Source organism: Nocardioides ureilyticus, assembly GCF_051280745.1.
GTDB lineage: Bacteria > Actinomycetota > Actinomycetes > Propionibacteriales > Nocardioidaceae > Nocardioides.
Map to the genome: position 1 here is coordinate 1 of NZ_JBNCOG010000025.1, position 51,862 is coordinate 51,862.

Annotated in this window: 52 protein-coding genes and 1 pseudogene; 19 read left to right on the forward strand and 34 right to left on the reverse strand. The window is 73.8% G+C overall.

All coding sequences use genetic code 11. The annotated features are described in order from the left end of the window. On the forward strand, positions 1-993 hold a 993-nt coding region (locus ACSMHG_RS14020; protein WP_435746127.1), incomplete at its 5' end, for a hypothetical protein. A gap of 213 nt (positions 994-1,206) precedes the next feature. On the opposite strand, the gene ACSMHG_RS14025 is transcribed toward ACSMHG_RS14020, so the two are convergent. Then, complete coding sequence (locus ACSMHG_RS14025) at positions 1,207-1,971, reverse strand: enoyl-CoA hydratase family protein (protein ID WP_435746129.1); 765 nt, start codon at positions 1,969-1,971, stop codon at positions 1,207-1,209. Positions 1,972-2,048: 77 nt separating this feature from the next. After that, positions 2,049-3,578: a molybdopterin-dependent oxidoreductase gene (locus ACSMHG_RS14030; RefSeq protein ID WP_435746131.1), complete on the reverse strand. Its 1,530-nt coding sequence runs from the start codon at positions 3,576-3,578 to the stop codon at positions 2,049-2,051. A 204-nt stretch (positions 3,579-3,782) separates the two neighbouring features. On the opposite strand from ACSMHG_RS14030, the gene ACSMHG_RS14035 reads away from it, so the two are divergent. The 4 genes from ACSMHG_RS14035 to ACSMHG_RS14050 are packed head-to-tail and all read left to right on the forward strand — an operon-like array spanning position 3,783 to position 6,740. Then, complete coding sequence (locus ACSMHG_RS14035) at positions 3,783-4,439, forward strand: fasciclin domain-containing protein (protein ID WP_435746134.1); 657 nt, start codon at positions 3,783-3,785, stop codon at positions 4,437-4,439. A 49-nt stretch (positions 4,440-4,488) separates the two neighbouring features. After that, positions 4,489-5,091: an ECF RNA polymerase sigma factor SigK gene (gene sigK, locus ACSMHG_RS14040; protein ID WP_435746136.1), complete on the forward strand. Its 603-nt coding sequence runs from the start codon at positions 4,489-4,491 to the stop codon at positions 5,089-5,091. Between the two features lies 1 nt (position 5,092). Further along, positions 5,093-5,929, forward strand: coding sequence for an anti-sigma factor (locus tag ACSMHG_RS14045; protein ID WP_435746138.1), 837 nt, complete (start codon positions 5,093-5,095; stop codon positions 5,927-5,929). A gap of 16 nt (positions 5,930-5,945) precedes the next feature. Beyond that, positions 5,946-6,740, forward strand: coding sequence for a tyrosine-protein phosphatase (locus tag ACSMHG_RS14050; protein WP_435746140.1), 795 nt, complete (start codon positions 5,946-5,948; stop codon positions 6,738-6,740). Here the strand turns inward: ACSMHG_RS14050 and ACSMHG_RS14055 are convergent. Further along, positions 6,729-9,020, reverse strand: coding sequence for an MMPL family transporter (locus ACSMHG_RS14055; protein WP_435746143.1), 2,292 nt, complete (start codon positions 9,018-9,020; stop codon positions 6,729-6,731). The two genes, ACSMHG_RS14050 and ACSMHG_RS14055, sit on opposite strands and share 12 nt — an antisense overlap. Then, on the reverse strand, positions 9,013-9,426 hold the full coding sequence (locus ACSMHG_RS14060; RefSeq protein ID WP_435746146.1) for a hypothetical protein: 414 nt from the start codon (positions 9,424-9,426) through the stop codon (positions 9,013-9,015). The genes ACSMHG_RS14055 and ACSMHG_RS14060 overlap by 8 nt, the downstream gene beginning before the upstream one ends. Positions 9,427-9,513: 87 nt before the next feature. Here ACSMHG_RS14060 and ACSMHG_RS14065 point away from each other — a divergent pair, with 87 nt between their 5' ends. Together ACSMHG_RS14065 and ACSMHG_RS14070 are read left to right on the forward strand one after the other, a co-directional pair. Continuing rightward, on the forward strand, positions 9,514-10,059 hold the full coding sequence (locus ACSMHG_RS14065) for a hypothetical protein (protein WP_435746149.1): 546 nt from the start codon (positions 9,514-9,516) through the stop codon (positions 10,057-10,059). 187 nt (positions 10,060-10,246) lie between these two features. Further along, positions 10,247-11,830 carry an alpha/beta hydrolase fold domain-containing protein gene (locus tag ACSMHG_RS14070; protein ID WP_435746152.1) on the forward strand — a complete coding sequence of 528 codons (1,584 nt, stop codon included), beginning with the start codon at positions 10,247-10,249 and terminating at the stop codon, positions 11,828-11,830. 7 nt (positions 11,831-11,837) lie between these two features. On the opposite strand, the gene ACSMHG_RS14075 is transcribed toward ACSMHG_RS14070, so the two are convergent. Genes ACSMHG_RS14075 through ACSMHG_RS14085 form a run of 3 tightly spaced genes read right to left on the reverse strand, consistent with a single transcriptional unit; the run spans position 11,838 to position 14,037 of the window. Beyond that, positions 11,838-12,623, reverse strand: coding sequence for an inositol monophosphatase family protein (locus tag ACSMHG_RS14075; protein WP_435746154.1), 786 nt, complete (start codon positions 12,621-12,623; stop codon positions 11,838-11,840). A 26-nt stretch (positions 12,624-12,649) separates the two neighbouring features. Further along, on the reverse strand, positions 12,650-13,012 hold the full coding sequence (locus tag ACSMHG_RS14080; RefSeq protein ID WP_435746157.1) for a hypothetical protein: 363 nt from the start codon (positions 13,010-13,012) through the stop codon (positions 12,650-12,652). Between the two features lie 29 nt (positions 13,013-13,041). Beyond that, entirely contained in the window at positions 13,042-14,037 is a 996-nt protein-coding gene (locus ACSMHG_RS14085; protein WP_435746159.1) for a GDSL-type esterase/lipase family protein, read from the reverse strand. 160 nt (positions 14,038-14,197) lie between these two features. Between ACSMHG_RS14085 and ACSMHG_RS14090 the strand changes: the two genes are divergently transcribed. After that, positions 14,198-14,833: a hypothetical protein gene (locus tag ACSMHG_RS14090; protein ID WP_435746161.1), complete on the forward strand. Its 636-nt coding sequence runs from the start codon at positions 14,198-14,200 to the stop codon at positions 14,831-14,833. A 9-nt stretch (positions 14,834-14,842) separates the two neighbouring features. On the opposite strand, the gene ACSMHG_RS14095 is transcribed toward ACSMHG_RS14090, so the two are convergent. Further along, the gene (locus ACSMHG_RS14095; RefSeq protein ID WP_435746164.1) at positions 14,843-16,195 is read right to left on the reverse strand and encodes a DUF2254 domain-containing protein; all 1,353 of its coding nucleotides are present in this window, start codon (positions 16,193-16,195) and stop codon (positions 14,843-14,845) included. A gap of 241 nt (positions 16,196-16,436) precedes the next feature. Between ACSMHG_RS14095 and ACSMHG_RS14100 the strand changes: the two genes are divergently transcribed. Both ACSMHG_RS14100 and ACSMHG_RS14105 read left to right on the forward strand, forming a co-directional pair. Then, complete coding sequence (locus tag ACSMHG_RS14100) at positions 16,437-16,913, forward strand: CBS domain-containing protein (RefSeq protein ID WP_435746166.1); 477 nt, start codon at positions 16,437-16,439, stop codon at positions 16,911-16,913. Positions 16,914-16,940: 27 nt separating this feature from the next. Next, a complete protein-coding gene (locus tag ACSMHG_RS14105; protein ID WP_435746168.1) occupies positions 16,941-17,780 on the forward strand; it encodes a hypothetical protein in 840 nt (279 codons plus the stop codon). A 6-nt stretch (positions 17,781-17,786) separates the two neighbouring features. On the opposite strand, the gene ACSMHG_RS14110 is transcribed toward ACSMHG_RS14105, so the two are convergent. Continuing rightward, complete coding sequence (locus tag ACSMHG_RS14110; RefSeq protein ID WP_435746170.1) at positions 17,787-18,227, reverse strand: ArsI/CadI family heavy metal resistance metalloenzyme; 441 nt, start codon at positions 18,225-18,227, stop codon at positions 17,787-17,789. Between the two features lie 101 nt (positions 18,228-18,328). On the opposite strand from ACSMHG_RS14110, the gene ACSMHG_RS14115 reads away from it, so the two are divergent. Continuing rightward, positions 18,329-18,712, forward strand: coding sequence for an ArsR/SmtB family transcription factor (locus tag ACSMHG_RS14115; protein WP_435746172.1), 384 nt, complete (start codon positions 18,329-18,331; stop codon positions 18,710-18,712). Between the two features lie 39 nt (positions 18,713-18,751). Next, entirely contained in the window at positions 18,752-19,315 is a 564-nt protein-coding gene (locus ACSMHG_RS14120; RefSeq protein ID WP_435746174.1) for a protein-L-isoaspartate O-methyltransferase family protein, read from the forward strand. Here ACSMHG_RS14120 and ACSMHG_RS14125 read toward each other — a convergent pair. Next, positions 19,291-20,241 (reverse strand): PASTA domain-containing protein, encoded by a 951-nt coding sequence (locus tag ACSMHG_RS14125; protein WP_435746176.1) that lies wholly within the window; start codon positions 20,239-20,241, stop codon positions 19,291-19,293. The two genes, ACSMHG_RS14120 and ACSMHG_RS14125, sit on opposite strands and share 25 nt — an antisense overlap. Then, entirely contained in the window at positions 20,238-20,711 is a 474-nt protein-coding gene (locus ACSMHG_RS14130) for a SigE family RNA polymerase sigma factor (protein WP_435746178.1), read from the reverse strand. The genes ACSMHG_RS14125 and ACSMHG_RS14130 overlap by 4 nt, the downstream gene beginning before the upstream one ends. A gap of 111 nt (positions 20,712-20,822) precedes the next feature. Here ACSMHG_RS14130 and ctlX point away from each other — a divergent pair, with 111 nt between their 5' ends. The 4 genes from ctlX (at position 20,823) to ACSMHG_RS14150 (ending at position 23,403) form a co-directional block, all read left to right on the forward strand. Then, on the forward strand, positions 20,823-21,863 hold the full coding sequence (ctlX, locus tag ACSMHG_RS14135; protein ID WP_435746180.1) for a citrulline utilization hydrolase CtlX: 1,041 nt from the start codon (positions 20,823-20,825) through the stop codon (positions 21,861-21,863). Positions 21,864-21,946: 83 nt separating this feature from the next. Beyond that, complete coding sequence (locus tag ACSMHG_RS14140; protein ID WP_435746182.1) at positions 21,947-22,102, forward strand: hypothetical protein; 156 nt, start codon at positions 21,947-21,949, stop codon at positions 22,100-22,102. Between the two features lie 114 nt (positions 22,103-22,216). After that, entirely contained in the window at positions 22,217-23,077 is an 861-nt protein-coding gene (locus ACSMHG_RS14145) for a sigma-70 family RNA polymerase sigma factor (RefSeq protein ID WP_435746184.1), read from the forward strand. Between the two features lie 65 nt (positions 23,078-23,142). Next, positions 23,143-23,403, forward strand: coding sequence for a DUF1059 domain-containing protein (locus tag ACSMHG_RS14150; protein ID WP_435746186.1), 261 nt, complete (start codon positions 23,143-23,145; stop codon positions 23,401-23,403). On the opposite strand, the gene ACSMHG_RS14155 is transcribed toward ACSMHG_RS14150, so the two are convergent. The 13 genes from ACSMHG_RS14155 to ACSMHG_RS14215 form a co-directional block, all read right to left on the reverse strand. Next, complete coding sequence (locus ACSMHG_RS14155; protein WP_435746188.1) at positions 23,400-23,918, reverse strand: VOC family protein; 519 nt, start codon at positions 23,916-23,918, stop codon at positions 23,400-23,402. The genes ACSMHG_RS14150 and ACSMHG_RS14155 overlap by 4 nt on opposite strands. A 41-nt stretch (positions 23,919-23,959) precedes the next feature. Next, the gene (locus tag ACSMHG_RS14160) at positions 23,960-25,144 is read right to left on the reverse strand and encodes an acyl-CoA dehydrogenase family protein (RefSeq protein ID WP_435746190.1); all 1,185 of its coding nucleotides are present in this window, start codon (positions 25,142-25,144) and stop codon (positions 23,960-23,962) included. Beyond that, positions 25,141-27,111: an acetyl/propionyl/methylcrotonyl-CoA carboxylase subunit alpha gene (locus tag ACSMHG_RS14165; RefSeq protein WP_435746192.1), complete on the reverse strand. Its 1,971-nt coding sequence runs from the start codon at positions 27,109-27,111 to the stop codon at positions 25,141-25,143. The genes ACSMHG_RS14160 and ACSMHG_RS14165 overlap by 4 nt, the downstream gene beginning before the upstream one ends. An 88-nt stretch (positions 27,112-27,199) precedes the next feature. After that, on the reverse strand, positions 27,200-28,753 hold the full coding sequence (locus tag ACSMHG_RS14170) for an acyl-CoA carboxylase subunit beta (RefSeq protein ID WP_435746235.1): 1,554 nt from the start codon (positions 28,751-28,753) through the stop codon (positions 27,200-27,202). 41 nt (positions 28,754-28,794) lie between these two features. Further along, positions 28,795-29,292, reverse strand: a complete 498-nt coding sequence (locus tag ACSMHG_RS14175) for an SRPBCC family protein (RefSeq protein WP_435746194.1) — start codon at positions 29,290-29,292, stop codon at positions 28,795-28,797. Then, the gene (locus tag ACSMHG_RS14180; protein WP_435746196.1) at positions 29,289-30,467 is read right to left on the reverse strand and encodes an acyl-CoA dehydrogenase family protein; all 1,179 of its coding nucleotides are present in this window, start codon (positions 30,465-30,467) and stop codon (positions 29,289-29,291) included. The genes ACSMHG_RS14175 and ACSMHG_RS14180 overlap by 4 nt, the downstream gene beginning before the upstream one ends. After that, positions 30,464-32,305: an acyclic terpene utilization AtuA family protein gene (locus ACSMHG_RS14185; protein ID WP_435746198.1), complete on the reverse strand. Its 1,842-nt coding sequence runs from the start codon at positions 32,303-32,305 to the stop codon at positions 30,464-30,466. The genes ACSMHG_RS14180 and ACSMHG_RS14185 overlap by 4 nt, the downstream gene beginning before the upstream one ends. Next, positions 32,298-33,098: a TIGR03084 family metal-binding protein gene (locus ACSMHG_RS14190; RefSeq protein WP_435746200.1), complete on the reverse strand. Its 801-nt coding sequence runs from the start codon at positions 33,096-33,098 to the stop codon at positions 32,298-32,300. Before ACSMHG_RS14190 ends, ACSMHG_RS14185 begins: the two co-directional genes overlap by 8 nt. Beyond that, positions 33,095-33,754, reverse strand: a complete 660-nt coding sequence (locus ACSMHG_RS14195) for a TetR/AcrR family transcriptional regulator (protein WP_435746201.1) — start codon at positions 33,752-33,754, stop codon at positions 33,095-33,097. Before ACSMHG_RS14195 ends, ACSMHG_RS14190 begins: the two co-directional genes overlap by 4 nt. Before the next feature lie 76 nt (positions 33,755-33,830). Continuing rightward, positions 33,831-36,464, reverse strand: coding sequence for an ABC transporter permease (locus ACSMHG_RS14200; RefSeq protein ID WP_435746203.1), 2,634 nt, complete (start codon positions 36,462-36,464; stop codon positions 33,831-33,833). Beyond that, positions 36,461-37,183 carry an ABC transporter ATP-binding protein gene (locus ACSMHG_RS14205; protein ID WP_435746205.1) on the reverse strand — a complete coding sequence of 241 codons (723 nt, stop codon included), beginning with the start codon at positions 37,181-37,183 and terminating at the stop codon, positions 36,461-36,463. The genes ACSMHG_RS14200 and ACSMHG_RS14205 overlap by 4 nt, the downstream gene beginning before the upstream one ends. After that, positions 37,180-37,353, reverse strand: coding sequence for a hypothetical protein (locus ACSMHG_RS14210; RefSeq protein ID WP_435746207.1), 174 nt, complete (start codon positions 37,351-37,353; stop codon positions 37,180-37,182). The genes ACSMHG_RS14205 and ACSMHG_RS14210 overlap by 4 nt, the downstream gene beginning before the upstream one ends. Then, complete coding sequence (locus ACSMHG_RS14215; protein ID WP_435746209.1) at positions 37,350-37,946, reverse strand: PadR family transcriptional regulator; 597 nt, start codon at positions 37,944-37,946, stop codon at positions 37,350-37,352. The genes ACSMHG_RS14210 and ACSMHG_RS14215 overlap by 4 nt, the downstream gene beginning before the upstream one ends. 160 nt (positions 37,947-38,106) lie before the next feature. Here ACSMHG_RS14215 and ACSMHG_RS14220 point away from each other — a divergent pair, with 160 nt between their 5' ends. Beyond that, positions 38,107-38,865: an SDR family oxidoreductase gene (locus tag ACSMHG_RS14220; protein ID WP_435746211.1), complete on the forward strand. Its 759-nt coding sequence runs from the start codon at positions 38,107-38,109 to the stop codon at positions 38,863-38,865. A gap of 164 nt (positions 38,866-39,029) precedes the next feature. On the opposite strand, the gene ACSMHG_RS14225 is transcribed toward ACSMHG_RS14220, so the two are convergent. From ACSMHG_RS14225 to ACSMHG_RS14260, 8 genes are all read right to left on the reverse strand, one after another. Further along, positions 39,030-39,698 (reverse strand): histidine phosphatase family protein, encoded by a 669-nt coding sequence (locus ACSMHG_RS14225; RefSeq protein ID WP_435746213.1) that lies wholly within the window; start codon positions 39,696-39,698, stop codon positions 39,030-39,032. Then, positions 39,698-40,765: a phosphotransferase family protein gene (locus ACSMHG_RS14230; RefSeq protein ID WP_435746215.1), complete on the reverse strand. Its 1,068-nt coding sequence runs from the start codon at positions 40,763-40,765 to the stop codon at positions 39,698-39,700. Before ACSMHG_RS14230 ends, ACSMHG_RS14225 begins: the two co-directional genes overlap by 1 nt. Beyond that, positions 40,762-41,559 (reverse strand): SDR family NAD(P)-dependent oxidoreductase, encoded by a 798-nt coding sequence (locus ACSMHG_RS14235; RefSeq protein ID WP_435746217.1) that lies wholly within the window; start codon positions 41,557-41,559, stop codon positions 40,762-40,764. Before ACSMHG_RS14235 ends, ACSMHG_RS14230 begins: the two co-directional genes overlap by 4 nt. Then, positions 41,556-42,812 carry an acyl-CoA dehydrogenase family protein gene (locus tag ACSMHG_RS14240; RefSeq protein WP_435746219.1) on the reverse strand — a complete coding sequence of 419 codons (1,257 nt, stop codon included), beginning with the start codon at positions 42,810-42,812 and terminating at the stop codon, positions 41,556-41,558. The genes ACSMHG_RS14235 and ACSMHG_RS14240 overlap by 4 nt, the downstream gene beginning before the upstream one ends. A 167-nt stretch (positions 42,813-42,979) precedes the next feature. Continuing rightward, entirely contained in the window at positions 42,980-44,500 is a 1,521-nt protein-coding gene (locus ACSMHG_RS14245) for a hypothetical protein (RefSeq protein ID WP_435746221.1), read from the reverse strand. Continuing rightward, a complete protein-coding gene (locus tag ACSMHG_RS14250; protein ID WP_435746223.1) occupies positions 44,475-45,200 on the reverse strand; it encodes an ABC transporter ATP-binding protein in 726 nt (241 codons plus the stop codon). Before ACSMHG_RS14250 ends, ACSMHG_RS14245 begins: the two co-directional genes overlap by 26 nt. 165 nt (positions 45,201-45,365) lie before the next feature. Next, on the reverse strand, positions 45,366-47,564 hold the full coding sequence (locus ACSMHG_RS14255; RefSeq protein ID WP_435746225.1) for a 3-hydroxyacyl-CoA dehydrogenase NAD-binding domain-containing protein: 2,199 nt from the start codon (positions 47,562-47,564) through the stop codon (positions 45,366-45,368). A 31-nt stretch (positions 47,565-47,595) separates the two neighbouring features. Beyond that, positions 47,596-48,807 (reverse strand): acetyl-CoA C-acetyltransferase, encoded by a 1,212-nt coding sequence (locus tag ACSMHG_RS14260; protein WP_435746227.1) that lies wholly within the window; start codon positions 48,805-48,807, stop codon positions 47,596-47,598. 143 nt (positions 48,808-48,950) lie between these two features. Here ACSMHG_RS14260 and ACSMHG_RS14265 point away from each other — a divergent pair, with 143 nt between their 5' ends. Together ACSMHG_RS14265 and ACSMHG_RS14270 are read left to right on the forward strand one after the other, a co-directional pair. Beyond that, positions 48,951-49,730: a MerR family transcriptional regulator gene (locus ACSMHG_RS14265; RefSeq protein WP_435746229.1), complete on the forward strand. Its 780-nt coding sequence runs from the start codon at positions 48,951-48,953 to the stop codon at positions 49,728-49,730. Positions 49,731-49,753: 23 nt separating this feature from the next. Further along, a complete protein-coding gene (locus tag ACSMHG_RS14270) occupies positions 49,754-50,650 on the forward strand; it encodes an NAD(P)H-binding protein (RefSeq protein WP_435746231.1) in 897 nt (298 codons plus the stop codon). Positions 50,651-50,706: 56 nt separating this feature from the next. Here ACSMHG_RS14270 and ACSMHG_RS14275 read toward each other — a convergent pair whose 3' ends face one another. After that, positions 50,707-51,402 carry a CPBP family glutamic-type intramembrane protease gene (locus ACSMHG_RS14275; protein ID WP_435746233.1) on the reverse strand — a complete coding sequence of 232 codons (696 nt, stop codon included), beginning with the start codon at positions 51,400-51,402 and terminating at the stop codon, positions 50,707-50,709. A gap of 209 nt (positions 51,403-51,611) precedes the next feature. Next, positions 51,612-51,862 (reverse strand): annotated as a pseudogene (locus tag ACSMHG_RS14280) (DEAD/DEAH box helicase); the annotation flags it as partial.

Here is a 51,862-nt window from a genome sequence, read left to right on the forward strand (position 1 = left end):
GCGCGCGCCCGACGGCGGGCGCGGGTGGTGCGCGGCAGCCGAGCGCTGGGCGCGGTGAGCGTCTTCGCCGCCCTCGCGGTGCTCGTGCCGCTGGCCCCGGGGTGGGTGGAGCAGCAGCGGCCCGGAGGCGTGGGGGACGCCCTGGACGTCGTGGAGGTCTCGACGGAGTGCCGGCCGCGGACCGCCAGCGGGCTCAACCACGGCGACTTCCTCCTCGGTGAGGCCGCCTGGGCCCGGTTCTGCGGCGTGGGCCGGTACTACCCCGTCGACATCGGGTCGGCGCTGGTGCCCGACGTGGCGCTCACCGAGGGCGCCGCCAGCCTGGTCCGCGGCTGGCAGGAGATCCGTCCACGCAGCGGGCCGTGCCGCACGACGCCGTCGGCGACCAAGTTCTCGGTGCAGGTCGGCTTCGACGACGGCACCGTGACCGAGCTGTACGGCGAGACCTCGGCCTGCCCGGCGTTCGTCCGCCGCAGCCCCGGCTACCGCGTGGTGCCCGGCGGCCAGGTCTACCGCGAGCTGATGAGCGCCATCGCCGCCCAGGAGTCGGGCGCCCCCACCGGCCCGACGACCGGGCTCACCTGCCCCACGGACCCGCCGGGCGTCACCGGACCGCGGGCCCGCAGGCTGGAGACCGACCTGGTGGTGACCGGCGTCGCGGCCGCCGTGCTGTGCAGCTACGACCCGGCGTACGGCGCCGCGCCGGTGCAGGCCGAGCTCCGCCCCGCCGAGGGCGAACGGGTGCGCGTGCTGGCCCTGGGCGCCTTCGACCCCGAGCCGCCGGCCTGCACCGGCGACCCGTTGGCCCGGTCCTACGTCGCCCTGCTGGCGGGCCACGACGGGGCGACCCACGCGGTGACCCTCGACGGGACCCGGTGCGGCGCCCTGGCGATCGACGGCGAGCGCCTCGGCACGTCACCGGCACTGACGACGGCACTCGCCCGGCTCGCCGCGTCGGCCGGCACGGCGGCCGGAACTGTTACCGAACGCTGACCGCGCCGTGGACGTCGTGTTGCCGAGCCGCCCGTAGCGTTTCACTCATCGGCAGGGCAACCTGCCGGGCACGAGGAAACGTCGTGGGAGCCGCCGGGGGGATGGCTCGCACGCGGCGCCGGGGGGCGCCGAGGAACCTCGAGCTTGCCAGGACCCGTCCGGCCCCGTTGGGGGAGAGCCGGACGGGTCCTTGCCATGTCCGGATCCTGCCGGTCAGCCGCGCTTGCGGGTGAGGAACGCCTGCATCGCCTGGCGGGCCTCCTCCGAACCGAACAGCCGCGCGCTCTGCGCTGCGACGTCGTCACCCAGCCGGTCGATCCGCTCGAGGAGGTCCCGGGCCAGCAGCGCCTTCGTCTCCCGCAGGCCCTGGGCCGCGCCGGTCGCCAGCGACGCGCACACGCGGGCGACCTCGGCGTCCAGCGCGTCCGCGGCCACGGCCCGGGTGACCAGGCCCATCCGCTCGGCCTCGGCCGCCGTGAACGTCTCCCCCGTCAGGAACGTGTACGCCGCGGCGCGCGACGTCAGCCGCGGCAGCACCGTCAGCGAGATGACCGCCGGGGCCAGGCCGAGCTTGACCTCGGTCAGCGCGAAGGTCGCCTCCTCGGCCGCCACCACCACGTCGGCGGCCGCGACCAGCCCGATGCCGCCGGCGCGCACCGCCCCCTGCAGCCGCAGCACCACCGGCTTGCTCGAGGCGACCACGAGCCGCTGCAGGCGCACGATGGCGCGCGGGGCGTCCTCGGAGCCGGCCGCCGACGCCTCGGAGAGGTCGGCGCCGGAGCAGAACACGGTGCCCTCGGCGCGGAGCAGGACGACCTTCGCGGCCGGGTCCGCCTCCGCCCGCTCGAGGCAGTCGCCGAGCTCGGTGACCAGCTGGGCCGAGAGCGCGTTGCGGTTGTGCGGCGAGTCCAGGGTGATGGTCGCGACCTCGTCGGCGACCGCGTAGTGCACCAGGGTGTCGGGCGGGGTGTCGGGCATGGCCGTCATCCTGCCGCGTCCGGCCGCTCCGGGCTCCAGGACCCACCGTGACCGGGTTGCCCTCGACAGCCGCAGGGTCAGCCGACGGTGACCAGCAGCTCCTGGATGCCGCTGGAGCCCTCGGGGAACGGCTCGGCGCGGACGGCCTGCTGGACGTCGCCCTGCTTGTCGACGACGCGCGTGGCGATCCGGTGCTGGCCGGGCGTGGCGTCCCACATGAAGTACCACTGGCGCCAGTAGTCCTCGTCGACGCCGGGGCCGAGCTCGGCGTCCATCCAGGGACCGCCGTCGATGCGCACCTGCACGCCCGAGACGCCGCCGTCCGCCTGCGCCCAGGCGACCCCGCCGACGACCTGCTCCCCCGCCTCCAGCTCGGCGAGCGCGCGGGGGGTGTCGATCCGGCTGGACATCTTGATCGGGGCGTCGGTGGCCCAGCCGCGCTCGGTCCAGTAGGCCTCCTCGGCCTCGTACGTCGTGAGGGTCATCCGGCTCAACCACTTGGTGGCGCTGATGAACCCGTAGAGGCCGGGCACGACCATCCGCGCCGGGAACCCGTGCTCGCGCGGCAGCGGCTCGCCGTTCATCCCGACCGCCACCAGCGCGTCCCGCCCGTCGGTGGCGAGCGCGAGCGGGGTGCTGATGGTCATCCCGTCGACGTCGCGGGAGAGGATCTGGTTCGCGCGGTTGCCCACACCGGCGCGGGCGAGCAGGTCCACCAGCGGCACGCCGAGCCAGCGGGCGCCGCCGACGTACTGGCCGCCGACGCTGTTCGAGACGCAGGTGAGCGTGATGTCCCGCTCCACCAGCGGCATCTCGAGCAGCTCGTCGAAGGTGAACGACACCTCCTGGTCGACGTCGCCGTCGATGGTCAGCGTCCAGCCGTCGACGTCGACGACCGGGACCTGCAGGCGGGTGTCGACGCGGTAGAACTCGCTGTTGGGCGTCCGGAGCCGGCTGATGCCGGGGAAGCGGTCCTCGAGGCCGTCGGGGAACGGCGGCAGCGGGTCGGCCGCGGCCGGGAGCGTGACGTCGGCCGGCCGGGACCGGTAGGCGCCGATCCACCGGCCCGCCGCCCCCATGACGGCCGCGGCGCCGGCGAGCACGCCGAGGCCGACGATGACGCCACGACGGCTGGCGCCGTCGCCTCCCTCCGCGGCAGCGGCGTGGGTGCGGCCGCCCCCGGCCCGGTGGAGCCGGCTCGCCAGCCACCACAGGGCGGCGATGCCCACGGCCGCGGCGACCAGGCTCGGCACCACCGCGCTGATGCCGGAGGAGTCGTCGGCCAGGGCCAGCCCCGCCGGGATCGCCACGAGGACGGCGAGGAGCGCGGCGCCGTACGCGAACCGGCGCCGGGCGAGGAGCCCGCCGACGGCCGCGAGGAGGACCACGCCTGCCAGCACGGAGCCGACGAGGATCGGCTTGTCGGCGGTGCCGAACTGCTGGATCGCCCACTCCTTCACCGGCGTCGGCGTCAGGTCGATGACCTGCGACCCCACGACCAGCACGGGTGAGGTGGCGGGGTCGAGCAGGGCGGCGACCAGGTGGCCGGCGGCGACGCCGGTGAGGGTCGCGACGATTCCGGCCAGGGCGGCGAGCAGCTTGTTCACAGAGGGGGTTCGGAGCGGACGGCCATTCGGACGGGCCGGCCCCCGCACCGGCCTCCCGTGAGCCACGTCACCAGGTCGACCCAATCCGCTCGGCCGTCGGGACCGAACACCTCTCGACACAGCGGCCGGCACCGGCAGCCCCGGAACCGCCGCTGGCACTCCCCCGGACACGACCAACAGCAACAGCGACAGAGAGGCACCACCATGAAGCTCCAGACCCTGCGCCGCACCGGCGTCGCCGCCGCCGCCATCTCCCTCTCCCTGGGCCTCGCCGCCTGCAGCGAGGAGGAGCCGGAGACCGCCAGCGAGTCCAGCAGCGAGATGACCGAGTCGGAGATGGGCGAGTCGGAGATGACCGACACCGAGACCGACGCCGCCATGGAGGGTGCCGCCGCGCAGACCTTCGGCGAGGCGTGCTCGGCCGTGCCGACCAGCGGCCCGGGCTCCTTCGACGGCATGGTCCAGGACCCGGTCGCCACCGCGGCCTCCAACAACCCGCTGCTCGAGACGCTCGTGACCGCGGTGGGCGAGGTCGACGGCCTCGCCGACACGCTGAACTCCGCCGAGGCCCTCACCGTCTTCGCGCCGACCAACGACGCGTTCGGCAAGATCCCCGAGGCGGACCTGCAGGCCGTCCTCCAGGACCAGGAGATGCTCGGCGCGATCCTCTCCCACCACGTGGTGCCCGAGCAGCTCGGCCCCGACGAGGTCGTCGGCGAGCAGGAGACCCTCAACGGCGACACGATCACCGTCGAGGGCGACACCTCGGGCATGACCGTCGGCGACGCCACCGTCCTGTGCGGCAACATCCCCACGGCCAACGCGACGGTGTACGTCATCGACACCGTCTTGATGCCGTAAGCCCGACTACTCCCCGAACAGCTGAGGACGCACACGACAGGATGGACGGGTGGACCCCTTGAAGCCCGTGGCCGCGGGCACTCCCTCTCCCGGGGGAGTGCCCGCGGCGCCCGACCTGGCCGACCTGCTGCGGTCGGCCGGGCGCGGAGACGAGCAGGCCTTCGCGCAGCTGTACGACGCCACGTGCTCACGGGTCCTCGGGCTCGCGATCCGCGTGGTCCGTGACCCGGCCCAGGCCGAGGAGGTCCTCCAGGAGGCGTTCCTCGAGATCTGGCGCACCGCCGGCCGGTTCGACCCCGACCGGGGCAGCCCGATCGCCTGGCTCCTCACCATCGTGCACCGCAAGGCCGTCGACCGGGTCCGCTCGGCCGAGGCTGCCACGCGACGCGACCAGAACTACCATCACCAGAACCAGCCGGTGGACCACGACGCGACGGCGGAGGCCGCCCACGCGTCGCTCGAGGCCCGCCGGGTCCGCACCGCACTCGGCAGCCTCACGCCCGTGCAGCGCGAGGCCCTGGAGCTGGCGTACTTCGGGGGCTACACCCACACGGAGGTGGCCACCATGCTCGACCTACCGGTCGGCACCGCCAAGACGCGCATCCGCGACGGCTTGATCAGACTACGAGACACGATGGGAGTAGGAGGCTGACATGAGCGACGACATCCATGCCCTGTCCGGCGCCTACGCCGTCGACGCCCTGGACGACGCCGAGCGGGCCCAGTTCGAGCGCCACCTGGCCGGCTGCGACATCTGCCAGGAGGAGGTCGACAGCCTCCGCGAGGCATCGGCCCTGCTGGCCGAGACGACGATGGTCACCCCCCGGCCGGAGCTGCGCAACCGCGTGCTCACAGAGATCCGCACCGTCCGGCCCCTGCCGCCGCTCGGCCGCGGGCCGGTCGCCGAGGACACCCCGGAGGCCGAGGACTCCGAAGGCTCCTCCTCCGAGGACTCCTCCGACGACTCCGAGGACTCCGAGGCCACCGCGACGACGACCGACCTCGGTGCCCGCAGGGCCGCCCGCGCCGGGCGGGTCCGCCGGTTCCCGGCTCTGCTCGCCGCCGCCGCGGCCGTCGTCGCCGTGGGCGTCGGCAGCGCCGTGGTGCTCGAGCCCTGGCAGGACAACACCTCGACCCCCGCGCCGTCGGCCGTCGACCGGATCCAGGCCGCCGAGGACGCTCAGGTCTTCCGGCACACCTTCGAGGACGGCTCGAAGGCGGTCCTCTACCGCTCCGCGTCGCTCAACGAAGCGGTGCTGGTCACCGAAGACATGGCCTCCGCGCCGGACGGCAAGGTCTACCAGGCCTGGCTGCAGCACGACGAGACCATGGTCTCGGCCGGGCTGATGCCCGAGGGGCCGGACAACACCGTGCCCCTCCAGGGCCAGCCGGCGACCGCGGACGGCTTCGGGATCACGGTGGAGCCGGCTGGCGGCTCGGTCGTCCCGTCCCCGCCCACGGTCCTCTACATCCCGTTCGAGAAGGCCTGAGCCCTAGGCTGCACGGGTGAGCACCCACGAGCGCGAGCCGGCCGACCAGCACCTCGGTGAGGAGCTGGTCCGGCTGGCTTCGGCCGACAACTTCCGCGACCTCGCCGGGAGCGGCGAGGGCCACCCCACCGCGGACGGCGGACGGGTCCGCAGGGGCGTCCTCTTCCGCTCCAACGAGCTCCAGCTCACCGACGCCGACGCCCACGCGCTCGGCTCGCTCGGCATCACGGCGGTCTACGACCTCCGCGGCGACCACGAGGTGGAGGCCCACCCCGACGTGCCCGTCCCCGGCGCGGCCTGGCACCACGTCCCGGTCGGGGGCATCCCGATGGACGAGGTCTCCGGCCTGAGCTCCCGCGAGGCCGCGCTCGCCGCCATGCACGGGGTCTACCGGGCGTTCGTGGAGCACCCCGCGGCCCGCGCGTCGTTCGGCGAGCTGCTGACGCGGATGGCAGGGACCGACGGCGCCCAGCTCTTCCACTGCACCGCCGGCAAGGACCGCACCGGGTGGGCGGCCGCCGTCCTGCTCGGCCTGCTCGGCGTCCCGGACGACGTCGTCCTCGAGGACTACCTGCTCACCAACACCTTCTCCACCGCCACCCGCGAGAAGTACCTCGCCCTCATCGCCGAGCACCTCGGCCCCGACAAGGTCGCCGTCTACGAGGCCGTCATGGTCGCCGACGAGGCTTACCTCCGCACCGCCCGGGCGGCCGTCGAGGCGTCGTACGGCGACCTCCGCACGTACGTCGTCGACGGCCTCGGCGTCGGCCCGAGCGACCTCGAGCGCCTGCTCGCCCGGCTACGCGCCTGACCCCGGCGAGCCCGCCGACCGGGTGACCCGGGGCAGGCGCACCGACCGCCGCCGCTTGCGCGAGAGCCGCCGGCTGGGCCAGGCGCTGACCGGCCCCACCAGGCGGAGCATGCCGGGCACCACCAGGGAGCGCACCACCAGGACGTCGACCATGATCCCGACCGCCATCGCGAAGGCGAGCTCGCGGAAGGGCACCAGCGGCACGACGAACAGCAGGCCGAAGCTGGCCGCGAGGGCCAGCCCGGCGGCCGACATCGCCCGCACGGTGCTGGGCATGGTCGTCACGATCGCCTCCGTCAGCGGCGCGTCGGCGGCCGCCTCCCAGACGTTGCCGACCGTGAAGATGTTGTAGTCCGACCCGAACGCCAGGAGCAGCACCGCGGCCGCGAAGGGGACGTAGAAGGTCAGGCCCGCGCCGGGGTAGAGGTGGCCGAAGACGAGCATGGTCAGCCCGAGCGAGGCGCCCAGGGACAGCATGCTGCCGACCAGCAGGTAGACCGCCGCCACCACCGCGCGCAGGAAGACGACGAGCATCAGCAGGTTCGCGACCAGCGCCGCGACGGCGATCCGCACCAGGTCGTCGGTGGTCTGCTGGACGACGACCGCCGCCGTGGCGGTGTCACCGGCGAGGCCCGCGGTGTCGACCTCCAGCCCCGCACGCGCAATCAGCTCGTCGAGCCGGTCCTCGAGGCGGTCCACGGTCTGGATGGCGGTCGCGCCGAGCGCCGGGTCCTCGAGCACGACGAGGTACCGCGCCGCCGTGCCGTCCTCGGTGACGAGCACGCTGCGCTCCAGCCGGCGCTCGACGTCTCCGGCACCCAGCACGCCGGCCACCCCGGGCTGCTGCTCGACGAGGTCGCCGAGCCGGTCCAGCGCGGGTCGCTGGTCGCCGAGGCCCTCGCCCTCGAGGAGCACGGTGGTGGGCGACAGGATGCCCGGCGCGAAGCCGGCCCGGGCGGCGTCGGCCGCCTGCCGCACACCGCTGTCCTCGGGCAGCGAGCCGACGAAGGAGACACCCAGGCCGAGCCCGGTCAGCGGCAGCGCCGCGAGGGCGAGCGCGCCGGTGCAGGCGGCCACCACGAGCCCGGCACGCCTCCGGGAGGCGACCAGCCAACGTGACAACCGCCCGGTGAGCGTCCGGTCGACGCCCTGCCGACGCGGGCGCGGCCGGGAGGGCCAGAACGTCCACCGCCCCAGCACCGCCATCAGCGCCGGCACCAGCGTCATCGCGACGACCAGCCCCACCAGGACGGTGAAGACCAGCGCCGGACCGAGGGCACGGAAGAACAGCGACTGGGCGACGAGGAGGGCCCCGGTGCCGGCGGCGACCGCCAAGCCCGCGACGGCGACGATCGGCCCGTACCGGGCGGTCGCCGCCTCGGCCGCGGCGAGCCGGTCGGCGCCGTGCTCGAGCTCGCGGCGCATCGCGGTGAGGAAGAAGATGACGTAGTCGGTCACCACGCCGAGCAGCAGGGCGACGACCACCGGCTCCAGCTCGCTGGGCACGCTGAGGCCCACCACGTCGGCCAGCGTGCCGGACAGGCGGAGGGTCATGACGTAGGCGGCGCCGGCGCTGATCACCGCCACGACGGGAGCGACCACCGACCGGAGCGCGACCCCGACGATCGCCACGATGGCCAGGAGGGTGAGCAGCTCGACCAGCGGGAGGTGCTCACGGATCAGCGCACCCTGCGCCGACCGCGCCGGCACCGAGCCGGTCACGCCCACGACGTCGTCGCGCTCGGAGAGGAAGCGGTCGGCGTACCGCTCCGCCACCCGGGTCTGGTACCCGAAGGAGACCTCCGGGCCGAAGAACAGGTAGCTGATCGACGTGGTGTCGCGCTCCGCGGAGCCCGGGAAGACGCCGAAGGCGTTGGTGATCGGCAGCGCGCCCTCGAGGCGCCCGAGACCCGGGTACTCATTCCGGGTGGCGGCGAGCGCCGCCGTCGCGGTCCGGCCCTGGTCGTAGGGCGTGAGCCCCTCGGGATTGCGCTGCACCAGGGCGGTCCGGGCGCTGAGGGGGAAGCCGAAGAGCTCCACGCTGCGGAGCTCGGTGCGCACCGCGGCGGTGTCCGTGGGCACCAGCCCCGCCAGGTCGCTGCCGCCGTCTCCCTCGGAGAGGCTCGGGAGCAGGGTGGTCGAGACGAGCACGGCCGCGGCCCAGGCGAGGACCACCCACCAACGGGCCTTCACCAGCCAGCGGGCGTAGACGCCCGCCGCGCGCCCGGGGCGCGCACCCGGTGGGGCGGACGCCGGTTCGGGCGCGAGTGGCTCAGGCACCGGACCGCGGCTCGTCGCCGGGCTGCCGCGGTGTCGGCACCGACGAGCGGTCCTCGCGGCGGCGGGAGAGCCGGAGGGGGCCGTAGAGCCCGACGATCGGCGTCGTGGGGATCAGCGCGATGGCGAGCCCCAACAGGATGGCCAGCTGGCGGAGCTGGCCCTTGACCACCTGGCCCCGCTCGCGGATCGAGTCGGCGGTCGTCACGGTCTCGCGGCCCAGCTCGGCCGGTCGGTCGCCGACGACCGGGACGTCATCGAGCGACTGCAGTGCCTGGCCGGCCGACCCGATCGCCTCACCGGAGGCGGTGACGGTGTCGCCGAGCTCGGCGAGCTGCCAGATCGTGAAGCCGGTCCACCCGCCGATCACCAGCCACAGCACCGTCCACGCGACGACGCCTGCGTCCATGAGCCGTAGGGTGGCCGGGTCGGCCGCGCGTATCGACGGGCTCACGCCATCACCCCGGACGCCGGTCGGGAACCGGAGGACAAGTCCATGACATCCAGCACCGACGGCACGGGGGGAAACCCGCCCGAGACCCCCGGCGGGACGCCTCCCGGGACCGCACCGCAGCCGGCCCGCCCGTCCCGCTGGTACGTCGCGGCGCCGGCCGTCGCCCTGGTGGTCGGCCTGGTCCTCGGCGGGCTGCTCGTCGGCGTGGCCGGGGGCGGCGGGCTCGACGACCTCGGCGGCGACGGCACGGGGGCGACCGAGGCACCGGAGTCCGCGGGCGTCGCCTCCAGCGACCCCGAGGACGAGGAGCCGGGGACCGCGGTCGTGGTGCCGGACACCTGCGTGGAGGCCGCCGACTCGGCGCAGCGGGTGGTGGACGCGCTGCGGCGAGGCATCAGTGCCATCCGGGAGCTGCGGGCCCAGGAGGTGATCGACCTCCTCGACGAGCTCGAGGACATCGACGCCCGCGTGCGGGACCAGGTCGACGCCTGCCGCGAGGTGGAGGTCACCGACTCCGCTCTCGAGACGACGCCGGCCACGCCGTCCACGCCGTCCACGCCTGCCACGCCGGAGCCCTCCACGGACTGACCGGCGCCGGCACCGGGTCCCTCCCAGCTCGTTCGCATGTCGCTCTCCGTCCGTCCCGGGGCCTGTCGTGTACCCGCTGGACGCCGGAGGATGCGCCGTCCGGGCCGTCGGTTGGCCGTCGTGGACGCCGGGTACCGGCGGGGTCCGCCCGACGCCCCACCCGACGCCCACCCGGAGGAGAGCCGACGTGGCCCTGTCCTACCCCACCCAGCCCGGCGACATCGACCACCTGATCGCCGACGACCACGCGATCGTCGAGCGCCAGTTCCAGCACCTCGAGGCCGGCCGGGGCAACCGCAGGGTCCTCGTCGACCAGGTCTCCTTCGAGCTGGCGCTGCACGCCTTCGCCGAGGAGACCGTGATCTACCCCGTCTGGCCCGAGGTCGGCATGGAGGACGAGCACGACGACGCCGAGCACGAGCACCAGGAGATCAAGGAGCTGCTGGTCGTCCTCGGCCGGCACGAGCCGGGCGAGGACGACTTCGAGGAGGCGCTGAGCCGGCTGGTCGAGCTGGTCCGCCACCACGTCCACGACGAGGAGGACGAGGAGCTGCCGGAGTTCCGCCGCAAGGCCGGCGCCGAGCGGATGGCGCAGTACGGCCGCGAGTTCCTCGCCGCGAAGCGGCAGGCCCCGACCCGGCCGCACCCCGACGCCCCGAGCGAGGGGCTCGCCGAGCGGCTCGCCGGCATGCTGGCCAAGCCGCTGGACCACGTGCGCGACGTCCTCTCGGGCAAGCAGAAGGAGATGGCGACCGACGCCTCCGGCCTGCTCGACCCCGAGGCCCAGGCGATCGTCGACGCGCACTCCTCGATGGGGCCGCTGCCGTTCGAGATCCTCGAGCCCGACCAGGCACGCAAGCAGCCCGGCCCCGACGACGCGGTGAAGAAGGTGATGGCCGACCGAGGACTCGAGGGACCGGAGCCGGTCGCCCACGTCGAGGACCGGATGATCCCGGACGGCGCCGATGGCGAGCAGCGGCTGCGGATCTACACCCCTGAGGCCGGCGGGCCAGGGCCGCGCCCGGTGATCATGTGGATCCACGGCGGCGGCTGGGTGCTCTTCGACATCGACACCTACGACGCCTCCTGCCGCGGCCTCGCGAACAAGACAGGCGCGATCGTGGTCTCCCCCGACTACCGGCGCGCCCCCGAGGCGGTCTTCCCGGCCGCCCACGACGACGTGCTCGCGGCGTACCGCTGGACCGTGGCGAACGCCGCCTCCTTCGGTGGCGACCCGGCGCGCATCGGCATCGGCGGCGAGTCGGTCGGCGGGAACATGGCGCCGGCGACGTGCCTGCAGCTGGCCGACGCGGGCGAGCCGCTGCCGGTCGCCCAGGTGTGCGTCTACCCCCTGACCACCCCCGAGCAGCACGGCGACTCGATGGAGGACGCCGCCGACGCGCGCCCGCTGAACCGGGCGCTGCTGTCCTGGATGGCGATGCACGCCTTCGAGGGGCGGCCGGACGCGGCGGACGACCCGCGGATCGACCTGCTCGGGCTCCCCGCCGAACGGCTGGCGCTGCTCCCTCCGACGATGGTCGTCACCGCGGAGCGCGACGTGCTGCGGAGCCAGGGGCAGGACTTCGCCCGCCGGCTCGAGGACGCCGGCGTGGCGACGACGGCACGCCACTACGACGGGGTGATGCACGAGTTCTTCGGCGCCGCCGCGGTGCTGGAGAAGGCCGAGGACGCCCAGCGCGCGGCGGCCCGGCACTTCACCGAGGCGTTCGGGACGGCCGCGCCGCTCAGCCCTGCGCCACCCACGGCGTGAACTAGCCTCACATGCCGGGCAGGGTCGGCACCAGGCCGCGGACCACGTCGTACGTCGCCCGGTCGGCGGCCGCCACGAGGCCCGCGGGCGCCGGTGCCTGCGGCCGGTACGGCTCGCCGCGGAACGTACCGACGAACCCACCGGCCTCGGTGAGCAGGAGCGACCCGGGCGCGTGGTCCCACGGCTTGGTCTTCTTGTAGAGCGCGTAGTCCGCGGCGCCCTCGCCGATGCACGGGTAGTCCATCCCGCAGCAGGTCCAGGTGAGCTCCAGGGTCCGCAGCGTCCCGAGCGCCCGCCCGATCCAGCCGCGCCGGGACGTGATCCCGCGCAGGCCGTCGCCGACCGGCGGCCGGGTCAGCCGCTCGCCGTTGCACCACGCACCCGCACCCCGCTCGGCGACGTAGGCGCGCTCGTGCTGCGGCTGCCAGATCCAGCTGCGCACCACCTCGCGACCGCGCAGCTCGGCCACCATCACCGCGTGGTCGGGCGAGCCCTTGACGAAGTTCCGCGTGCCGTCGACGGGGTCCACGGTGAAGGCGTGCTCGGCGTCGCGGAAGCGGGCCTGCAGGCCGGCGTCCGCGGCCTCCGCCTCCTCGCCGAGCACCAGCGCCGCCGGGTACTCCCGCTGGAGCACCTCGGTGATCCGCACCTCCGCCTCGCGGTCGGCCACGGTCACCAGGTCGCCCGGATGGCTCTTGGACGACACGTCGCCCTCGGCCAGGCGGCGGAACCGCGGGGTGATCACGTCGGCTGCGACCTCCTGGAGCAGCCTGAGCACGCTGTCGGTGTCCACCCGCCCACCCTGGCACGGGTCCGGGATCAGAGTCCCAGCGCCTCCGCCGCGCGGCGGCTGAACCGCTTGAGAGCCCGGGCCTGCCGCACGGTCAGGTCACCTTGGCGCCGCTCGACGCCGACCCGGTCCCGGAAGAGGCGGAGGCGCAGCCGCGCGTCGTGGTCGGCCCCCATACCGGCGTACCGGACGATCGCCTGCACCCGCTCGCGCAGCGGCGCGGCGGGGTCCGGGGGCACCTGCAGGCGGGCGACCACGCGGTCGTAGCGGTCGATGACCGCCGCGCCGGCCGAGGGCTCCTCCGCGGCTGCCGGCACACCGGCGACCGGCATCACCGCCAGCGCAGCCACCAGGGCCAGCGCGCCGGCGGCGGCACGAGCTGCTCGGGTCACCGGTCGATCGTCGCACGCCGGCCGGCGGCTCACCGCAGGCCGAGCACCCGGATCGTCCGCGCCGCCATCCGCTGGGCGCCGAGCGCGTTCGGGTGGACGACCACCGGGTTGGTGCCGAGCAGCACCGGCTCCACCCACCGGGTGCCGAGGGGCTGGCAGGCGTCGTGGCCGTCGGACGCCCTGTTGAGGTTGACGTAGGTCGCCCCGGTCCTGCGCGCTGCCCGGCGCACCGCGTCGTTGAGGGTGCGCTGCAGGCTGCGGAGGTACGGCACGTCGCCCTCGGCGACCGGCATCATGTGGAAGCAGCCGCCCTTCTCCGGGAGGATCCACGGGTAGCCGAGGATCGCGACCTCGGCCCGGGGCGCGCGCTTGCGGACGTCGCGCAGCGCTCGGACCAGCGAGGGGTACGTCGTGCCGCGCACCGTGTCCTCGAAGGACGAGCCGTACTGCTGGCGGCAGGGGCTGCCCTGACCGAGGGTGGTGAGCCCGGCGACGCCGCAGCGCAGGATGGCGTTGATGAAGACGCCGCTGTCGTTGCCACCGATGGTCATGGTGACCAGCTCGGTGCGGCGACCCAGGGCGTCCAGCTGCGGCGGGACACCGGGGTACTGCGCCTCGCGGAAGTGGCTGGTCTCCGCCGCTCCGCAGGTGACGTCGGTCAGGTCGGCCCGGATCCGCTTCGCGAGGACGTGCGGGTAGTTGCGGATCGAGCGCAGGCAGGGGAGCGGCGCCTGCGGGTCGGGCGGCAGGACGCCGGACGCGGCGCTGTAGGAGTCCCCCAGCGCGACGTACCGCAGGGGGCCGCTCCACGAGGTCTGCCGGCCGGCCGGCCGTGCCGTCGACGGAGCCATCGACGGGCTCATCGGCTGGGTCACCGGCTGGGTCACCGGCTGGGTCACCGGCTGGGTCACCGGCTGGGTCACCGGCTGGGTCGCCGGCTGGGCCGTGGCGGGCACGAGCGTGGCGGCGACCGCGGTGAGGGCGGTGCAGGCGGTGGCGAGCAGGGCGGCGGGGCGGCGGGGCACGGGCACTCCAGGCTGACGGTTCGCGAGGTCGGTGACGTCCGACCCAGGCTCAACGCGAGCGGACGGCAGGCGTGACGGCCTGTGACGGGTGTCACCGAGCATCATCACCCACCGTCGAGCAGCGCGCACCGCCCGATCGGCCATGCGGCAGGCTGGCGGCATGACCCCGGCGGACGACGAGCTGGCCGAGCGGCTCGCCACCACGATCGAGCGCCTCGGCCTGGTCGGCCACCTCGCGGAGGCGGGGCTGCCCACGCTCGCGCGCGACGAGGAAGGCCGTGCACGGTGGAGCGACCCGGCGACCGGCCGCCCGCTCGACGCCGAGCAGCTGGCCGACCTCGACCGCCTGCTGCGCACGGAGGGCACCGAGCCGGAGCACGCGGTGCCCGTCGCGCTGCTCGTGCTCGCGCGACAGGCCCGGCTGCGCGAGGAGCTGCTCGCCACCCCCTGGTACGACTACGAGGCGCTCGCCGACGTACGGGGCACGTCGGTCAACGCGACCCGGTTCGCCGTGCACAAGGCCGCCTCCGAGCACCGGCTGCTCGTGGTGCCTGCCGACGAGGCCCGCATCGTCCCGGCCTTCCAGCTCGACGAGGACGGTGGGCTGCGGCCGGAGCTCGCCGGCGTGCTGGCCCCGCTCCTCCGCGCCGGGATGGATCCGTGGCGCGCCTGGGCCTGGCTGACCCAGCCGGTCGCCCTCCTCGGCGGGCTGGTGCCCGAGCGAGCCGTGCTCGACGACGCTGCGCTGGTCCGGCACGCCGCCGAGCGCCTCGCCGGGCAGATCAGCTCCCGCTGACCTCGCGGCTCAGATCGACCTGGTCTCGCCCGCCCGGTCGCCGTACGCGTCGACCAGCCGACCCTCGAGCGCAGCGGTGACCCGATCGCGGAGGTCCTCGATCGGCTCCCGGTCGGCGGGCTGCGCGGTCTCGGCGGCCGCGACGATCCGGTCGGCCTGCTCCACGACCGCGGCCCGCTGGCCCTCGTCGCGGGCGGCCACGGCCACGTCGCGGAGCATCCGCAGCAGGGCGACCAGCACGGTCGACTCGCCGGCGCCGTACCGCCGGACCTGGCCGCACGCGAGGTCGAGGTAGTAGCGCAAGTCGCGGTCCGGCACCACCGCGCGACCGCGGCCGGCGTCGTCCTCGTGGACCGTCGGTCCGAGGCGGCACCGGGTCAACCGGACGAGCAGGTCGCTCATGTGGCCGATGGCGTGGGCGGCGGTCACCGGGTCGTTGATGCCGGGTGAGAGCGCCTTGACCGCGATGTCCTCGAGCTGGCGGAAGCCGAAGGCGGAGTCCTGCTCGAGCGTCCGCTCGTAGCCGAAGGTGAGGATGTCGTGCACCGCCGAGGTGACCGCCTCGGCGTCCTCCGGCGGCCCGCCGGTGTCCGCCCAGGCCAGCGCGAGCGGCGTGCCGTGGACGACGTGGTCGCCGGCGCGCACGAGCAGCTGGACGAAGGCCCCGTGGTCGCGTGCCGTCGCCACGAGGCCCTCGACGTCGACCCGGCGGAGGAACCCTCCGCGCTGCGCCGGGAGCACCGCCGGGTCGCCCGCGGGCACGGCGTCCGGCTCGAGGGGCCGGGGGCCCGGGTCGCCGTACGGCGGGTAGTAGGCCTCGATGGCCCGGCCGGCCTCGTCGTGGACGTTCAGCATCATGGTGTCGACGCGCAGCATCCGGACGACGTGGGTGATGAAGCCGAGCAGCGCACAGAGGACGAGCAGGGAGAGCAGGGAGAGCACGAACCCCGCGACGACCGGGACCTCGCCGCCCGAGCGCATCTCCCGCAGCAGGGTCACGGCGAAGGCGAACGTGCCGACGAGGACGGCGAGCACCGCCTTGGTCACCTTGTCCCGGGTGAACTCGCGGAGCAGCCTCGGCGAGAACTGCTGCGAGGCGAGCTGCAGCGCCACGACCGTCACCGAGAAGGTCAGCGTGGCCACCGTGATCACCGAGGCACCGACCACCTGCACCAAGGTGGAGAGGGACTTCGCGTCGCCGGGCCACAGCACCGTGCGCAGCCACCCGTCGGGCGTCGGCACCCGGCTGAGGCCGATCCCCGCGGCGACCGCCACGACGACCGCCACCGCGGGCCAGGTCCACAACGCCGCAGCGAGCGGCCGGCCCCCTTGCGGCCCCCGGTTCCAGCGCGAGCTGTCCATCTGTCCCTCCGTTCCCCAGACCGCCGAGGTCGGAGATACCCCGATCGGCCGCGGCCCACACTCGACCGACCGGTCACCATCCGACGACCACCCGCGACGATCGGACCTGGTCGTCCAGGTCCTCGACCCCGACGTCTCACGCACCTCCCACGCATGGCGTCCCCACCCGAGGGGTAACCGGCCCTCGCGGACCTGGGACGATAGACCGGCCGACGCAGCGAGCTCTCGGAGGGAGGCCGTCGTGAGCGGAGGGTGCACCGTCGAGCAGTCGGCGGACCCAGCGCGGCCCGTGCCGGGCACCGTCGCCGACGTCATGGTCCGGCGGCCGTGGGTGCTGCCGGGGACGGCAACGGTGGGCGAGGCCCGCGGCGCACTGCAGGACGGGCACGTGCACATGGCGCTCCTCGTCGAGGACGGCCGGCTCCGCGGCACGCTGACCCGGTCCGACCTCCCCGCGCCGGCGGCCGACGGTGAGCCTGCGGCGCCGTTCGCCCGGCTCGACGGGCGGATCGTGGCTGCCGACGTGCCGGCCGAGGAGGTACGCCGCGGCATGGTCGAGGCGGGGATCCGCCGGCTGGCGGTCGTCGACGCCGACGGCGGGCTCGTGGGGCTGTTGTGCCTCAAACGCCGGCTCACCGGCTTCTGCAGCGACGACGACGTGACCGAGCGACAGGCCGAACGCCAGGCCGAGCAGGAGCGCGTCCGCGGACGCATGTGACGTCGGCCGGCGGGGAACCGCCGCCGCATGGTCCGTGCTGCGGAGAGCGTCACCAACGGCGTCGAGGTCAGCACCCCCACCGCGGTCGTCCTCGGGCTGGTGTCCACCCTGGCGCTGGTGGCCCTTCACCTGCTGGCCCCGCACATCCGCAAGCTGCCCCTGGTGCCCGAGCACGCTACCGGCTCCTTCGCCGGTGGCCTCGCCGTCTCCTACGTCTTCCTCCACCTGCTGCCCGAGCTGGCCGAGGGCAACGAAGCCCTGCGCGAGGTCTTCGGCGAGACGGCCGAGCGCACGGCCTTGACCGAGGTGGGCATCTTCCTCGTCGCCCTCGGCGGCTTCTCCCTGTTCTACGCCCTCGAGCGGGTGGCGCAGCGCCGCTCGGGGCGCGACCACCACGCGGCGGCCTCCACCGAGGGCCCCGCCCGGCAGCAGACGCCGCCGGCGGCCGTCTTCTGGCTGCACATCGGGGCGTTCGTCCCCTACAACGCCGTCATCACCTACACGCTGCCGCTCACCTATCGCACGGGCGTCGGGTTCGCGGTGCTCTTCACCATCGCCATGGGCCTGCACTTCGTCCTCTCCGACCGCGGGCTGGAGGAGCACTACGGCGACCGCTTCGACCGCTGGACACCGCGGCTGCTGCTCGCGGGCGCACTGGTGGTCGGGTGGGCCCTTGCCGCCCTCCTCGCGCCGACCACGTCGATCACCGTGAGCATCCTGCTGGCGTTCCTGGCCGGCAGCGTGATGCTCAATGTCTTCAAGGAGGAGCTGCCCTCGGCACGCCGGTCCTCGACGACGTGGTTCTTCGTGGGCCTGGGCTTCTACGCGGCGCTGCTCCTCGGCGTGACCGCCCTCGGCGGGGGGTGACGCGCGTCAGCAGCAGCCGGCTGGTTCCTCGGCCCCGCAGCACTGCGGCGCGCCAGCGTCCTCGTCGGCGAAGAACGTCGGGCTGTCGGCCAGCACGGTGTAGACCTCCCAGCGCTCACCACCCGGCGTTCCCTCGACCCAGAACTTGTCCTGCTTGGCGTAGCAGCAGGTGACGCCACGTTCGTCCGTGGAGGCGAGACCGTGCTGGGCGAGCCGGCTCTGCTCCGCGTCGACGGCGTCGAGGTCCGCGACCTCGATGCCGAGGTGGTTGAGGGTGCCGCCGTGGCCGGGATTCTCGAGGAGCACGAGCTTGAGCGGCGGGTCGGTGAGCGCGAAGTTCGCGTACCCCGGACGGGTCTTGGCCGGCTCCGCACCGAAGAGCCGGCGGTAGAAGTCGGTGGCGGCGTCGAGGTCGTCGACGTTGAGGGCGAGCTGGATGCGGGACATGTGGTCCTCCTCGGTTCGTGCAGTGACGTATTCACCGCTGTCGATGGATGAGCCTGGCAGACATATCGGCGATCGTCAATGGATGGGCTAGAGTGGTCGACGTGACGACGACGAACACCGCGCAGGTGGCCGCCGGGCGCCCGCTGCCCGTGCTGGCACAACCCGAGGTCTCGCCCTGCTGCGCGCCGCTCACGGCCGAGGTGCTCGGCGAGGCGCCGGCGGCCGCACTGGCCCGCCGGTTCGCCGCCCTCGGCGACCCCGTGCGACTGCGGCTGGTCTCGCTCCTCGCGACCGCGGAGGGCGGCGTCGTCTGCGCGTGCGACCTCGTGGAGCCGATCGGCAAGAGCCAGCCCACCGTGAGCCACCACCTCAAGGTGCTCGCCGACGCCGGGCTGGTCACCAGCGAGAAGCGCGGGCGCAACGTCTGGTACGGGCTGGTGCCGGCCGCACTCGAGCAGCTGCGCGCCGCGCTCGCCCACCCCTGACGCGCTGGTTCGGCCAGCCGTTGGTGGGAACCGGGCGACATGGCCGATGACGCCGTCGCAGCAGCCTTCGCCGCGACACCGCGGGCCGACTTCCTGCCGGACACGGTGCGAGACCACGCGGCGCACGACGGGCCGCTGGCCATCGGCCACGGCCAGACCAACAGCCAGCCGCGGACGGTCGAGACGATGCTCCGGCTGCTCGAGGTACGCCCCGGTCACCGGGTCCTCGACGTGGGCACCGGCTCCGGCTGGACGACCGCCCTGCTGGCCCACCTCACGGGGCCCGGCGGATCGGTCGTCGGGACGGAGATCGTGCCGGAGCTGGTCGAGATGGGCCGCACCCACCTGGCCCGCTGCGCTCGCCCATGGGCGTCGATCACGCGAGCCGACCCGGAGGTCCCCGGCGACCCCGGCCGGGCGCCGTACGACCGGGTGCTGGTCTCGGCCGGTGCGAGCGAGCTCCCGGAGGCGCTCGTCGCGCAGCTCGCCGACGGCGGCCGGATGGTGATCCCGGTGGCCGGGCAGATGCTGGTCGTGGACCGGCGCGGCGAGGAGGTCGTCGTCCGCCGGGAGGGTCACTACCGGTTCGTCCCGCTGGTGTGATCCGGCCTGATCGCTGCCTCGATGGTGTCGACGGCGCCGGTCCGAGGGTCCCGGTAGACGGCCAGGTCGACCGAGCAGCCGACGTAGAACCCCTGGGTCGTGATGTCGATGACGACCTCCAGCGCCTCACGGCCCTTGCCCGAGGGGCTGAAGGTGACGCCGCACCGGCCCGCCGGGTGCGCCGTGCGCCGTGCGTCCAGGTAGAGCTTCAGGTCCGAAACCTGCGCGCCGGTCGGCGCTTGGGCCAGCGCCTCGGTCACCCGGCTCGGCAGCGGCGCGTACGACGCCGGGTCAGCCGCCTCCTCGGCCGTCAGCGTCCGGGTCTCCCCGTCGAGCACGAACGTGACCGTCGGCGCGAAGATCGGAGCAGGCCCGCGGCCGGTCAGGAAGTCGACGACTCCCCACGCCTCGGAGCGCGCGGCCATGTCGTCCTCGCAGGAGAGCGCGGCGTAGCCCTCGGAGTGCAGGAGGACCACGACGCCGTCGTCGGGGACAGGCGCGGCGGCGGGCGGATCAGTGGCCAGCGCGCGCCCCGGTGGGTCGCACCTCGCCAGCCCCTCCTCCACCACCGTGAGCCCGCCCGCCTCGAGCAGCTCCGCCGCGGACTCGCGCGTGTGCCCGAAGACCTGTGGCACCTGCGTGTAGGGCGTCACGACCGGGACCCGGTCGCCCCGCCCGGCCGGCTCGGGCCCCTGCGAGCGGTCGCTGAGGGCGAGGCCCGAGCCAGCGACGGCCACGACGACCGCCGCCACCGCCGCCAGCTGCCAGGTGCCACGGCGACCGGGGCGGCCCTCGCGGAGCGGGCCGCTGGGCGCCACCTCGATCGACTCGCCCGCCCGATGCATGAGTCGGCGCGCCCAGCCGTCGTGGTCCCCGGCGTGGCACCCGTGGTGGTCGGCGTGGCGATCGGCGTCTGGCTCGGTCATCGAATGCTCCGCAGTGACTGGTCGGCGGCGAGCGCTGCGAGGGCGCGCGCCGTGCGGGACTTGACGGTGCCGGCGGGGAGCCCGAGGGCGGAGGCCGTGTCCGCCTCGGAGAGGTCGGCCCAGTAGCGCAGGACCAGCACCTCGCGGTGCTCCACGGACATCCCCGCCAGCGCGGCGCGCACCGTGGCACCGCCGGCGAGGTCGGCGTCGGGCAGCGCCGGCTCGGGCAGCTCGTCGGTGGGGACCTCGCCGTGCCAGCGGCGCGCACGGGCGTCACGCCAGGTGTTGACGAGGATGCGGTGCACGTACGCCTCCGGCCGGTCGGCTCGCTGGACCTTCCGCCAGGACCGGTAGCACTTGAGCAGCGCCGTCTGCACGAGGTCCTCGGCATCGACGATCGGGCAGCCGAGCAGCACCGCGGCGCGCACGAGCGCGACGCGGCGCGCTGCGACGTACTCGTCGAAGTCCAAGGCTGGGTCCTCTCGGCCGGTCCTGACCGTACGACCGGTGAGGCCCCTCGTTCGGTTCCCGGTGGCACCGCGAAGGCGGCGTGCAGGACCGTCATGGCTTACCTTCCGAGCGTGAGCGCCCAAGCCCCCACCGCCGTGATCCTCGTCCGTGCCGAGCGGTTCGTGCCGAACCCGGCCACCGCCGCGGACAACGCGTTCCAGCGCGACGTCCCGGCCGGCCAGTCCGAGGAAGCGACGTCGGTCAAGGCTCTCGCCGAGATGGACGCGCTCGCGCAGGCCCTGCGGGACGCCGGGGTCCGGGTCCACGTCTTCGAGGACGCCGACCACACCCGTCCGGACAGCGTCTTCCCGAACAACTGGCTCTCCACCCACTCAGGTGGCTACGTGGCCGTCTACCCGATGTACGCCTCGAACCGGCGGCACGAGCGGCGGGCCGACGTCCTGGAGATGCTGAAGTCGGAGTACCGGTGCCAGGCGATCGTCGACTACTCCGGCCTGGAGCCGGACGGCATCTTCCTCGAGGGGACCGGCGCGATGGTCCTCGACCACGTGTCGCGGGTCGCGTACATGGCGGTCAGCCACCGCGCCGACTCCCACGTGCTCGAGCGGTTCTGCAGCGACTTCAACTACGAGCCGATGGCCTTCGAGGCCGTGGACTCCAGCGGCGTGCCGGTCTACCACACCAACGTCATCGCCTGCGTCGGCACCGATGTCGCGCTCATCGCGCTCGAGATGATCCCCGACGAGCACCGCCGGGAGCAGATCCGCGAGCGGCTCGCGGTCACCGGCCGGACCGTGGTACCCCTCACCGAGGAGCAGGTGCGGGAGTTCGCCGGCAACGCCGTGGAGCTGTGCGGCCGTACGCCGCAGGGCCGGCGCCGCTACGTCATGGCGATGTCCGGTCGCGCCCGCCGGAGCCTGCGCCCCGACCAGGTCGCGGCGATCGAGGAGTCGTGCGAGATCGTCTCCGTCGACATCCCCACCATCGAGCTCGCCGGCGGCTCGGTGCGCTGCATGATCGCGGGCATCCACCTCGACCGGCGACCCGTCGCGGCCGACGGCGAGCTCAGCGTGGCGGTCTCGGCCATCAACGAGGAGCACCCGACCACCGCCGACGGCCAGGACGTCGCGATGGCAGACGTGGTCGCCTGACCCTGCGGTGAGCCGATGAACACCAATGCCGAGGCTCGGGTCCGCGCGTCCTTCGTCTTCATCGTCGCGCTGCTGCTCGGAGGATGGACGAGCCTCGACCGCCCGCTGCGACCGCCGTGGCGTGGCAGGCCACGACGGCGGCGGAAGCACCGTGGGCCCGCACCACGGGGAGCGCCGCGGTGATGCTCGGCGTCCTCGCCAGCCTGGCCGGAGCGTTCTACTTCGTCACGACCTGGTGAGCAGGCCCCCGAGCCGGTGACGGACGCCGAGCGTCGTCAGCACCGGCGCACGGTCACATCCCGCCCCTCCTGAGCGTCAGCAGGGTGACCAGGAGCCGTGGAAAGGTGGCGCACGTGGACCCGACAGAGGCGTTCGAGGCCGAACGGCCACGCCTGGAGAGGGTGGCGAGCCGAGTGCTCGGGGACCCGACCGAGGCGCAGGACGTGGTGCAGCAGGCATGGTTGCGGCTGCACACCAGCGACGCCGAGGTCCGCGACCTGCCGGCGTGGCTCACGACCGTGACCACCCGGCTCTGCCTCGACCGTCTCCGGTCGCGCACCCCGGTCCCGGTCGAGGACGTCGAGCCGGACGAGGCCGCCGACGACCCGGCCGACGACGTCGCGCTCGCCGACACGGTCGGCCTGGCACTGCACGTCGTGCTGGACCGGCTCTCGCCCCGCGAGCGGGTCGCCTTCGTGCTCCACGACAGCTTCGGCTTCGAGTTCTCCACGATCGCGGGCGTCCTCGACACCAGCCCGACCGCGGCCCGCAAGCTCGCCTCGCGCGCCCGGGCCAAGGTCGCCCAGCCGCACGCGGAGGACCGGGCGGCCGAGTGGGCAGTGGTGGACGCCTTCATGGCAGCCGCGCGCAACGGCGAGTTCGACCGCCTGCTGCAGCTGCTCGCGCCGGATGCGGTCGTCCGCGCGGACGACGCCGCCGTGCAGGTGGGGACCCCGTCGAGGATGGACGGGCGCGGCGAGGTCGCTGCCTTCTTCAACGGCAGCGCCACCGCCGCACTCCCCGTCTTCGTCGGCGACCGGCCGGGGGCCGCGTGGTTCCACCTCGGCGCCGCCAAGGTGGTCTTCGACTTCACCGTCGCCGACGGCCTCGTCCGGGCCATCACCTTCCGCGCGGCGCCCGAGGTCCTCGCCCAGGTGGTGCGCCGCGACGGCGGCCAGGCGCGCGAGCAGGCGCGCGGAAGCTCGCCACGCTGACGCGGTCACATCCGCGCCGCTCCGTCCGTCAACAGACCAGAACGCCACGACCGAAGGAGACGACCATGAAGACCATGACCTGCCGCGACCTCGGGGGTCCCTGCGACCTCGCCCACCACGGGGAGACCGCCGACGACGTCATCAAGGCCCAGGACCAGCACCTGAAGGAGGCCGAGAAGGCCGGCGACGCCACGCACCAGGAGGCACGCGACGCCATGAAGAGCCGCTGGCGGCACCCGAAGAAGTCGCTGGGCTGGTACCGCGACATGAAGCAGGCCTTCGCCGACCTGCCGGAGGACCGGGTTCCGGGCGAGGCCCGACCCTAGGAGCGGGCCGGCAGCACGCAGAGCTCGTTGCCGGACGGGTCCAGGTAGCTGCGCCACGGCAGGTCGCCCCACTGCGCAGGCAGCTCACACCCACCACGCTCCACGATGCCGGCCGCCGCCGCGTCGGGGTCCTCTCCTGCCTCGAGCCGCACGTCGAGGTGGAGCCGGTTCTTCGCCCCCTTCGCGGACCGCTCCGGGCACAGCTCCAGGAGCGGTCCGCGCCCGGCGGGGTGGCGCAGGGTCCGCGGCGCGGTGGCGCTGCCCGCGTCGTCCCAGCCGGTCAGCCAGGCCCAGAACGCCGCGTCGCGGTGGTCGAGGTGCAGCCGCGGCGAGCCGGACGGCGGCTCGCCGACGCGCTGGAAGCACAGGTCGAGGTCCGGCCCGCCCTCAACGGCGAGCCGGGTCTCGAACCCGTCCGGCTCGTCGGTGAGCCGCTGGGTCCCGAGGGCCGCCTCCCAGAAGCGGCCCAGCCGCTGCGGGTCGACCACGTCCACGACGACGTTCTCCAGGTACATGCCGCCACCGTAGGCCGGACCGGCCCCGACAGCAGGGCCGGTCAGTAGGACTTCGGCAGCCCCAGCGAGTGCATGGCCACGTAGTTCAGGATCATCTCGCGGCTCACCGGTGCGATGCGGGTGACCCGCGAGGCGACCAGCAGTCCGGCGATGCCGTACTCCTGGCTGATCCCGTTGCCGCCGTGGGTCTGCACGGCCGCGTCGACGGCGTTGCAGACGGCCTCGCCGGCGGCGTACTTGACCATGTTGGCGGCCTCGCCGGCCGCCATATCGTCCCCGGCGTCGAAGAGGGCCGCGGCCTTCTGGTTCATCAGCCGGGCCAGCTCGATCTCGATGTGCGACTTCGCCAGCGGGTGCGCGATCGCCTGGTGGGAGCCGATGGCGTCCTTGAAGACGGTGCGCTCCTTGGCGTAGGACACCGCGCGGTCCAGGGCGTGCCGGGCCAGCCCGAGGGCGAAGGCGGCGGCCATGATCCGCTCGGGGTTGAGCCCGGCGAAGAGCTGCACGAGCCCGCCGTTCTCGTCACCGACCAGCGCGTCGTCGGGCAGCCGCACGTCGTCGATGAAGACCTGGAACTGCTGCTCGGGCGAGACGATCTCCATCGGGATCGCCGTGGCCTCGAACCCCTCGGCGTCGGTCGGCACGACGAAGAGGCAGGGCTTGAGCTTGCCGGTCCTGGCGTCCTCGGTACGGGCGACGACGAGCACGTGCGAGGCCTCGTCCACCCCTGAGATCCAGATCTTCTGGCCCTTGAGCACCCAGCCGTCACCGTCGCGGCGCGCGGTGGTGGTGATGTTGTGGGTGTTGGTGCCGGCGTCGGGCTCGGTGATCGCGAACGCCATCGTCCCCGTGCCGTCGCAGATCCCTGGCAGCCAGCGCTGCTTCTGGTCCTCGGTGCCGTAGCGGCTGATGATCGTGCCGCAGATCGCGGGGCTCACGACCATCAGCAGCAGCGGGCAACCCTGGGCGGCCAGCTCCTCGCAGACCGCGGCGATGTCGCCGATGCCGCCGCCCCCGCCGCCGTACTCCTCGGGGATGTTGATGCCGAGGTAGCCGGTGCGCCCGATCTCGAGCCACAGGTCCGTGGTCTTCTCACCGGCCCGGGCCTTCTGGGTGAACCACTCGCGGCCGTACTTGCCGGCCAGCTTCGACACCTGCCGCCGGAGCTCCTGGCGCTCCTCGGACTCGGTGAAGGCGTGGGCTGCCGTGCTCGCCACCTGCGTCATGCCTGCTCCTCCTCGACGACGGCGAGCACCTCGCCCGCCGCGACCTGCTGCCCCTGGCTGACCGGGAGCTCGGTGACCGTGCCGGCGGTCGGCGCCGCCACGGTGTGCTGCATCTTCATCGCCTCGAGCACGAGCACCGGAGCGCCGGCCTCGACCTCGGCGCCCGCCTCGACGAGCACCTTCACGACCGTCCCCGGCATCGGGGCGAGCAGGCTGCCGCTCGCCACCGCGTCGGCCGGGTCGACGAAGCGAGGCACCCGCGTGAACCGTGCGTGACCCCACGGACTGTCGACGTCGACCACCTCGCGGCCGGGCAGTCCCGTGACCGACACGTGGTACGTCGTGCGCACGCCGTCGCGCTCCAGGACGACCGCCGCACGGTCGCTGGTCGAGCCTGTCGAGCGTGGTCCTGAGCTCGTCGAAGGGACCACGTCGTAGCCGTCCACGGTGAAGCCGTCGCGAGTACCGAGCCACTCGACCGTCTCGAGCTCACCGCCCGCCCGTTCGAGCTCGGTGCGCTGCGGCTGCGAGACGACGTTGCGCCAGCCGACGGGGATGCCGCGCTGGACGGTGCGGGCTGCCCCCGCCTGCTCGGCGAGCGCCAGCGCGGCCGCCACGGCGGAGCCGGGATCGTCGGCCGGCCGCTCGAAGGGCCGCTCGGCGAGGAACGCCGTGCTCACCTCGCCGGCCAGGAACTGCGGGTCTCGAAGCACCTGCACCAGCTGCTCCCGGTTCGTGACCAGGCCGTGGATGCGGGCGCGCGACAGCACGCCGGCCAGCTTGCGGGCCGCCTGCTCGCGGCTCGGCGCGTGGGCGATGACCTTCGCGAGCATCGCGTCGTAGTGGGTGGAGACCTCCGAGCCGGACTCGAAGCCGGCATCCACCCGGATGCCCGGCGCCTCCGGGACCTCGAACGTCGTGAGGGTGCCGCTCTGTGGGGCGTAGTCCGCGGCCGGGTCCTCGGCGTAGAGGCGCACCTCGATCGCGTGGCCCTGGGGGGCGTGGTCTCGACCGCCGGTCGTCGCCGGCGCTCCTCCCTGCTCGACCACCGAGGGGTCCGCCTCGGCCGCCCTGATCTGCAGCTCGACCAGGTCGACGCCGTGCACCAGCTCGGTGACCGGGTGCTCGACCTGGAGCCGGGTGTTCATCTCGAGGAACCAGAACCGCTCGGTCACCGGGTCGTAGAGGAACTCGATGGTCCCGGCACCGCGGTAGTCGACGGCCTCGGCGGCCTTCCGCGCGGCCTCGTGCATCGCGGCCCGGACGTCGTCCGACAGGCCGGGCGCCGGCGCCTCCTCGACCACCTTCTGGTGCCGCCGCTGCAGCGAGCAGTCGCGGTCGCCGAAGACGCCCGTGCCGACGACCTGGACCTCGACGTGGCGGCCGCGCTCGACGTACGGCTCGACGAAGACGGTGCCGTCGCCGAACGCCGACTCCGCCTCCGCGCGGGCCTTCTCCACCTCGGCATCGAGGTCGGCCAGCGACCGGACGACGCGCATGCCGCGCCCACCGCCACCGGCGGAGGCCTTGACCAGCAGCGGGAGGTCCGCCTCGGTCGGCTGCTCGGGCGCCTCGAGGACCGGCACCCCGGCCTTGCGCATCAGCCGCTTCGCCTCGACCTTGGAGCCCATCGCCTCGATCGACTCCGGCGACGGGCCGACCCAGACCAGGCCGGCGTCGATGACGGCGCGGGCGAAATCTGCGTTCTCGGAGAGGAAGCCGTAGCCGGGGTGGACGGCGTCGGCGCCGACCGCCCGCGCTGCCTCCAGCACGAGGTCCGCGCGCAGGTAGGTCTCGGTCGGGCTGGTGCCCGGAAGCCGGATCGCGGCGTCGGCCTCGCGGACGAACGGGAGGTCTGCGTCGGCGTCGGAGTGGACGGCGACGGTCTCGATGCCGAGCTCGCGGCAGGTGCGGAAGACCCGGCTGGCGATCTCGGCACGGTTGGCGACGAGGAGTCTGCTGATCACAGGACGAGCCTCCGAGACTTTCGGGGTCCCCGCGGCGTTGTTCGCGGAGGAGCGCAGCGGGGGAGCGAAGAACGTCGTGGGGTGAAGATCACGGACGGAACACCCCGAATCGGTCGGTGCCGGCGATCGGCTTGTTCTCGATGACGGACAGGCAGATGCCGAGCACGGTGCGGGTGTCGCGCGGGTCGATCACCCCGTCGTCGTAGAGCATCCCGGAGAGGAAGAACGGCAGGCTCTGCTCCTCGACCGAGGCCTCGACGAGCTCGCGCATCGCGGCGTCGCCGGCCTCGTCGTACTCCTTGCCCTTCGCCTCCGCGGCGGCCCGGGCGACGATCGAGAGCACGCCGGCGAGCTGGGCGGGGCCCATCACCGCGGACTTCGCCGAGGGCCAGGTGAAGAGGAAGCGCGGGTCGAAGGCGCGGCCGTTCATGCCGTAGTTGCCGGCGCCGTAGGAGGCGCCCATGATCACGCTCAGGTGGGGCACGCGGGAGTTGGAGACCGCGTTGATCATCATCGCGCCGTGCTTGATGATCCCGCCCTGCTCGTACTCCTGGCCGACCATGTAGCCGGTGGTGTTGTGGAGGAAGAGCAGCGGTACGTCGACCTGGTTGGCCAGCTGGATGAACTGGGTCGCCTTCTGCGCCTCCTCGGAGAAGAGCACGCCCTGGGCGTTGGCGAGGATGCCGATCGGGCGGCCGTGGATCCGCGCCCACCCGGTCACCAGCGAGGTGCCGTAGAGCGGCTTGAACTCGTCGAACGCCACGCCGTTGGTCGGACCCACGCCGTCGACGAGCCGCGCGATCACCTCGCGCGGGTCGAACGGCTCCTTGAGGTCGGCCGGGATCAGGTCCAGCAGCTCGTCGGGGTCGGCGTCGGGCTCGGCGTAGCCGCGCTCGGCCGGTCGGGACGGCTTGCGCCAGTTGAGCCGCGCCACGATGCGGCGGCCGATCCGGATGGCGTCGCGCTCGTCCTCGGCGAGGTAGTCGGCGAGTCCCGAGGTGCGGGCGTGCATCTCCGCGCCGCCGAGCGACTCGTCGTCGGACTCCTCGCCGGTCGCCATCTTCACCAGCGGAGGGCCGCCGAGGAAGACCTTGGCCTGCTCCTTGACCATCACCGTGTAGTCCGACATGCCCGGCACGTAGGCGCCGCCCGCGGTGGAGTTGCCGAAGACCAGCGCGATCGTCGGCTCCTTGCGCGCGCTGGCGCGGGTGAGGTCGCGGAAGAGCTTGCCGCCGGGGATGAAGATCTCCTTCTGCGTCGGCAGGTCCGCGCCTCCGGACTCCACCAGGGAGATGGTCGGCAGGCCGTTCTCCTCGGCGATCTGCGCGGCGCGGAAGATCTTCTTGACCGTCCACGGGTTGCTCGCGCCGCCCTTCACCGACGGGTCGTTGGCGGTGATCATGCACTCGACGCCCTCGACGACGCCGATGCCGGTGACCACGCTCGCGCCGACGGTGAAGTCAGACCCCCACCCCGCGAGCGGCGAGAGCTCGAGGAAGGCCGAGCCCTCGTCGACGAGCAGCTCGATCCGCTCGCGCGGCATCAGCTTGCCGCGGGCGTGGTGCCGGTCGACGCTCCGCTCGCCGCCTCCGGCGACCGCCGTGGCGTGCTCGGCGTCGAGGGCGGCGATCTTCTCGAGCATCGCCTCCCGGTTCGGAGACGTCGCAGCCGACGGCACGGCGCTCACGACTCGGCCTCCACGACGGCCTTCATCCGCTCCAGCGTGGTGCGCATGCCGCGCTCGTTGGTGCGACCGCGCAGGCGCCCGAGCAGCAGCCAGTAGAGGCGCATCGGCAGGCGCGGCTCGAGCCGGAAGTACTCGGTCACGCGCGTCCCCGGCCGCCCGTCCGGCCCGGCCTCCGGCTGCAGCCGGTAGCCCCAGTTGTTGACCGTCACCGCGTCGCTGCCGACGGCGAACTCGAAGGCCTCGTCCTCGACGCACTTCGTGACCTGGCACGGCGTCCAGTACGTCGGCCCGACGCCGTTGCGCTTGACGTGGCCGGCGAACGAGGCGCCGACCTCGGGGCCCGTCGACCCGCGGGTCCACTTGCCCTCGAAGGTCTCCGGCGAGAACTCACCGATCCGGGTCACGTCGCTGACCAGCGCCCAGACCCGCTCCGGCGGGGCCGCCATCCACAGCGACACCTCGCCGCCCATCTCCCGGCTGAGCAGCCCGCTCATGCGGTGTACCCCAGCAGCTTCGCCGCGAGGTCGGTGAGGACCTCGGTCGCCCCGCCCCCGATGGGCAGGATCCGCGCGTCTCGGTAGTGCATCTCGACCTCCGTGCCGTTCATGTATCCCGTGCCTCCGTGGAGCTGGACCGCCTCGTCGACGACGTAGGTCGCCGCGTCGCACGCCGTCTGCTTGGCCAGGCAGGCCTCGGCGACGACCTGCTCGCCGGCCACGTGCCGGCGGGCCACCTCGTGGGTGTAGGCCCGGGCGACCTCGACCTGGCGGTGCATCTCGACGAGCCTGTGCCGCACGACCTGCCGCTTGACCAGTGGCTCGCCGAAGGTCTCGCGCTGCTGGCAGTAGGCCTTGGTGAGGGCCAGGGAGCGGGCCGCGATGCCGTACGCGTGGACCGCGAGGGCCATCCGCTCGACGACGAACTGCTCGGCGATGTACCAGAAGCCGGCGTTCTCCTCGCCGACCAGGTTGGCGACCGGCACCCGGACGTCGACGTAGGAGAGCTCGGCGGTGTCGGAGCAGTGCCAGCCCATCTTCTCCAGCTTGCGGTCGACCGAGAAGCCGGGTGTGCTGGTGTCGACGACGAGCAGGCTGACGCCGCCCACCCCCGCCCCGCCGGTGCGGACGGCGGTGGTGACGAAGTCGGCGCGGGTGCCGCTGGTGATGAAGGTCTTCGCGCCGTTGACGACGTAGTGGTCGCCGTCTGCCCCACCACGTTCGAGCCGCGCCGACGTGCGCAGGTTGCCGACGTCCGAGCCGCCGCCGGGCTCGGTGATCGCCAGCGAGCCGATCAGCTCGCCGGCGAGCGTCGGGCGGACGTAGCGGTCGACGAGGTCCGCCGTGCCGTGGGTGGAGACGTGCGGCAGCGCGATCCCGTGGGTGAACAGCGCCGACAGCAGCCCGCTGGACGCGCCCTCGGCGAGCATCCCCTCCTGCAGGGCGATGGTGTCGAGCAGGTCGCCGCCCTCGCCGCCCTGCTCCTCGGGGAAGGAGATGCCCAGCAGCCCCTGCCCGGCCGCGCTGCGGTGCAGCTCGCGTGGCACCTCGCGTGCGGCCTCCCAGTCGGCCAGGTGCGGCGCGACCTCGCGGCGGGTGAACTCCGCTCCCAGCGCGGTCAGCGCCCGGCGGTGGTCGGTGTCCGTCTCGGTGGTCGTGCGGGTGGCAGTCACAGGAGCTCTCCCTGGACGTGGACGAGGCGGGAGCGGACCCACTCGCCCAGCCCCTTCGCCTGCGGGTCGAAGCGGGTGGAGGCGGCCACCCCGCGGCCGAGCAGGCCCTTGATGACGACGTTCACGGCGCCGAGCTGCGGCAGGAGGTAGACCTCGACGTCGAGGTCGGCGGCCTCCGGGACCAGCTCGCGGACCTTGCGCGGCGTGATCAGCTTCGAGAGCCAGGTGACGCGCGCGTCGTACAGCTCGGCGTCGTCGGTCGAGCCTGTCGAGACCTCGTGGGTGATCCAGAGCCCCAGGTTGGCGTCGCCGCCCTTGTCGCCGGAGCGGGCGTGGACGAAGCTGCCGAGCGGGGCACGGCGGGTCAGGGAGTCCCGGGGCGCCGGGTACGGCGAGGGGCGGCGGCCGGCCTCGTCGGCCCCGTTGCTGCTGGGCCCGAACGTCGTCGGGTCGGCGACCACCTCGCGCCGGCCGTCGGCGTGGACGACGGTGTGGGTGACGGCCGAGCGCTCGACGTACTCGGGCCGGTAGACGCCGTACGGCGTGGGCGTGCCGGGCGGCCCGGTCATGGTGAAGCCCGGGTAGGAGCCCAGCGCGAGCTCGACGACCGGCCCGGTGAAGGCCTTGCCGACCGGACCCGCGTCACGGTCCATGACGGTGACCCGCAGGAGGCAGGACGCCCCCTCCTCGGTGTCGGCGTCGGGCGCGGGGAGCGCCGTGCGGGTCCACGTGACGTCCTCGGCGGTGAGCCGGGGCGCGAGCTGCTCGCGGACCCAGTCGGCCTTGGCCTCGACCTCGAGCCCGGTGAGCACCAGCTCCGCGGTGTTGCGGTAGCCGCCGAGCTCGTTGACGCAGACCTTGAGCAGCTCCGGCGGGGCCTCGCCGCGGACGCCGGTGACGGCCACGCGGTCGTCGCCCACCTGCTCGAGCCGGATGGAGTCCAGGTGGGTGGTGACGTCGGGCCCGAGGTAGCGGGTGGACTGGATCTCGTAGACCAGCTGCGCGGTCACGGTGTCGACGGTGACCGCGCCGCCGGTGCCGGCGTGCTTGGTGATGACGCTCGAGCCGTCCGCGGCCACCTCGGCCAGCGGGAACCCGAGCGGCAGGGTGGGGTCCATCCGGCCGCTGGCGATGAGCTGGCGGAATCCGGAGAAGTTGCCGCCGGTGGCCTGGGTGCCGCACTCGAGCACGTGGCCGGCGACGACGGCGCCGGCCAGCTCGTCGTACGACTCCGGGGTCCAGCCGTGGTGCGCGGCCGCGGGGCCCACGACCAGGCTGGCGTCGGTGACCCGGCCGGTGACGACCACGTCGGCTCCGCCGTCGAGCGCCCGGGCGATCCCGAACCCGCCGAGGTAGGCGTTGGCGGTCAGCGCCCCCTCCCAGCGGCCGAGCGGGCGCAGGTCGTCGCCCTCGACGTGGGCGACGGCGACGTCGAGGCCCAGCCCGCGGGCGACCTCGCGGACCTTGTCGGCGAGGCCGGCGGGGTTGAGCCCGCCAGCGTTGCTGACGATCTTCACCCCGCGCTCGAGCGCGAGGCCGAGGCAGTCCTCGAGCTGGCGGACGAAGGTGCGGGCGTAGCCGAGGCCCGGGTCCTTCATCGTGTCCTTGCCGAGGATCAGCATGGTCAGCTCGGCGAGGTAGTCGCCGGTGAGGACGTCGAGCCCGTGCCCGTCCTGCCCACCCTCGAGCATCTCGCGCATCGCGCTCAGCCGGTCGCCGTAGAAGCCGGAGCAGTTGCCGATCCGCAGCGGGCCTCGCTGATCGAGCGCGCCTCGCTGATCGAGCGCGCCTCGCTGATCGAGCGCGCCTCGCTGATCGAGCTTGTCGAGATCACCCACGACGGCTCCTCCCCTCTCCGGGCGGCCCGGCGAAGCACTGCGCGATGGCCAGCCACCGCTCCGCTCCCTCGCCGACGGCCACCAGCCGTGTGTCGTCGCGGTGGACCCGCTGGGTGACGAGCAGGCAGAAGTCGTGCGCCGGGCCCGTCACGCTCTCCGTCGCCTCCTCCGGCCCCCACGTCCAGGTCTCCCCGCCGGGCGCGGTCAGCTCGACGCGCGGCTCCTCGGCCGGCACCTCGAGCCCGTGGGTCGCGAAGGAGAACCCCCGCGTGCGCACGCCGAGGTGCGCCACGTGGCGGATCCGGTCGGTCGGCTCGGGCGCCCTCCCGAGCGCCTCGTGCACGTCGAGCGCGTGCGCCCAGGTCTCCATGAACCGTGCGGTGGCCATCGACGTGGGCGACATGGGCGGCCCGAACCACGGCAGCCGCTGCCCGGCGGGGAACGCGCGGAGCGCCTCGGCGAGCGCCGTACGCCCGGCGTCCCAGCGGGCCAGCAGGTCGGCCGGCGGCAGCGCGGCCACCTCGTGGGCGCCGGCGTCGACGAAGCCCTCGGGGTCCTGCATGGCGCCGGTGACGACCTCGTCCCAGGCGACCTTCCCCTCCGGGGTGACCGAGCCGGCCGCGAGCACCGCGACCTCGTCGGTCCAGGCGAGGTGGGCGACCTGGGTGGCGACGGTCCAGCCGGCGGCGGGGGTGGGGGTGGCCCACCCGTCCGCGTCGAGGCCGGCGACGAGGGCGCGGAGCCGGTCACCCTCCTCCTGCAGGTCGTCGAGGAGCTGGTCCAGTGTGGTCATCGGTCGGCTACCTCCCGTGCCGGGGCGTCGACGGCGGCATCGACGGGGGCGTGCAGGGTCGCGTCCAGGGTGGCGGCCCACTGGTCGAGGATCCGCCGGCGCCGGCGCGCGTCGTCGGTGATCGTGTTGGCGAGGCCGAGGCCGCGCACCAGGTCGAGCGTGGCCTGCACCAGCTCGCGCACACCGGCGCGCGACTCGTCGGCGCCCAGCAGCTCGACGGTCATCCGGTGCGTCTCGCGGCCGACCCGCTGCTCCAGCGGCGCGACCGCCGCGAGCAGCGCCTCGTCGGTGCGGGCGGCCACCCACAGCTCCAGCGCCGCGGCGAAGACCGGGCTCGCGAAGTGGTCGCCGAGCATCTCGAGCACGGCCCGGGTGCGCCGGCGGCCGGTCGGCAGGTCGCCGGCCGCTGAGGCGAGCTCGGCGGCCCGGACCTCCGTCAGGTGCTCGACGGCCGCCACGACCAGGGCGTTCTTGGTCGGGAAGTGGTGCAGCTGGGCGCCGCGGCTCACCCCGGCCCGCTCGGAGACCAGCGTGGTCGTCGTACCGCCGAAGCCGCGCTCGACCAGCAGCTCGACCGTCGCCTCCAGCAGCCGGGCCCGCATCGCCCGGGTCCGCTCCTCCTGCGGCACGCGGGTGGTGCCGGTCGGGGTGGTCACCGGGCCAGCATGGTGGCCACGCCACAAAACAGTCAAGTGTGACTGTTTCTTCGGATGGTGGCCGCTGACGACCACGTCAGTCCAGGCGGGCCACCAGCGGCAGCCGGGACCGGGCTGCCAGCCCCACGACGACGGCGGTCAGCAGCGGCAGCGCCACGACCAGGCCGCCGACGAGGAGCCACGGCACGTCGAGGTAGTGGTCCGCCACGCCCGAGCCCTCCGGCATCCAGGTCGTCCGGGTCAACGGGTAGGTGATCGCCACGCCCGGCACGAAGCCGACCACCGCACCCAGGACGGCGCCCACGACGCCGACCACGACGGCGTACGCCGCCGCGACGCCGCGTCGCGTCCGGGGCGCTGCGCCCACCGCCGCGAGGGTGGCGAGATCGGGGCGGGCGTCGGAGAGCGCGAGGAAGGTGGCGGTCAGCGTCCCGCCGAGCATCAGCACCGCGCCCAGGGCGGCCAGCACCGCCTGGATGATCGCCGCCTCGTCGCTGGACCGGAAGCCGCGCTCGACGTAGAAGTCCGCGTCCATGGTGACACCGGCGAGGGTCTCGGAGACCGCCTCCTCCTGCTCCTCGGTGACGTCGGCGCCGGTGACGGCGAGGCCGACGGTGCCCACCGGCAGGCCCAGGTTCCCGGCTGTCTCCTCGGAGAGCAGCGCCTGGGGGCCGGAGTAGTTGACCCCCGCGGGGAGCACCAGCGCGTCGAGCGTCGTGCGGACCTCGGCGCCGTCCCGCCGGCCCTCGCCGTCGCGGGAGCGGGCGCGCAGCTCCACCCGGTGCCGGCCCTCGAGGCCGCGGTTGGAGTACGCCACGAGCGCCCCCGACGCCAGCGCCGCGTCGACCGCGTCCCGGTCCGCGGCGGGCACCTCCGCGAGGAGGTCCAGGGCGTCTGCGCCGACGACCACGTCGGAGCCGAGGCGGGAGCCCCAGGAGTCGAGCAGACGTCCCTCGCCGACCGCCGTGAGACGGACGTCGAGCCAGCCGGTGGCGTCGTCGGCGCGGGGCACCAGCCCCTGCACCTGCTCGATCTCGCCGTCGAAGCCCAGCTCGCGCTCGAGGACCGACCGGGCGTCCGCCCAGTCCGCATCGGGCCCGTACCACGTCAGCGTCGCAGCGCCGAGTGCCAGCTGCGGCGTGTACGTCGCCCGGCTCTGCGCCTCGTCGCTCGACGTGGCGATGCCCAGCGCCACCACGCCGGCCACGGTCGCGGCGACGGCGGCGACCGCGGGGACCGTCCGCGTGCGGTGCCGGGCGGCGTCGCGCACGGCGTACCGCAGCACGAGCGGCAGCCGGCCGGACACCTTCGCGAGCAGCACCAGCACCACGGGGACGAGCAGGATCATCCCGAGCACCGCCACCACGGCGGCGCCGGCGATGAGCACCTCGCTCGAGCCGGTCCCGAGCGCGCCGTACGCCGCGAGGGCGACGCCGCCGCCGAGGAGCGCCACGCCGAGCGCGGGTGAGCGCAGGGAGGGACGCCGGTCGCCGCGCCGGCCGGCGAGGACGGCGACGACGTCCTGCCGGGAGGCGATCCAGGCCGGGACGGCCGCCGCGAGCACCGCGCTGAGCAGGCCGAACGCCGCGATGGCGAGCAGGTGGAGCCACGGCACGTCGAAGGGGCCGAACCAGTCGTCCGAGCGCTGCTGCAGCAGGGGTACGGCGAGCCGCGCGGCGCCGATCCCGAGCACGACGCCGAGCGCCGTGGCGACCGAGCCGAGCACCATCGCGCCCGCGAGGACGACGCGGCGCGCCTGCGCAGGGGTCCCGCCGGTCGCGGCGATGAGTGCGAGGCTGCGGGACTGGCGGCGCGCGCCGACGGCGAACGCCGGGCCGGCGAGGAGCACCACCTCGAGGAGCGCCATCACGACGACCAGGGCGATCGAGGCGACCTCGTCGCTGCTCCTCGACGAGCGGAACTCCTCCGCCTCCGGTGGCAGCGGGGGCGGGTCGAGGACCACCGCACGGGAGAGCGCCGTCGCGCCGAGCTCGTTGAGGGCGCGCACCTCCTCCCACGTCACCTCACCGCCCGCGACCAGCCAGGAGGGGTCGCCCGTGCTGCGCCCCGCACTCTCGAAGGTGCCCACGGCGCCGGCCGCGAACGGCCGCGAGCGCACCTCGGCGGACTCCACCACCCCGACCACCACCGGGTCGGCAGCGTCCTCGTCGGCCAGGTCGAGGCGGTCGCCGACGGCGTACCCCTTGCCGAGGAGCGCCTCGTTGACGACCACCTCTCCGTCGCCGTCCGGCAGCCGCCCGTCGCTGAGCTCGACGAGGCCCCGGGCCACCGGGTCGCGCAGGTCCATCTCGAGGGTCTGAACGTCGGTCCGTCCGCGATCGGTGGCGACCAGCGCGTAGGACTGGCGCCAGGGCACCAGCCTGGCTCCGCCGAGCGCCCCGGCGACCTCCTCCTCGGTGGCCCGCCGCTCGGCGTCGCCCTCCCACGAGGAGAACTCGTCGGGGTTGGGCGCCTGCACCACCTCGGAGGCCCGCATCGCGGTCACGCTCGCCGCGGCACCACCCAGCCGACGGTCGAGCGACTCCACCGTGTCGACGTCCTGGGTGGCGAGGACGATGTCGGCCGCGGTGACACCGAGCACCGGCAGGGCGATCATCACCAGCACCAGGACGCTGCGCCCGCGGGCCCGCGCGGCCTCGCGCCGCGCCATGCGGAGGGGGAGCCCCCAGCCGCCCAGCAGGTTCCTCACCGCAACGCCCCGTCGTCCAGCAGCGCGTCGACCGGCACCGACCCGGTCTCGTCGACGACCACGCCGTCGCGGAGGAAGACGACGCGGTCGGCCCAGGCAGCGTGCCGGGCCTCGTGGGTGACCAGCACCCCGGCCGCGCCCGCGTCACACCGCGCCCGCAGCAGCCGGAGGATCTCCTCCCCGGTCTCGGTGTCGAGCGCCCCGGTCGGCTCGTCGGCCAGCACCAGCCGCCGGTCGCCGACGATCGCGCGGGCGATGGCGACCCGCTGCTGCTGGCCGCCGGACATCTCGTCGGGGAACCGGTCGGCGAGGTCGGCGATCCCGACCTCCTCCAGCGCGGCAAGCGCGTGCCGGCGCGCGCTCCGGCCGCGCTCGCCGTCGAGCTCGCGCGGGAGGGCGACGTTCTCCGCGGCGGTGAGGGCGGGGACGAGGTTGAAGTCCTGGAAGACGTAGCCCAACGACGTACGCCGGATCCGGGCGCGCTCCGCCCCGCTCAGGGAACCGAGGTCGACCCCCTCGACGGAGACCGTCCCGGAGGTCGGCTCGTCGAGGCCGCCGGCCAGGGTGAGCAGGGTCGACTTGCCGGAGCCGGACGGCCCCATGACGGCCACCAGCTCGCCGGCGTGGGCGGTGAAGGAGACGCTGCGCAGCGCCTGGACGGCGGTCTCGCCCTCACCGTGGACCCGGGTGACCTGGTCGAGGTGGAGGACGGCGCTCATCGGGGCTGCTCCGGGGTGTCGGTGCGCGGGCGGCGCGTCGTGCGCCGGGTCGTGGCGGCGGTGCGCAGGCGTTCGGCGCTCTGGCGCAGCCAGTCGTCCTCGGCCCGGCGGAGCCGACCGTGGTCGGTCGCGCTGAGCGCGCTCGTGGGGGCGCTCGTGGGGGCGGTCATCGGGGCTGCTCCTGACCGGCGCGCCCGGTGGCCGGCTCGGCGTGCGCGGCGGCGCGCTCCTCGGTCGCCGCCCGGCGCAGCCGCGCCTCGCAGTGGTCGAGCCAGCGGACCTCGGCCTCGGCGTCGAAGACCAGCGAGTCGAGGACCAGGCTCCAGGCCAGGTCGGCCGGCTCCGCGGGCCGGGCAGCGCGGCCGGTGCGCTTGAGCCGGGTGTAGTCCTGCAGCGCGGTCATCGTCGCGCTGCGCTGCTGCTGGATCACCGCGCCGACGTCGACGCCCGGGACGGTCACCGCGAGGGCGAGCTTGATGGCCAGCTCGTCGCGGGGCGGCTGGGTGCGCGCCACCGGCGTGGTGAACCAGGCGGCCACCTCCTCGCGCCCCGGGTCGGTGATCCGGTAGACGACATGGCCCTCGCCGTCCTCGCCCGCCCCCTCGACGAGTCCGTCCCGCTCGAGCCGGGTGAGGGTCGTGTAGACCTGCCCGACGTTCAGCGGCCAGGTCGCCCCGGTCCGCTGCTCGAACTCGCTGCGCAGCTGGTAGCCGTACATCGGCCCCTGCTCCAGCAGCGCCAGCAACGCCTGCTTGACCGACATCGTCGACTCCCTGCGCCCTCGATCGTAGTGGATACTCGGTATGTATACCACGTATGCACGGTCGAGTGGCAGCCCTGCACGGTCGACGTGGCAGCCCTGCACGGTCCAGGTGGCGGCCCTGCACGGTCGACGCCGGAGCGCCGCAGGGCAGACTGCGCCCATGACGACGATCCTCATCACCGGTGCGTCTTCGGGCCTGGGCGCCGAGATGGCCCGCCAGTTCGCGGCCCGCGGCAACGACCTCGCGCTGTGCGCGCGCCGCGAGGAGCGCCTGGCCGAGCTCCGGGCCGAGATCCTCGCGGCCCACCCCGAGCGCCGCGTGGAGACGCGCACCCTCGACGTGCTCGACGACGAGGCGGTCTTCGAGACCTTCCGCGCCTTCCGCACCGACCTCGGCCGCCTCGACCGGGTGGTCGTCAACGCCGGTCTCGGCAAGGGCGCCCCGCTCGGGACCGGCGGGCAGGCTGCCAACCGGGAGACCGCCATGACCAACTTCGTCGGCGCGCTCACGCAGACCGAGGCCGCCATGGAGGTCTTCCGCGAGCAGCAGGCCGGCCACCTCGTCATGGTGTCCTCGATGTCCGCGATGCGCGGCATGCCCAAGACCATGACGACGTACGCCGCCACCAAGGTCGGCGCGGCGTTCCTCGCCGAGGGCATCCGCAACGAGCTGCACGGCAAGGAGCTCGGGAAGTCGATCAAGGTCACCGTGCTCTACCCCGGCTACATCGCCTCGGAGATGAACGAGCACGTCGCCCAGAAGACCAAGCTGATGGTCCCCACCGACAAGGGCGTCCAGGCGATGGTGACCGCCATCGAGAAGGAGGTCGACTCCGCCTGCGTCCCCCCGCTCCCCTGGGCGCCGCTCTCGGTGGTCATGAAGCACGCGCCGCTCGGCGTCTTCAAGCGCCTGATGTGAGGCGCCGGCCCGCCCGGCAACATGCGCAGGGAAGCTCGCGGATCCCAAGTTCACCTGGGATCCGCACGCTTCTCGGTTGTTGCATCAGCCGAGAAGCGTCAGCATCCCAAGTGAACCTGGGATGCTGACGCTCCGCGGCCGATGCTGACGCTGGTCCGGCTTCCTCACCGGTAGGTGAGCGTCTCCCCCTCGAGGTGGCCGTGCTCGTTGAACGTCAGCAGGCGGGCGCCGGTGGAGCCGACGACCACGCGGGAGCACGAGGAGTTCACCACGACGGTGTTGAACCGGCCCCAGAGCCGGGCGGTGGTGGCCGGGTCGCCGTCCGGATCGGTGAGCGAGGCGGCGGCGACGGCGACGGGGCCGCCGGAGGTGACCACGACGACGGTGCCGCCCGGGCCGGCCCGGCCGCACGCGCGCTCGAGCGAGCCGCGGACCCGGCCGAGGAACCCCGCCCAGCTCTCCGGGTACGCCGCGTCCCCGGCGCCGGAGGTCCACCGAGCCGTCGCCTCCTCGAAGACCCGCTGGAACTCCCGCCGACCCATGTCGGGCGACACGAGCTCGGGGTGTGCCGCGACGACGCCGAGGTGGTCGAACTCGTCCCAGCCGGCGTCGACCTCGACCGGCCGGTCCCAGCCGGCCCCGGCGAGCATCCCCTCCGCGGTCTCGCGGTGGCGCCGCATGTCCCCGCGGAGGACGACGTCCGGGGTGATGCCCTGCGCCGCGAGGTGGGCACCGAGCAGGCGCGCCTGCTCGTGGCCGGTCTCGGAGAGCACGTCGTAGTCGTCGGCGCCGAAGGAGGCCTGCCCGTGCCGGACGAGGAGCAGGAGCCCCATCAGGCGGGGTGCTCGGCGATGAGCCGGCGGCAGCGCGCCTCGAGGTAGGCCACCACCTGGCCGAGCACCGCGTGCGACTCGTTCGTCGTCTGCTGGTGCACGTAGCGGTACCAGATCTGCTGGGCGATCACGGCCAGCCGGAAGAGCCCGAAGACCTCGTAGAAGAGCCGCTGGTCGGGGCTGATGTCGAAGCCCATCCGGGCGCAGTACTGCTCGACGAGCTCGTCGCGCGTCCACATGCCCGGCGCGTTGGTCGGCTGTCGGCGGAAGAGCTGGAAGAGCTCGTCGTCGGCCGCCTCGACCCAGTAGGCGAGCGTCGAGGAGAGGTCCATGAGCGGGTCGCCGACGGTCGCCATCTCCCAGTCCAGGACCGCCCGGACCGACAGGTCGTCGTCGAGGACGAGGTTGTCGAAGCGGAAGTCGTTGTGGATGACGACCTGCGCCACGTCGGTCGGCTGGCGCTCCTCGATCCAGGCCACCACGTCGGACCAGTCGCCGGTGTCGTCAGTGCGGGCGTCGGCCATCCGGCCGACCCACCCGCGCACCTGCCGTCCGACGTACCCCTCGCCGCGGCCGAGCGCCGCGAGCTCCGGCACCGACCCGACGTCCACGGAGTGCAGCGAGACCAGGACGTCGAGCGCCCGCTGGCACAGCGCGTCGGCCTCCGCAGGGCTCACCTCGCGCGGGAACTCCGAGCGCAGGACCAGCCCGGGGACCTTCTCCATGACGTAGAACTCCGAGCCGATCACCGACTGGTCGGTGCAGTGCCCCACCATCGCCGGCACGTAGGGGAAGACCGGCGCGAGGGCCGACTGGATGCGGTGCTCCCGGCCCATGTCGTGCGCTCCGGCGGCCTTCCGCCCGGCCGGCGGCCGGCGCAGGATCAGCTGCCGGTCCCCGGCGACGAGCAGGTAGGTGAGGTTCGAGGCGCCACCGCTGAACTGGCGGACCTCGTCGATCCGCTCGACGCCCGTCCCCTGCTCCCGCAGCCAGGCCGCCACGGCGTCGGCGTCGAAGGCGTCCTCCTCGCGGACCGGCTTCGCCGGGTTCCCGTCGGGCGTGCTCACAGCGTCCCCTCCTCACCCAGTCGGTCCAGCTTGGCCGCCTGCGCGCGCATGACGGCGTCGTAGCCGGCGCGGTCGGCCACCTTCAATCCGTACGCCGCCTGCGCGGCCGGGTCCGGCAGGATCACCTCGTCACCGCGCTCCAGCCCCTCGAGCACTGCCGTCGCGACGTCCTCGGCGCTCGTGGGCGACTCGTCGACGAGCTTGCTCATCACCGTGGCCAGGGCGGTGTCGTGCCCGCGCAACGAGGACATCAGGTTCGTCCGGAAGTACGACGGGCAGACCACGTGCGCCGTCACGCCGTACGCCGCGAGCTCGTGGCCGGTGGTCTCGGTCAGCGCGACGACGGCCGCCTTGACCGCGTTGTACGACGCCATCCCGGCCGGGTGGACGAGGCCGGCCAGCGAGGCGACGTTGACGATCCGCCCGGAGCCCTGCCGCTTGAGCATCGGCACGAACGCGCGGGTGCCGCGGACCGCTCCGAAGAGGTTGATCTCGGTGATCCACTGCCACTCGTCGAGGGTCGCCACGTCGAGCCGGCCGCCGCCGGCCACGCCGGCGTTGTTGACCAGGACGTCGAGGCCGCCCCAGGTGCGCTCGACGTGCTCGACCGCGGCCGCCCAGTCGTCGTCCGAGGTGATGTCGAGGCGCAGGTCGGCCCCGTCGGCGACATCGGTGGTCAGCACCTCGTCGCCGCGGGCCCGGAAGCCCTCCGTGAGCGCCTTGCCGAGGCCGGAGGCGGCCCCGGTGACGAGGATCCGCTGACCGCTGCCCGCGCCGGTCGTCGCCGCGCTCATCGGCGAGCGCCGTACTTGCCGAGCTCGAGGCGCGCCACGACGCCGCGGTGCACCTCGTCCGGGCCGTCGGCGAGGCGGAGCGCGCGGGCGCCGGTCCACGCCGCGGCCAGCGGGAAGTCGCTCGAGAGACCGCCGCCGCCGTGCAGCTGCATCGCCATGTCGATGACCTGCTGCGCCATGTTCGGCACGGCCACCTTGATCTGGGAGACCTCGGAGAGGGCGTTCATCGGCCCTCCGACGTCGAGCTTCCACGCCGTGTTGAGGACCAGGAGCCGGGCGGAGTCGATCGCGATCCGGGCGTCGGCGATCCGCTCCCGGTTGCCGCCGAGGTTGACGATCGGCTTGCCGAACGCCGTCCGCTCCAGGCCCCGCCGGCAGGCCGCCTCCAGGGCCATCTCGGCCAGGCCGATGAGCCGCATGCAGTGGTGGACGCGGCCGGGCCCCAGCCGGCCCTGGGCGATCGCGAACGCCTCGCCGGGGCCGCTGATGATGTTCGACACGGGCACCCGGACGTCGGTGAAAGAGACCTCCCCGTGGCCGAGCGGCTCGTCGTGGATCCCCATCGTGTCGAGGAGCCGCTCGATCTTCACGCCGGGGGTGTCACGCGGGACGAGGACCATCGAGTGGCGCCGATGCCGGTCCGCCTCGGGATCGGTGAGCCCCATGAACACGAAGATCTTGCAGTCCGGGTGGCCGACGCCCGTGGACCACCACTTGCGGCCGTTGATGACGACCTCGTCGCCGTCGACGACCGCGGTGGCCTCCATGTTCGTGGCGTCGGAGGACGCCACCCCGGGCTCGGTCATGGTGAAGGCCGAGCGGATCCGGCCGTCGAGGAGCGGCTCGAGCCACTCGCGTCGCTGCTCCTCGGAGCCGTAGCGGAGCAGCACCTCCATGTTCCCGGTGTCGGGCGCGTTGCAGTTCAGCACCAGCGGCGCGATGGCCGAGCGGCCGGTGAGCTCCGCGATCGGCGCGTAGTCGACGTTCGTCAGCCCCTCGCCGCCGTCGGTGCCGAAGCGCGCGGCGTACTCCCCCGCGTGCTCCTTCGGGAGGAAGAGGTTCCACAGCCCCCGCTCGCGGGCCTTGGCCTTGAGCTCCTCGAGCACCGGCAGCGGCTGCCACGGGTTACCCGTACGCCGGGCCTCGGCGAGGTCGGCGTGGTACTGCGGCTCGACCGGCTCGACCTCCTCGGCGAGGAAGGCGCGGACGCGCTCGGTGAGGTCGGCGGCGCGGGGGGACGGCGAGAAGTCCATGTCCGGCACCCTAGCCAGCCGGTCAGGAGCCGCGCGGCCCCTGGGCTGGCGCTGGCCCACCCGGATCGTTCAATTGTCCGGTTGTTGCGGCAGCCCGGCCCGCTTCTCCGGCGTGTCGCCACCACGATCGCGCAGTTGAACGATGGGAGCGGCCCGGGACCGGAGCGTCACGCCGAGACGGCCATGACCACCTGCGCGCGGGCGGGCGGGTCGACCCACAGCGCCCGGGTCCGCAGCAGGCGGGCCAGCGACCAGCAGAGGAACGGGACGGCGACCAGCACCGAGACCTCCCACGCCGGGACCCGCGCGAGGCCGGAGAAGACCAGGCCCGTGAGCGTGGTCGAGACCGCGAGCCGGGTCGAGTAGCCGACCATCGCCAGCGGCGGCGCCGGCGTGGCCCGCGCCGAGCGGAGGTCGACGGCGTACGGGCGCTGGGCCGACCAGCGCATCGCCGCGCCCACGACCTGCACGGTCACCACCACGACGGTGCAGAGCAGCGCGGTCAGCTCGGCGGTCGACGGCATCCCGGCGCGGACGGCGGCGAGCGCCACCGTGACGGCGGACGCCACCACGAGGAACTCGGCGAGCACCCACGCCCGCGCAGCGAAGACCGTGCCGGGCGCGACGGGGAGGCTCTCGCGCCAGAAGTTCCCCCGTCCGTCGAGGCACCAGGCGTTGACGCCGAACAGCAGCGCGCCACCGGAGGCCACCAGGCCGGGGAGGATCGTCATGGTCGACCAGGGCAGGTCGCCGAGGAGGGCGACCGCACCGGGGCCGATCGCCAGCACGGCGATGCCGCGCCGCATCGGCACCGCGCGCCACACCGACCCGCGGTCGGTGCGGACGAGGGCACCGAGGTCGGTGCGCGGCAGCCGGCGGGCGGCGTACCTCCCCGACTCGACCTGCAGCTCGTCACGGGGCGTACGCCGCGCAGCGAGGTGGGCCGGCACCGCTCCGAGCGCGACGGCGGCGAGCAGCACGACCAGCAGCCCGGCAACCGTCGCGAGCCACGTCCAGCCGGCGCCACCGAGCATGCCGAGCACGACCCGCCGGGTGGGCAGCTGGTCGAGCACGGCCACGAGGGCGCCGGCCACCTGCAGGCCCAGGGCGAGTCCCAGCAGGACCACGGTCGCCAGCCGGACGCCGGCGATGCCGTGGCGGGCGCGGCGCACCCACTCGAAGGTCCAGGCGACGACCTGGGCGACCGCGGTCGCCACCGCCAGCCAGAGGACGACCAGGACCTGGGCGACGAGCAGGTCGCCGGGCCCCAGGGCGTAGGCCGTGGTGCCGAGCAGGATCCACGCCTGCAGGAGCCAGGCGATGTTCAGCGGGGCGAGGAGGAGCGCCCCCAGGTGGTCGGTGGTCGGGCTGACCGGCAGCACCGCGGCCGGGTCGCGGGGCAGCAGCTCACGGCCGCCGCCCGAGGCGACGGCCGAGACGACCGCCAGGCCGAGGAAGCCCGCGAGGGCCGTGGGCAGCAGGAGCAGCAGGTCGAACGCACGGCCGCCGCCCCCGGCACCCGGGGTGTACGCCGGCACGACGGCCGTCGCGGTCGTGAGGACGAGGAACCCGACGACGAACCAGGCCGACGAGCCGCGCCGGCGTACCGTCGCGGCCCGGAAGCGCACCAGGTGGCCGACGTCGGCCACCGCCCGGCGGGTGTCAGTCCAGGAGGCCACGGTAGGCACGCGCGCCCTCCTCGCCGGCCATCTCGTCGGCGGTGGCCGTGGCGACCCGCGCCCCGCCGCGGAGCACGGTCACCGTGCTGCACGCCTCGACCGCCAGCTCACGCAGATGGGTCGAGACGAGCACGCAGGCACCGCGGGCGCGGGCGTCGTCGATGGCGGCCATGGTCGCCTCGACCCCGACCGGGTCGACCCCGTCGAACGGCTCGTCGAGGAGGAGCACCACGGGATCGTGGAGGACAGCGAGGACGACGGAGAGCCGCCGGCCCATGCCGTGGGAGAAGCCGGCCGTCACCCGGTGCGCGACGTCGCCGAGCTCGAACCGCTCGAGGAGGTCCCGGGCCCGGTCCTCCCAGGCGGGGAGCCGGCGGAGCCGGGCGGCCAGCTGCAGGTGCTCCCACGGCGTCGCGCGCGGGACCAGCCCGCCGACGTCGGGGCAGTAGCCGACGGCCCGCTTCACGGCGAGGGGGTCGGCGCGCACGTCGTGGCCGGCCACGGTGGCGGCGCCGGAGGTCGGGGGGACCACCCCGGCCAGCACCCGCATCGTCGTGGACTTGCCCGCGCCGTTGCGACCCAGGAGCGCGGTCGCCTGGCCGGCGTGGGCGACCAGGTCGACCCCTGCCACGGCCTCGACCTCGCCGAACCGGACGTGGAGGTCACGGACGTCGACGAGGGCCCGGGGATCGGTCGAGTGGGGGGTCACCGCTCCATGGTCCTCGGCGTGGCCCCGAGGAGGACCGGAACGGCGTGAAAACGGTCCGATCGGCTGGTTGAGGAAGGCCGGCAAGGCCTGTCTCGAAACCCGCCGGCAGGTTTCGAGACGGTCGCTGCGCGACCTCCTCAACCAGCCGAGGGCTGGCGCTGGACGTCAGGCGGGGAAGGAGCCGCCCGAGGCCGCGAGGTCGCGCAGGTACTGCGTCGGGCGGAACCGGTCGCCGTACTTCTCGGCCAGCTCGTCGGCCCTGGCGACGAAGGCGGCCAGGCCGATCTCGCCGTCCGCACCCTCGTAGCCGGTCATGAACTGCGCGGCACCACCGGTCATCGGCGGGAAGCCGATGCCCATGATCGAGCCGATGTTCGCGGCGGCGGCCGAGGTGATGACGCCCTCCTCGAAGCACTTCGCGGTCTCCAGCGCCTCGGCGAAGAGCATCCGGTCCTTGCAGTCCTGGATCGGCGGCTGCTCCTCGGCGACCGGGAACAGCTCGCCCAGGCCCTCCCAGAGCGAGAGCCGCTTGCCCGACTCGTCGTACTCGTAGAAGCCCTTGCCGCGCAGGCGGCCCGGCCGGCCGGCCTCGAGCATCTTGTCGATGACCGCGGTACCGGGGTGCTCGGCCAGCTCGGTGCCGTCCCGCTCGGCCGCCTCGCGGGTGGCCTTGGCGATCTTCCCCATCAGCTCCAGGTTGAGCTCGTCGGAGAGCTGCAGCACGGCAGCGGGGTAGCCGGCCTGGGTCGTGGCCCGCTCGATGGTCCAGGGGCGGACGCCCTCGGCGAGCATCGCCATGCCCTCGTTGACCATGTAGCCGATGACTCGCGAGGTGTAGAAGCCGCGGCTGTCGTTGACGACGATCGGGGTCTTCTTGATCTGCTGGACCACGTCGTAGGCCTTGGCCAGCGCGACGTCCGAGGTCTGCTCGCCCTTGATGATCTCGACGAGCGGCATCTTGTCGACGGGCGAGAAGAAGTGCAGGCCGATGAAGTCCTTGGGCCGGTCGACGCCCTCGGCGAGCTCGGTGATCGGCAGCGTCGAGGTGTTCGAGCACAGCAGCGCGTCGTCGTTGACGTACGGCGCCACCTCGGCGAAGACCTTCGCCTTGAGCGCCGGGTCCTCGAAGACCGCCTCGATGACCAGGTCGCAGCCGGCCAGGGCGCTCGGGTCGCCGGTCGGGGTGATCCGCTCGAGCATCTCGGCGGACTTCTCCTCGGTCAGCTTGCCGCGGCTGACCGCCTTGGCGTTGATCTTCTCCGAGTACGCCTTGCCCTTGGCGGCGTTCTCGTCCGAGACGTCCTTGAGCACGACCTGCATCCCGGCGCGGGCGCAGACGTAGGCGATGCCCGCACCCATCATCCCGGCGCCGAGCACCCCCACCTTGGTGGCCTGCCACGGCTCGATGCCCTGCGGGCGCAGCGACCCGGACTTGATGGCCTGGAGGTCGAGGAAGAACGCCTGGATCATGTTCTTCGAGCCCTGGTTGACCACGAGGTTGGTCAGGTAGCGCGACTCGATCCGCGAGGCGGTGTCGAAGTCGACCTGCGCGCCCTCGACCGCGGCCGACAGGATCGCGCGGGCGGCCGGGTAGACCGCACCCTTGGTCTGCTTGCGCAGCAGCGCCGGGAACGCCGGGAGGAAGCTCGCCAGCGCCGGGGACTTGGGCGTGCCGCCGGGCATCTTGTAGCCGGGGGCGTCCCACGGGTTCTTGCTGGCCTCGGGGTTGGCCTTGATCCACGCCTTGGCGGCGGGCACGAGCTCCTCGCGGCTGCCGACCAGCTCGTCGACCAGGCCCTTCTCCTTGGCCTGGGCGGCCTTGAACTGCTTGCCCTCGAGCAGGAAGCCCATCAGGCCCTCCTGCAGGCCGAACATCCGCACGATGCGGGTGACGCCGCCGCCGCCGGGAAGCAGGCCGAGGCTGACCTCGGGCAGGCCGACGACGACCGACGGGGAGTCGAGCGCGATGCGGTGGTTGGCGGCGAGGCAGATCTCGAGGCCGCCGCCGAGGGCGGCGCCGTTGATCGCCGCGACGACGGGGCGCGGGTAGGTCTCGAGGCGGCGCAGTGCGGCCTTGACGCCCTCGGCCATGGCGAAGACCGACGCGGCGTCGTCCGGGGTGGCCTGGACCATGCCCTTGAGGTCGCCACCGGCGAAGAAGGTCTTCTTCGCGCTGGCGATCACCACACCGGTGACGTCCTCCTGCTCGTCGTACAGGCGCTCGACGGCGGCCTTCATCGAGGAGATGTAGAGGTCGTTCATGGTGTTGGCCGACTGGTTCGGGTCGTCGAGGGTCAGCGTGACGATCCCGTCGGCGTCCTTCTCGTAGCGGACGGCCGTTGCTTCGGTGGTGCTGGTGGTCATGGGTGTCCTGTTCAGCGAGGAGGGAGGTAGGTCAGACGATCTCGACGATGGTGGCGATGCCCATGCCGCCGCCGACGCAGAGCGTGGCGAGGCCGCGGCGCAGGTCGCGGCGCTTGAGCTCGTCGACGAGGGTGCCGAGGATCATCGCGCCGGTGGCACCGAGGGGGTGGCCCATCGCGATGGCGCCGCCGTTGACGTTCGTGATCTCGTCGGTGATGCCCATGTCCCTCATGAAGCGCATGGCCACGGCCGCGAAGGCCTCGTTGATCTCGAACAGGTCGATGTCGCCGACGTCCAGGCCGGCCTTCGCCAGCGCCTTCCGGGCGGCCGGCGCCGGACCGGTGAGCATGATCGTCGGGTCGGCGCCGGAGACGGCGGTGGCGACGATGCGCGCCTTCGGGGTGAGGCCGAGCTGCTGGCCCACCTCCTCGCTGCCGATCGCCACCAGGGCCGCGCCGTCGACGATGCCGGAGGAGTTGCCGGCGTGGTGGACGTGGTTGATCTTCTCGATCCAGTGGTACTTCTCGAGCGCGACGTCGTCGAAGCCGGCGTCGGCGCCGATCTGGGCGAACGACGGCTTGAGGCCGGCGAGGCTCTCGACGCTCGTGTCCGGGCGGATCAGCTCGTCCTGGTCGAGGACGGTGAGGCCATTCTGGTCGCGGACCGGGATGACCGAGTCCGAGAAGTAGCCGTTGGCCCACGCCTTGGCGGCCCGGTGGTTGGACTCGGCGGCGAAGGCGTCGACGTCCTCGCGGCTGAAGCCCTCGATCGTCGCGATGAGGTCGGCGCCGATGCCCTGCGGCACGAAGCCGGTCGCGAGCGCGGTGGCCGGGTCGGCCGCCCAGGCGCCGCCGTCGGAGCCCATCGGCACGCGGCTCATCGACTCCACGCCACCGGCGAGGATCAGGTCCTCGAAGCCGGAGCGCACGCGGCCGGCGGCCTGGTTGACGGCCTCGAGGCCCGAGGCGCAGAAGCGGTTGAGCTGGACGCCCGCGACGGTGTCGGGGTAGCCCGCGGCGAGGGCGGCCGTCTTGGCGATGTCGCCGCCCTGGTCACCGACCGGCGAGACCACGCCGAGCACGACGTCGTCCACCCGCTCGGGGTCCAGCGCGGGGTTGCGGGTCTTGATCTCGTCCAGCAGGCCGACGACGAGGTCGACCGGCTTGACCTCGTGCAGCGAGCCGGCGGCCTTGCCCTTGCCTCGCGGCGTACGAATGTGGTCGTACACGAATGCTTCTGCCATGACCGTCCTAGCGTGTGGTGGAGTGGTCCATCGATTGTGACACCATTGGTGTCACGGTCAAGAGCGGGCACCTTGTGGTCTGGCTCACGAGACAACGACGCACGGACAACGACGCACGGACGACGCAGGAGAGCGAGGCGCGGGTGACGCAGGTGGACGGCCGCCCCGACGAGCAGCGGACGGAGCGGGTCGAGGCCGCTCGGGACCTGCTGACCCTCGACGAGCTCACGAGCCGCGTCGGGATGAGCGTGCGCAACGTGCGGTTCTACACCACCAAGGGCCTCGTGCCGCCGCCGATCCGGCGCGGCCGCAGCGGCTACTACACCCCCGACCACGTCGCCCGGCTGGAGCTGGTCCGGGAGCTGCAGGGCCACGGCTTCACGCTGGCCGCGATCGAGAAGTACCTCGCCGGCGTCCCCGAGGACGCCACGCCCGAGGACATCGCGCTGCACCGCGCGATGCTCGCCCCCTGGCAGGCCGACGTCCCCGTGGAGATGCCGCGCGCCGAGCTCGAGCGGCGCGCCGGCCGGGCGCTCACCGACGACGAGGTGGCCACCCTCGAGGCCCTCGGCATCCTCCGCCGCTCCCGCCGCGGCCGGTACGAGGTGGCGGCATCGCAGCTGCAGGTGGGCCTCGGCCTGGTCGACCTCGGGTTCCCGACCGAGGCGGCCATCGCGGCCTCGGAGGTGTACGCCGCGCACGGCCGGCAGATCGCCCAGGAGCTCAACGAGCTGTTCCGGACGATGGTGTGGCCGGCGTACAAGGAGGCGGGTGCGCCCGCCGAACGGATCCAGCAGGTCGTCGAGCGGCTCAAGCCGCTCTCGATCGCGAGCCTGGTCGCGGCGTACGAGGCCGCGATGGACGAGGAGCGCCGGGAGCGGATCGCGGCCCGCGCCCGCGGCACGAGGAGGACGCCCCGCTAGGTGGGTGTTCCTAGGCTGGCGCCATGAGCACCGTCCTGGTCACCGGCGCGACCGGTTTCGTCGGGGCCCGGCTGGTGCCGGCCCTCCTGGAGCAGGGTCACGAGGTCCGGGCGATGACGCGCCGCCCCGACGACTACACCGGGCCCGGCAAGCCCGTGCGCGGCGACGTCCACGACCCCGGCACGCTGGGCGAGGCGCTGGTCGGTGTCGACGTGGCGTTCTACCTGGTGCACTCGCTGGGCGACGAGGACTTCGAGCGCAAGGACGCCGACGCCGCCCGGTCCTTCGGGCTGGCCGCGGCCGCCAGCGGGGTCCGGCAGATCGTCTACCTCGGCGGCCTGGGCTCCGAGGACGAGGACCTCTCCCCGCACCTGCGCTCGCGGCGTGAGGTCGAGAAGCTGCTGGGCGAGTCCGGCGTGCCGGTCACCGTGCTGCGCGCGGCGATCGTGGTCGGATCCGGCGGGGTCTCCTGGGAGATGACCCGCCAGCTGGTCAAGAACCTGCCGGCCATGGTGGTCCCACGGTGGGCCTCCACCCGCACCCAGCCGATCGCCATCGCCGACGTCGTGCGCTACCTCGCCGGCGTGGTGGACCGCGAGGAGGCCCTCGGCCGGGTCTTCGAGGTCGGCGGGGGCGACCAGCTGACGTACGCCGAGATGCTCTCGCGCGCCGGCAAGGTGATGCACGGCCGGCCGCTGCCGATCGTGCAAGTCCCCCTCGGCACGCCGTTCCTCTCGCAGTACTGGATCAAGCTGGTGACCGGTGTCGACGCGACCACCGCGGCCAACCTCATCGAGTCGATGGGCATCGAGGTGCTGGTGAGCGAGCACTCGATCCGTGACCTGGTGCCCGGGGAGCCGATGACCTACGTCGAGGCCGTCGAGCAGGCGCTCGCGGAGGACCGCTCCCCTGCTGGGTGAGGAGGTCGCGCAGCGACCGTCTCGAGACCCGTGGGCCGGCCCGACCGTCGGGCGGGTCAGCCGATGACCGGCGGCAGGATCAGGAGCATCGACAGCGACCACGTGCAGTGGGTGAGGATCGGCGCGAGGATGCCGCCCGAGGCCCGGCGCTCGAGCCCGACGACGACGCCCAGCAGGATGGCGGCGAAGGCCAGCATCACGTTGCCGGTCGCGGCGGTCGCGATCACGTAGGCGATCGTCGTCCACACCACCGGCCGGTGCGGGATGGCGGCGTACGCGGCGCCCCGGAAGAACAGCTCCTCGGCCACGCCGTTGACCGCCGTGATCACCACGAGGATCGGCACCGAGCCCTGGTTGGCGTAGCTCAGGACGGCGCTGACCTCGCGTTGGAGGTACGGGATCTCGCGGATCACCAGGCCGCCGAGGACGAAGACGCCGACGATGGCGAGCCCCAGCAGGACGGGGGTGACCACCGGCCGCCGCAGCTCGTCGCGCCAGGCGATCCGCCCGAGGTGCAGCGGCCCGGACAGGAAGGCGCCGCCCGCCCAGATCAGCGCCAGGGCACTGGTGGCGAGGTAGAACAGATCGCTGCCCGGCTCGATGCGGAGGGACAGCCCGAGCACGACGGCACCGAGGAAGACCACGCCGATCGTCACCGCCTGCCGGCGACGCAGGGCGGCCGGGGACTCCCGGTGGTCCCGCGGGACGACGTCCCACAGCGCCCGCTGCAACCAGGTCCGGACCGTGCTCACGTCCCCGACCTTACGGAGGGGTTGTTGGGGTCCGGGTCACACCGGGGCCGCCGTGCCGCGCCTGGCCGTCCGCGCCCACCACGATCGTTCGATTGCGCGGTTGTGGTGGGCGGATCGGCGGCAGAGCGCGGCAGGCGGTCACCACTTCCCAGCAGCTGAACGATCCGGGTGGCCCAGGGGCGCAGGTGGCCCAGGATGGGCTCAGAGGGTCAGCGGCGAGCGGAGGAGAACGACGCCGCGCTGTGCCGGCTGCCGCCGGAGGAGGACGCCGCCGCACCACCCGAACGACGGGGACGCCCGCCGCCGGACTGCCCGGCCGACTGCTGGGCCGAACCCTGCTTCGCGCCGCCCTGCTTGGCGCCGGAAGCCTTCGGGCCGCCCTGGCGCGAGCCGCCCTGGCGGGAGCCGCCCTGCTGGCCCTGCGCGCCACCCCCGGTGCCGCCGCCGGAGCGGCCGCGGC

What these genes read in the sequence shown, in the direction of transcription:
- ACSMHG_RS14045 (WP_435746138.1), top strand. Translation starts at nt 5,093, where the DNA reads ATGAGCGACGACATCCATGCCCTGTCCGGCGCCTACGCCGTCGACGCC.
- ACSMHG_RS14155 (WP_435746188.1), bottom strand. Translation starts at nt 23,918, where the DNA reads ATGTACCTGGAGAACGTCGTCGTGGACGTGGTCGACCCGCAGCGGCTG.
- ACSMHG_RS14260 (WP_435746227.1), bottom strand. Translation starts at nt 48,807, where the DNA reads ATGGCAGAAGCATTCGTGTACGACCACATTCGTACGCCGCGAGGCAAG.
- ACSMHG_RS14220 (WP_435746211.1), top strand. Translation starts at nt 38,107, where the DNA reads ATGACGACGATCCTCATCACCGGTGCGTCTTCGGGCCTGGGCGCCGAG.
- ACSMHG_RS14125 (WP_435746176.1), bottom strand. Translation starts at nt 20,241, where the DNA reads ATGACCGAGCCAGACGCCGATCGCCACGCCGACCACCACGGGTGCCAC.
- ACSMHG_RS14095 (WP_435746164.1), bottom strand. Translation starts at nt 16,195, where the DNA reads ATGGACAGCTCGCGCTGGAACCGGGGGCCGCAAGGGGGCCGGCCGCTC.
- ACSMHG_RS14270 (WP_435746231.1), top strand. Translation starts at nt 49,754, where the DNA reads ATGAGCACCGTCCTGGTCACCGGCGCGACCGGTTTCGTCGGGGCCCGG.
- ACSMHG_RS14205 (WP_435746205.1), bottom strand. Translation starts at nt 37,183, where the DNA reads ATGAGCGCCGTCCTCCACCTCGACCAGGTCACCCGGGTCCACGGTGAG.
- ACSMHG_RS14175 (WP_435746194.1), bottom strand. Translation starts at nt 29,292, where the DNA reads ATGAGCGGGCTGCTCAGCCGGGAGATGGGCGGCGAGGTGTCGCTGTGG.
- ACSMHG_RS14025 (WP_435746129.1), bottom strand. Translation starts at nt 1,971, where the DNA reads ATGCCCGACACCCCGCCCGACACCCTGGTGCACTACGCGGTCGCCGAC.
- ACSMHG_RS14060 (WP_435746146.1), bottom strand. Translation starts at nt 9,426, where the DNA reads ATGGACGCAGGCGTCGTCGCGTGGACGGTGCTGTGGCTGGTGATCGGC.
- ACSMHG_RS14190 (WP_435746200.1), bottom strand. Translation starts at nt 33,098, where the DNA reads ATGACCACACTGGACCAGCTCCTCGACGACCTGCAGGAGGAGGGTGAC.
- ACSMHG_RS14150 (WP_435746186.1), top strand. Translation starts at nt 23,143, where the DNA reads ATGAAGACCATGACCTGCCGCGACCTCGGGGGTCCCTGCGACCTCGCC.
- ACSMHG_RS14170 (WP_435746235.1), bottom strand. Translation starts at nt 28,753, where the DNA reads ATGCTCGAGAAGATCGCCGCCCTCGACGCCGAGCACGCCACGGCGGTC.
- ACSMHG_RS14160 (WP_435746190.1), bottom strand. Translation starts at nt 25,144, where the DNA reads ATGACGCAGGTGGCGAGCACGGCAGCCCACGCCTTCACCGAGTCCGAG.
- ACSMHG_RS14215 (WP_435746209.1), bottom strand. Translation starts at nt 37,946, where the DNA reads ATGTCGGTCAAGCAGGCGTTGCTGGCGCTGCTGGAGCAGGGGCCGATG.
- ACSMHG_RS14240 (WP_435746219.1), bottom strand. Translation starts at nt 42,812, where the DNA reads ATGGACTTCTCGCCGTCCCCCCGCGCCGCCGACCTCACCGAGCGCGTC.
- ACSMHG_RS14120 (WP_435746174.1), top strand. Translation starts at nt 18,752, where the DNA reads ATGGCCGATGACGCCGTCGCAGCAGCCTTCGCCGCGACACCGCGGGCC.
- ACSMHG_RS14235 (WP_435746217.1), bottom strand. Translation starts at nt 41,559, where the DNA reads ATGAGCGCGGCGACGACCGGCGCGGGCAGCGGTCAGCGGATCCTCGTC.
- ACSMHG_RS14210 (WP_435746207.1), bottom strand. Translation starts at nt 37,353, where the DNA reads ATGACCGCCCCCACGAGCGCCCCCACGAGCGCGCTCAGCGCGACCGAC.
- ACSMHG_RS14110 (WP_435746170.1), bottom strand. Translation starts at nt 18,227, where the DNA reads ATGTCCCGCATCCAGCTCGCCCTCAACGTCGACGACCTCGACGCCGCC.
- ACSMHG_RS14255 (WP_435746225.1), bottom strand. Translation starts at nt 47,564, where the DNA reads ATGACCACCAGCACCACCGAAGCAACGGCCGTCCGCTACGAGAAGGAC.
- ACSMHG_RS14105 (WP_435746168.1), top strand. Translation starts at nt 16,941, where the DNA reads ATGGTCCGTGCTGCGGAGAGCGTCACCAACGGCGTCGAGGTCAGCACC.
- ACSMHG_RS14035 (WP_435746134.1), top strand. Translation starts at nt 3,783, where the DNA reads ATGAAGCTCCAGACCCTGCGCCGCACCGGCGTCGCCGCCGCCGCCATC.
- ACSMHG_RS14065 (WP_435746149.1), top strand. Translation starts at nt 9,514, where the DNA reads ATGACATCCAGCACCGACGGCACGGGGGGAAACCCGCCCGAGACCCCC.
- ACSMHG_RS14090 (WP_435746161.1), top strand. Translation starts at nt 14,198, where the DNA reads ATGACCCCGGCGGACGACGAGCTGGCCGAGCGGCTCGCCACCACGATC.
- ACSMHG_RS14225 (WP_435746213.1), bottom strand. Translation starts at nt 39,698, where the DNA reads ATGGGGCTCCTGCTCCTCGTCCGGCACGGGCAGGCCTCCTTCGGCGCC.
- ACSMHG_RS14140 (WP_435746182.1), top strand. Translation starts at nt 21,947, where the DNA reads ATGGACGAGCCTCGACCGCCCGCTGCGACCGCCGTGGCGTGGCAGGCC.